The 57,671-nt window shown below is 63.1% G+C and carries 45 protein-coding genes and 1 tRNA gene (2 of these 46 cut by a window edge); 22 read left to right on the top strand and 24 right to left on the bottom strand.

The window, feature by feature from the left end:
- Together INT29_RS20615 and INT29_RS06555 are read right to left on the bottom strand one after the other, a co-directional pair.
- Positions 1 to 811, bottom strand: partial view of a YhgE/Pip domain-containing protein gene (locus INT29_RS20615; RefSeq protein ID WP_096159823.1) — the 5' end (the start) only. The gene continues 1,598 nt to the left of window position 1, outside the view; the window shows 811 of its 2,409 coding nt (coding positions 1-811); the start codon lies at positions 809 to 811; its stop codon lies off the left edge, out of view.
- Positions 808 to 3,669 (bottom strand): MMPL family transporter, encoded by a 2,862-nt coding sequence (locus INT29_RS06555; RefSeq protein ID WP_193071151.1) that lies wholly within the window; start codon positions 3,667 to 3,669, stop codon positions 808 to 810. Before INT29_RS06555 ends, INT29_RS20615 begins: the two co-directional genes overlap by 4 nt.
- A 205-nt stretch (positions 3,670 to 3,874) precedes the next feature.
- Here INT29_RS06555 and INT29_RS06550 point away from each other — a divergent pair, with 205 nt between their 5' ends.
- Together INT29_RS06550 and INT29_RS06545 are read left to right on the top strand one after the other, a co-directional pair.
- A complete protein-coding gene (locus tag INT29_RS06550; RefSeq protein ID WP_009882568.1) occupies positions 3,875 to 4,522 on the top strand; it encodes a TetR/AcrR family transcriptional regulator in 648 nt (215 codons plus the stop codon).
- Between the two features lie 89 nt (positions 4,523 to 4,611).
- Positions 4,612 to 5,634: a hypothetical protein gene (locus INT29_RS06545; RefSeq protein WP_096146279.1), complete on the top strand. Its 1,023-nt coding sequence runs from the start codon at positions 4,612 to 4,614 to the stop codon at positions 5,632 to 5,634.
- A 37-nt stretch (positions 5,635 to 5,671) separates the two neighbouring features.
- Here the strand turns inward: INT29_RS06545 and INT29_RS06540 are convergent, their stop codons facing one another.
- Positions 5,672 to 6,826, bottom strand: coding sequence for a C45 family autoproteolytic acyltransferase/hydolase (locus tag INT29_RS06540; RefSeq protein WP_096159829.1), 1,155 nt, complete (start codon positions 6,824 to 6,826; stop codon positions 5,672 to 5,674).
- Between the two features lie 34 nt (positions 6,827 to 6,860).
- Complete coding sequence (locus INT29_RS06535; protein ID WP_069600953.1) at positions 6,861 to 7,943, bottom strand: MBL fold metallo-hydrolase; 1,083 nt, start codon at positions 7,941 to 7,943, stop codon at positions 6,861 to 6,863.
- A gap of 368 nt (positions 7,944 to 8,311) precedes the next feature.
- Between INT29_RS06535 and INT29_RS06530 the strand changes: the two genes are divergently transcribed.
- Positions 8,312 to 9,721, top strand: coding sequence for an APC family permease (locus tag INT29_RS06530; RefSeq protein WP_069600954.1), 1,410 nt, complete (start codon positions 8,312 to 8,314; stop codon positions 9,719 to 9,721).
- A gap of 66 nt (positions 9,722 to 9,787) precedes the next feature.
- Here INT29_RS06530 and INT29_RS06525 read toward each other — a convergent pair.
- Both INT29_RS06525 and INT29_RS06520 read right to left on the bottom strand, forming a co-directional pair.
- Positions 9,788 to 9,872 (bottom strand) — tRNA-Ser (locus tag INT29_RS06525).
- Between the two features lie 102 nt (positions 9,873 to 9,974).
- Positions 9,975 to 12,293: a maltokinase N-terminal cap-like domain-containing protein gene (locus INT29_RS06520; protein WP_096159831.1), complete on the bottom strand. Its 2,319-nt coding sequence runs from the start codon at positions 12,291 to 12,293 to the stop codon at positions 9,975 to 9,977.
- 214 nt (positions 12,294 to 12,507) lie between these two features.
- On the opposite strand from INT29_RS06520, the gene ilvA reads away from it, so the two are divergent.
- The 5 genes from ilvA to INT29_RS06495 all read left to right on the top strand — a co-directional run bounded on the left by ilvA (position 12,508) and on the right by INT29_RS06495 (position 16,943).
- Entirely contained in the window at positions 12,508 to 13,794 is a 1,287-nt protein-coding gene (gene ilvA / locus INT29_RS06515) for a threonine ammonia-lyase IlvA (protein ID WP_009882576.1), read from the top strand.
- 114 nt (positions 13,795 to 13,908) lie between these two features.
- The gene (locus tag INT29_RS06510) at positions 13,909 to 14,937 is read left to right on the top strand and encodes an NAD(P)H-quinone oxidoreductase (protein WP_096159833.1); all 1,029 of its coding nucleotides are present in this window, start codon (positions 13,909 to 13,911) and stop codon (positions 14,935 to 14,937) included.
- Positions 14,938 to 14,998: 61 nt separating this feature from the next.
- Positions 14,999 to 15,595 (top strand): proteasome activator, encoded by a 597-nt coding sequence (locus INT29_RS06505; RefSeq protein ID WP_096159835.1) that lies wholly within the window; start codon positions 14,999 to 15,001, stop codon positions 15,593 to 15,595.
- Positions 15,592 to 16,110, top strand: a complete 519-nt coding sequence (locus tag INT29_RS06500; RefSeq protein ID WP_096159837.1) for a hypothetical protein — start codon at positions 15,592 to 15,594, stop codon at positions 16,108 to 16,110. The genes INT29_RS06505 and INT29_RS06500 overlap by 4 nt, the downstream gene beginning before the upstream one ends.
- A complete protein-coding gene (locus INT29_RS06495) occupies positions 16,107 to 16,943 on the top strand; it encodes an HAD family hydrolase (RefSeq protein WP_226841697.1) in 837 nt (278 codons plus the stop codon). The genes INT29_RS06500 and INT29_RS06495 overlap by 4 nt, the downstream gene beginning before the upstream one ends.
- Positions 16,944 to 16,946: 3 nt before the next feature.
- Here the strand turns inward: INT29_RS06495 and INT29_RS06490 are convergent, their stop codons facing one another.
- Together INT29_RS06490 and serS are read right to left on the bottom strand one after the other, a co-directional pair.
- Positions 16,947 to 17,795, bottom strand: coding sequence for an HAD family hydrolase (locus INT29_RS06490; protein WP_009882582.1), 849 nt, complete (start codon positions 17,793 to 17,795; stop codon positions 16,947 to 16,949).
- A gap of 28 nt (positions 17,796 to 17,823) precedes the next feature.
- On the bottom strand, positions 17,824 to 19,104 hold the full coding sequence (gene serS / locus INT29_RS06485) for a serine--tRNA ligase (protein WP_096159839.1): 1,281 nt from the start codon (positions 19,102 to 19,104) through the stop codon (positions 17,824 to 17,826).
- A gap of 119 nt (positions 19,105 to 19,223) precedes the next feature.
- On the opposite strand from serS, the gene INT29_RS06480 reads away from it, so the two are divergent.
- The 3 genes from INT29_RS06480 (at position 19,224) to INT29_RS06470 (ending at position 24,281) form a co-directional block, all read left to right on the top strand.
- Positions 19,224 to 20,339, top strand: a complete 1,116-nt coding sequence (locus tag INT29_RS06480) for a diacylglycerol/lipid kinase family protein (protein WP_226824200.1) — start codon at positions 19,224 to 19,226, stop codon at positions 20,337 to 20,339.
- 172 nt (positions 20,340 to 20,511) lie between these two features.
- On the top strand, positions 20,512 to 22,692 hold the full coding sequence (locus INT29_RS06475) for a hypothetical protein (RefSeq protein WP_193071150.1): 2,181 nt from the start codon (positions 20,512 to 20,514) through the stop codon (positions 22,690 to 22,692).
- A 242-nt stretch (positions 22,693 to 22,934) separates the two neighbouring features.
- The gene (locus INT29_RS06470; protein ID WP_096162015.1) at positions 22,935 to 24,281 is read left to right on the top strand and encodes a hypothetical protein; all 1,347 of its coding nucleotides are present in this window, start codon (positions 22,935 to 22,937) and stop codon (positions 24,279 to 24,281) included.
- A gap of 149 nt (positions 24,282 to 24,430) precedes the next feature.
- Here INT29_RS06470 and INT29_RS06465 read toward each other — a convergent pair whose 3' ends face one another.
- The 5 genes from INT29_RS06465 to dnaK form a co-directional block, all read right to left on the bottom strand.
- A complete protein-coding gene (locus tag INT29_RS06465; protein WP_009882589.1) occupies positions 24,431 to 25,303 on the bottom strand; it encodes a DUF1206 domain-containing protein in 873 nt (290 codons plus the stop codon).
- A gap of 94 nt (positions 25,304 to 25,397) precedes the next feature.
- Positions 25,398 to 25,835 (bottom strand): heat shock protein transcriptional repressor HspR, encoded by a 438-nt coding sequence (locus tag INT29_RS06460; protein WP_096159847.1) that lies wholly within the window; start codon positions 25,833 to 25,835, stop codon positions 25,398 to 25,400.
- A gap of 14 nt (positions 25,836 to 25,849) precedes the next feature.
- A complete protein-coding gene (locus INT29_RS06455; RefSeq protein ID WP_096159849.1) occupies positions 25,850 to 26,869 on the bottom strand; it encodes a DnaJ C-terminal domain-containing protein in 1,020 nt (339 codons plus the stop codon).
- 145 nt (positions 26,870 to 27,014) lie between these two features.
- On the bottom strand, positions 27,015 to 27,734 hold the full coding sequence (locus tag INT29_RS06450) for a nucleotide exchange factor GrpE (RefSeq protein ID WP_069600963.1): 720 nt from the start codon (positions 27,732 to 27,734) through the stop codon (positions 27,015 to 27,017).
- Positions 27,734 to 29,599, bottom strand: coding sequence for a molecular chaperone DnaK (gene dnaK / locus INT29_RS06445; protein ID WP_096159851.1), 1,866 nt, complete (start codon positions 29,597 to 29,599; stop codon positions 27,734 to 27,736). The genes INT29_RS06450 and dnaK overlap by 1 nt, the downstream gene beginning before the upstream one ends.
- Positions 29,600 to 30,049: 450 nt before the next feature.
- Here dnaK and INT29_RS06440 point away from each other — a divergent pair, with 450 nt between their 5' ends.
- Both INT29_RS06440 and INT29_RS06435 read left to right on the top strand, forming a co-directional pair.
- Positions 30,050 to 31,453 carry an MFS transporter gene (locus tag INT29_RS06440; protein ID WP_096159853.1) on the top strand — a complete coding sequence of 468 codons (1,404 nt, stop codon included), beginning with the start codon at positions 30,050 to 30,052 and terminating at the stop codon, positions 31,451 to 31,453.
- Between the two features lie 174 nt (positions 31,454 to 31,627).
- A complete protein-coding gene (locus tag INT29_RS06435) occupies positions 31,628 to 34,117 on the top strand; it encodes an excinuclease ABC subunit A (protein ID WP_096159856.1) in 2,490 nt (829 codons plus the stop codon).
- 85 nt (positions 34,118 to 34,202) lie between these two features.
- On the opposite strand, the gene INT29_RS06430 is transcribed toward INT29_RS06435, so the two are convergent.
- Positions 34,203 to 35,471, bottom strand: a complete 1,269-nt coding sequence (locus tag INT29_RS06430) for an alpha-hydroxy acid oxidase (RefSeq protein WP_096159858.1) — start codon at positions 35,469 to 35,471, stop codon at positions 34,203 to 34,205.
- A gap of 62 nt (positions 35,472 to 35,533) precedes the next feature.
- Positions 35,534 to 37,225 (bottom strand): L-lactate permease, encoded by a 1,692-nt coding sequence (locus INT29_RS06425; protein WP_096159860.1) that lies wholly within the window; start codon positions 37,223 to 37,225, stop codon positions 35,534 to 35,536.
- Between the two features lie 215 nt (positions 37,226 to 37,440).
- Between INT29_RS06425 and INT29_RS06420 the strand changes: the two genes are divergently transcribed.
- Positions 37,441 to 38,247: a FadR/GntR family transcriptional regulator gene (locus tag INT29_RS06420; RefSeq protein ID WP_096159862.1), complete on the top strand. Its 807-nt coding sequence runs from the start codon at positions 37,441 to 37,443 to the stop codon at positions 38,245 to 38,247.
- Between the two features lie 36 nt (positions 38,248 to 38,283).
- On the opposite strand, the gene aztD is transcribed toward INT29_RS06420, so the two are convergent.
- From aztD to aztB, 4 genes are all read right to left on the bottom strand, one after another.
- Positions 38,284 to 39,534, bottom strand: coding sequence for a zinc metallochaperone AztD (gene aztD / locus INT29_RS06415; RefSeq protein ID WP_193071149.1), 1,251 nt, complete (start codon positions 39,532 to 39,534; stop codon positions 38,284 to 38,286).
- An 82-nt stretch (positions 39,535 to 39,616) separates the two neighbouring features.
- On the bottom strand, positions 39,617 to 40,540 hold the full coding sequence (gene aztC, locus INT29_RS06410) for a zinc ABC transporter substrate-binding protein AztC (RefSeq protein WP_193071148.1): 924 nt from the start codon (positions 40,538 to 40,540) through the stop codon (positions 39,617 to 39,619).
- On the bottom strand, positions 40,540 to 41,772 hold the full coding sequence (locus tag INT29_RS06405; RefSeq protein WP_193071147.1) for a PQQ-binding-like beta-propeller repeat protein: 1,233 nt from the start codon (positions 41,770 to 41,772) through the stop codon (positions 40,540 to 40,542). Before INT29_RS06405 ends, aztC begins: the two co-directional genes overlap by 1 nt.
- A 9-nt stretch (positions 41,773 to 41,781) precedes the next feature.
- Positions 41,782 to 42,633: a zinc ABC transporter permease AztB gene (aztB, locus tag INT29_RS06400; protein WP_193071146.1), complete on the bottom strand. Its 852-nt coding sequence runs from the start codon at positions 42,631 to 42,633 to the stop codon at positions 41,782 to 41,784.
- A 29-nt stretch (positions 42,634 to 42,662) separates the two neighbouring features.
- On the opposite strand from aztB, the gene aztA reads away from it, so the two are divergent.
- Positions 42,663 to 43,295 carry a zinc ABC transporter ATP-binding protein AztA gene (gene aztA / locus INT29_RS06395; RefSeq protein ID WP_193071145.1) on the top strand — a complete coding sequence of 211 codons (633 nt, stop codon included), beginning with the start codon at positions 42,663 to 42,665 and terminating at the stop codon, positions 43,293 to 43,295.
- Positions 43,296 to 43,356: 61 nt separating this feature from the next.
- Here the strand turns inward: aztA and INT29_RS06390 are convergent, their stop codons facing one another.
- Positions 43,357 to 47,037 carry an efflux RND transporter permease subunit gene (locus tag INT29_RS06390; RefSeq protein WP_319020852.1) on the bottom strand — a complete coding sequence of 1,227 codons (3,681 nt, stop codon included), beginning with the start codon at positions 47,035 to 47,037 and terminating at the stop codon, positions 43,357 to 43,359.
- A 301-nt stretch (positions 47,038 to 47,338) separates the two neighbouring features.
- Positions 47,339 to 48,490 (bottom strand): CobW family GTP-binding protein, encoded by a 1,152-nt coding sequence (locus INT29_RS06385; protein ID WP_193071144.1) that lies wholly within the window; start codon positions 48,488 to 48,490, stop codon positions 47,339 to 47,341.
- 133 nt (positions 48,491 to 48,623) lie between these two features.
- Here INT29_RS06385 and INT29_RS06380 point away from each other — a divergent pair, with 133 nt between their 5' ends.
- Positions 48,624 to 49,037 (top strand): Fur family transcriptional regulator, encoded by a 414-nt coding sequence (locus tag INT29_RS06380; protein ID WP_180959050.1) that lies wholly within the window; start codon positions 48,624 to 48,626, stop codon positions 49,035 to 49,037.
- Positions 49,038 to 49,113: 76 nt separating this feature from the next.
- On the opposite strand, the gene INT29_RS06375 is transcribed toward INT29_RS06380, so the two are convergent.
- Entirely contained in the window at positions 49,114 to 50,199 is a 1,086-nt protein-coding gene (locus INT29_RS06375) for a GTP-binding protein (protein WP_193071143.1), read from the bottom strand.
- A 68-nt stretch (positions 50,200 to 50,267) separates the two neighbouring features.
- Here INT29_RS06375 and ykgO point away from each other — a divergent pair, with 68 nt between their 5' ends.
- A complete protein-coding gene (ykgO, locus tag INT29_RS06370; RefSeq protein ID WP_096162004.1) occupies positions 50,268 to 50,390 on the top strand; it encodes a type B 50S ribosomal protein L36 in 123 nt (40 codons plus the stop codon).
- Between the two features lie 7 nt (positions 50,391 to 50,397).
- Here the strand turns inward: ykgO and INT29_RS06365 are convergent, their stop codons facing one another.
- Positions 50,398 to 51,096: a GntR family transcriptional regulator gene (locus tag INT29_RS06365; RefSeq protein ID WP_180959047.1), complete on the bottom strand. Its 699-nt coding sequence runs from the start codon at positions 51,094 to 51,096 to the stop codon at positions 50,398 to 50,400.
- 442 nt (positions 51,097 to 51,538) lie between these two features.
- On the opposite strand from INT29_RS06365, the gene INT29_RS06360 reads away from it, so the two are divergent.
- Positions 51,539 to 53,194: an APC family permease gene (locus INT29_RS06360; protein ID WP_219618911.1), complete on the top strand. Its 1,656-nt coding sequence runs from the start codon at positions 51,539 to 51,541 to the stop codon at positions 53,192 to 53,194.
- A gap of 96 nt (positions 53,195 to 53,290) precedes the next feature.
- Here the strand turns inward: INT29_RS06360 and INT29_RS06355 are convergent, their stop codons facing one another.
- Complete coding sequence (locus INT29_RS06355) at positions 53,291 to 53,905, bottom strand: molybdenum cofactor guanylyltransferase (RefSeq protein WP_193071142.1); 615 nt, start codon at positions 53,903 to 53,905, stop codon at positions 53,291 to 53,293.
- A gap of 173 nt (positions 53,906 to 54,078) precedes the next feature.
- Between INT29_RS06355 and INT29_RS06350 the strand changes: the two genes are divergently transcribed.
- From INT29_RS06350 to INT29_RS06335, 4 genes are all read left to right on the top strand, one after another.
- Complete coding sequence (locus INT29_RS06350; RefSeq protein ID WP_193071141.1) at positions 54,079 to 55,803, top strand: amidase; 1,725 nt, start codon at positions 54,079 to 54,081, stop codon at positions 55,801 to 55,803.
- 114 nt (positions 55,804 to 55,917) lie between these two features.
- Entirely contained in the window at positions 55,918 to 56,691 is a 774-nt protein-coding gene (locus tag INT29_RS06345; protein WP_101574076.1) for an isocitrate lyase/PEP mutase family protein, read from the top strand.
- A 33-nt stretch (positions 56,692 to 56,724) separates the two neighbouring features.
- Positions 56,725 to 57,486, top strand: coding sequence for a VOC family protein (locus INT29_RS06340; RefSeq protein WP_193071140.1), 762 nt, complete (start codon positions 56,725 to 56,727; stop codon positions 57,484 to 57,486).
- Positions 57,483 to 57,671 carry the 5' portion of a hypothetical protein gene (locus tag INT29_RS06335; RefSeq protein ID WP_319020851.1) on the top strand. The gene runs 321 nt beyond the window's last position, so only the first 189 of its 510 coding nucleotides appear in the window; it begins with the start codon at positions 57,483 to 57,485; its stop codon lies beyond the right edge, outside the window. Before INT29_RS06340 ends, INT29_RS06335 begins: the two co-directional genes overlap by 4 nt.

Genomic DNA, 57,671 nt, shown 5'->3' with positions numbered 1-57,671 from the left:
CTCCGGCACCGTCAGCCAGCTTCTGCGTGCTGTCGGGCAGATCCGCCGTCGACTTCTTCATGTCCTGGAGACCGCCCGAAAGTTCAGAGGTGCCCTTCGACAGTTCACCAGCACCCTTGGACAGGTCTCCGGCGCCCTTGCTGAGTTCGGATCCAGAAGAGTCGAGCTTGTCCATACCGGCGGAGAGTTCACCGGCCCCGCTCGCGGATTTCTCCGTCCCCTTCGCCAGCTCTTCGCCACCCTCGTCGAGTTCACCGGCGGCGTCTCCGAGGTCCTTCATCTGATCACCCATGTCGTTGAAGCCGACATAGATGTTGTCGAGGTAGGTCTCGGTCATCTGCGTGTTGAAGGTTGTCCGTGCCACTCCGGCCACGGACTGCGCGATCTGGGTGTCGGCGGCCGGAGCGACTCCGGAGACGTCGACGTCCAGCTGCGTCTGAGTTGCCGACTTGGCATCGCTGACCGAGGTCACAGCCCGGGAGAAGCCCTCGGGGATCGTCAGAGTCGCTGCGTAGGACCCATCGGACATGCCCTTCTCGGCATCGTCCTCATCGGTGATGACCCAATGGATGTTGTTGTCCTCTTCACCCACAAGCCCGCTGGTCAGCTGCCGGCCGATCGGCACGGTCTCACCATCCACCTCGGCGCCGTCGTCATTGTTGACGATCGCGGCCTCGATCGTATCGAGGCGATCGGTGCTGTTGTACGTGGCCAGAATGAATCCAGCGGCCACGATGATCGGGATGAGCACCAGACCGAAGAGGGACAGCCAGGTCACGGGCCGTTTCGAGTTCGCACGTTCGAGTCTCACGACTGCACGCCTTCCATTTCGCTGCGACCGGCCGCGTGGGCTTGCACGCCGCCGTTGTCATTGTCGGTTCCACGCTCAGCCTCCGGCTTGGCCTCATCGAGATCGAGGTGGAAGTAGTTCGTGTTCGGGGACAGGATCCCGGTGATGTCGCCGTCGGGCAGACCCAGCACGATTGCCGTGCCCTCGGCCTGCAGATCGAAGAGTAGATCGCGTACGTCCCGGCCGCTTTCTCCGGCCAGTGCACCTGCTTCGCTGATGATGAGCAGGTCCGGCGCCGAGGTGCGCAGCTGTGAGAGCTCGCGTGACCCTGGCATCGTCCCCGGCCCGTTCTTATCGAGGTCGAAGTACGGGACACGACGACGCACCCGTCCGGCATGTTCGGGCAGGACCATGTCTCCGATCTTCATCTCACCGGCGGAAAGTCCGACGCGACCGGAGAGAGCCAGCAGCAATGCCTTGCGTGCTTGGCCGCTGGCGACGAGGATCTGGCCCGGTGAGAGCGAGATGTCGACCTGGGCGAATCCGCGTCGACCCGAGCTGACGGCGATGCCGCGACCGTAGACCCGGTATTCGGAGTCCGGTTCCGGCCAATCTCGCAGAGCCACCTCGTGGGCAAGGCCTTCTCCTTCGACATCGAGGCGGGGCAGGATGCGGTCGAGCCACTTCGGCAGCCACCAGGCCTTGTCGCCGAGCATCTGCATGATGGCAGGCACCAAGGACATGCGCACCAGGAAGGCGTCGACGAAGATGCCGGAGGCCAAAGCGAGGGCGATGGACTTGATGATCGGCTCGCCCGCAGGAACGAACGCGGCGAAGACGGAGAACATGATGATCGCCGCGGCCGAGACCACTCTGGCAGAGGAGGCGAAGCCGGCCTTGATCGCGTCCCTGGCTGTGGCCCCGTGGACATAGGCCTCGCGCATTCCGGAGACGAGGAACACCTCGTAGTCCATGGCGAGTCCGAACAGGATGCCCATGAGGATGATCGGCAGGAAGCTGATCACCGGCCCCGTCGAGTCGATGCCCAGTGGACCGGCGAAGAGTCCGTCGTGGAAGACGAGGACCACGGTGCCGAAGGAGGCGAAGACGGACAGGAGGAAGCCGCCGGTGGCCTTGATCGGCACCCAGATCGAACGGAAGACCATCATGAGCAGGATGATCGAGAGTCCGACGACGAAGATGCCGAAGGGCACCAGCGCCTTGCCGAGCTGATCGGAGACGTCGATCTGGATCGCCGTGGCACCGGTGACCGCGGTTTCGAAACCGTCCTCGTCCTCAATGTCCGCGCTCAGGTCCCGGAGCCGGTCGACGGTGCCGAGAGTTGCCGGGTCTTCGGAGCTGGTGGTGGGGATGATCTGGAACAGAGCGGTCGTCGCATCCCGGTTCGGGGTGGCGAGGACGACCTGATCGACGCCGTCGACGTCTTCGATCTCGTTCTCGATCTTCTCGACATCATCGAGGGGGTCATCGGAGGTCACGATCTCGCTGGTCATGACCAGCGGTCCGTTGAAGCCGGGCCCGAAGTGCTTGTCGATGAGGTCATAGGTGGTTCGGGCAGGGGCGCCCTCCTCCTGGCTGCCTGCGGTCGGCAGGGAGAGCTGGAGGTTGGAGGCGGGGATCGCGAACAGCGCGAGTCCACCCACGATGATGACGACTGTCAGCAGCGGAATCTTCGTCACCACGTGCAGCCAACCGGCGAAGAACTTGTTCATGATCGTCTTCGGGTACGGTTCACCGGCCTCAGCCTCCGCCTCGGCGGCAATCTCAGACCGAGAGACGGAGTCGCCCGCCTTCTCCTGCGCGGTTGCGAACGCCCGACGGTAGCGCTTCGTCGGCTTGGGGGTGATCTTGTCCTTGACCAATCCCAGCAGCGCGGGAACCATCGTCAGGGAGATGAGCACGGCGACGACGACGGACCCGGAGGCGCCGATGCCCATGACGGTGAGGAACGGGATGCCGGCCAGGGACAGGCCGAGCAGCGCGATCATCACGGTCATGCCCGCGAAGACGACGGCCGATCCGGCGGTGGCGACGGCCCGTCCGGTGGCTTCGAGCGGGTCATGTCCCTCGGACAGGAGTGCCCGGGCCCTGGATACGATGAAGAGGGCATAGTCGATGCCGACCGCCAGGCCCAACATCAGCGCCAACATGATCGATGAAGAGTTGACTGCGCCGAAGGCCGTGGATCCCACGACCAGGAGAACGGAGATGCCGACGCCGATGAGTGCTGTGATCAGCGGCATGCCGGCAGCGCGGAAGGATCCGAGGGTGAGCAGCAGGACGATGAAGGCGATGACGACGCCGATGCCTTCGACCCAGGAGATCTCCACGCCGGTGATCTGGAAGAGCTGGCCTCCGCCTTCGACTTGGGAGCCCTCGGGCAGGGCGTCGCGGATCGGATCCAGTTCGTCGAGAAGCTGGTCGGGGGCCGCTTCGCCGACCTCCTGCTGGGTGCCGTCGTACTGGACGGAGATCATCGCAGCGGAGTCGTCCTCGCTGATCGCACCCTTGACCATCTTGTCGAACGGCGAGGTCACGGCGTCAACGTGAGGGAGGTCTTCGAGCCGATCGACTTCCTTCTCGATCTCATCCTTGTACGTGGAGTCATTGACCGAGTCGCCATCGGCGGCGACGACGATGACGGAGGCGCCCACACCTGAGGCTTCTGGGAAGGTCGTCTCCATCGAATCGAGTGCGACCTGAGCTTCGGACCCTGGGAGGGTGAAGTCGTTGTCGAAGTCCTTCGCGAAGGCCGCGACACCGGCGCCGACGAGCGCGAAGATCACAAACCACAGAGCGATGAATCGGATGGGAGCGCGGTAGGCACGACGACCCAGAGCGTACAGGAATGTTGACACGAAGACCTCGATACAAAAGTGTATTGGATACAGTATTGTATTGTTGTTGACTCAGTACCCTCAGCGCAAATGCATCAGGAGTTTCGTGAAGATTCTCATCGGATGCCCAGGCCGACAGAGACCCGCACGGACCGACACAGCACAGCCTGTGCGACAGCACCACAGCCACACCAGCACCGCGACCACCCCGACGATGAAATGTTCGATGAATACAGACAATCTCAGCGCCCGCAGACGGCAGACCCGATCCACCTTGGTGGAGGCGGGCATGTCCGTCTTCGCCCACAAAGGCATCGATGGCGCCTCGATCGAGGAGATCTGCGAGGCCGCCGGGTTCACTCGCGGCGCGTTCTACTCGAACTTCTCCAGCCGCGACGATCTGGTTCTGGCCACGATCGAACAGCGCACCTCCCGCGACCTCGACATGCTCGACGCCGCCATCGAACGCTGGCGCGATCGCCTCAACTCCAGTCGACCCGAGAACATCGAAGGCTTCCTCACGGAGTTCATCGACGACACCTTCAGTCAGAAGAGGTCCACCGCCGCCGAGGTGATCGCTGAGCAGGAAATCCAGCTGTACTGTCTGCGCACACCTGAGCTCTACCCCAGGTACGCGGAACTGAGCTCGTTCCAGGTCCAGCGGATCCAATCGCTGATCGAGAACGCCATCGGCTTCGCGAAAGCCGCCTCGACAATTCCACTCAAGGACCTCATCGAGGCGCTCACCGCCATCCACACGCAGTCATCCCTGCGCGCGGCTGCGGGGAAGGATCTGCACGAGGTCGTCGAGATCGATTCCACGCAGATGGTGCGCATCCTCAACCGACTGCTCGACTTCTCGCAGAAGCCCTGAGCGTCCTGGCCTCCCGACAGCCCGGGCTCTCGGCCTACTGAACCTCTAGTCAGCCCCAGGACCGGCCGCTAGGCACTAAGGTGGTTGGCGTGAATGAACTACAGCGCGAATATTACGCCTTCATCAACAACATGGACGTCCGCCTCGGCGCGTTCGTCCTCGCCGACCTGCCCGAGACCTTCGACAAGGAAGACGGGGAGACGGTGAAGTTCCCCAAGGACTTCGGCCCCAAATCCCTGCCGATGCTCGAACTCTTCGTCCTCTCCCGCTTCCCCACTCCCGACGATGTGATCGACCCGGAGAACCGCCGATTCGTCGAAGGCCTCATCCGCTACCTCGGCGAGACCTATCTCCGTGCGATCGGCGGAGCCTGGGACCACGACGAAGAGACCGGAAACGGGATGCCGTTCATCCGTCCGGATACCGAGGAAGGGCCGCTGAAGGGTGAGCCCATCCCGATTCTGGCGATCATCCTCGCCGCGGTCGACGCCCGTACTGCCGAGGTCTTCACGGCAGTCCTGAGCAAGGCTCGCGAGAATCTCGGCGGTGACGGTGAGCCGAAGCGCAGCTGCACCGGTCTGGCGATGGGGATGCTCACGGCTGAGAACTCCAGCGAGGAAGAGGTCGAGTTCCTCACCCGCTTCATCGGCACCGTGGAACCGGGCATCGCCGCCTGGACCCAGGAACAGGCCGACCCGTCCTCGTGGGAGTTCGGGCGCGAGGCGCTGGTGCGCTTGGGCAAGCAGCTCAAGGCCCGCTACGACTCGCGTGACGAGATGATGACGGAAGAGGAGACCGAGTTCGTCGCCGGAGCGATGCGCTTCATCGGTGAGACGATTCGGCGCATCGGCTTCGGACAGTGGCGCTACGGTGCCGACCTCGAACCCGATGATCCCCGCAGCAGGCAGCCCTTTGTGCGTTTCCGCGTCGGCGACCAAAACCTCGACATGGTGCCCTGGCGCTTAGCCCAGACGGCGCTTGAGGATTCGAACTCGATCGCCTCGGGCCTCGACACCATCATCTCGATGCGCGAAGAGGAAGCCGCGAACGAAGCAGCCGCCGAGGGTGACGGCGCCAAGTCAGACGACGCTGAGCCAGACGGCACCAAGTAAGGCAGCGCCGAGACGGACAAGGCCTGAGGCTGACAGCTCAGAGCTGATAGCGACGGTTGCCCTGCATCCCGTCCGCCGGTGAACCCGGAGCCAGGTCTAACTGCTTGCGCTTCGGGTCGATCTGCACGGTGACCAGAGTCGCCGAGCGATCCCCATAGGTGGCACCTGGATCCGGAGTGCAGGACACCGGCGCCTCGCCCGGACCGGTGGTCAGAAGGTCGGTGAGGTCGGCCGTCGACTCGGGGCCGCCGGATGTTCCCACTTGCTTGGCGTAGTCCTCGAGTCGCTGCTCGAGGTGAGCGTGACGGGCACGGGAGGTCGAGGTCGCATTGAGCTCGAGGCTGCCGGGGATGAGCTCGGGGTGCAGGAAGTGATTCGTGTGCAGCAGGAATCCCGCACCGGCTTCAGCACCCGGCTTCTCGCCCGGGATCGCGCTCGTGTCCCCGGCTCGACGCTCACGCTTCTCGGCGTTGGCGATCTCGACCTGGACCACCTCGTCGGCGGTGACCACCGTGATGATCGACGATGATGTGGTGGGTGCCGAGTGGATGATCTCGAGCGCCTCGGCAAGAGTGCTCGCCGTCGACAGGACCCGCTCGAGGATCATGTGGATGGGCACTCCCCCGGCCCCGTCGCCCTCGTGCTTGAGGATGTTGAGCAGGACGCCGACGCCGGCCTCGTTGAGTCCGATCTTGCCTAGCATCCCGTATTCGGCGATGCCCACGTGGCGCAGCTGCCCGGGCACGGCACCCACATCGTTGATGTGCCACAGTGTCGAGAAGTCGGCGGCCCAATCCCAGTTCTGCGCGGCCAGCGAGCTTCCGGGGCGGGTGAAGCTCACGGTCGAGCATTCCGTCGCCGAGGCCGGTGCCAGAGTCATGATCTCTGTGCGGGCGATGACCTCCATGAGTTCCTCGACGGGGATCTCAGCACCCTGCGCCACGGCTGCCACCTCCTCGGCGGCCTCCGGGGACCAGGCCTGGAGACGCGCGAGACTCGACGCGGCCGCGGCACGGACATCCGCCTCGGCGATGGACAGGAATTCGAAGTAGCGCCGGTAGCCGGCGATCGCGGACTCGATGCCCGTGCGCAGCTCACGCCCGCGCTGGGTGCCGCGCCGGAGGTGGTCGGAGGCTCGGACCATGAAGGTCTCGGGCCTGACCTCGGCTGCGGGAACGTATTCGGTGCTCATTGTCGATTCCTCTTCTCGCGCGGGCTCGTTCGTCTCACGACTGCGGGACGAGTGACCCCACTCCGACGTCGATGTCCAGGTAGTGCATGTGAGCGGCCGTTTCGGCCAGGGCGGCGAACAGGTTGAAGTTGTGCAGGGAGTCGAATCCGCGCGACCAGTGCAGGCCCTGGGCGATCGAGTAGACGCTGTGATCGTCGGTGGCGTCCATGCGTTCCGTGATCTCGTCCAGACGCTGCTGGTGATGCTCGACGAGTTCGCGTCGGCGATCGTGGAGACCCTGGAAGCGGAAGCCGTGTGCGGGCAGGACCGCCACCTCGGCGTCGAGCTTACCGATCTTGTCCAGGGAACCGAGATAGTCGCCGAGGCTGTGCGTGATCGCGCCGCTGTCGAGTCCGATGTTCGGGGTGATCGTCGGGAGCACATGGTCACCGGAGAACAGCAGCTGGCCCTCGTCGCGGACGAACACCGAATGCCCGTAGGTGTGGCCAGGGGTCCACAGCGCCCGCAGCGATCCGGACTCCAGCGGCAGTTCGGAGCCGTCCTCGAGGATGTTCACGGTGTCGGGCATATTGCTCATCAGCAGTGCGAAGTCATTCTTCGACCCGGCCTCGCCCTTGCCCTTCTTGCTGCCGACCTGGAGGCTTTCGACCTCGTCCCAGCGATCCTCGGGCACTCCGTAGGCGCGGGCGATGTTGATGCTCGGGTCGACTCCGGTGCCCAGGTCCACGCTCTTGGAGAAGAACTTCTTGATCGAGCGCAGGTCCTCGCCGTGCATGGCGACCCACATGTCGGGGTTCTTGTGCAGCAGTGCCGGAACCAGCCCGATGTGGTCGCGGTGGTAGTGGGTGATCGCGATCCCGTGGACGTTCGCGACAGTGAATCCCAGGGATCCCAGCGCCGAGGTGAGCGCCAGATACTGGTCCTTGCCATCCCAGCCGGGATCGATGAGGATCAGACCCGAACCGTCGGCGACGGCGTAGCAGTAGGTGTAGACGAGCGGGTTGTTCGGGATCGGGACGGGAATCGCCCAGACACCTTCGGCAACGTTCTCCACTTCGGGCAGGACTCTGTCCTTCCACGCCTTCGACTGTGCGGAGCTGAGTGATTCGATCGCCATTGTTCGACCTTGCCTTCTCTTCGTCGAGCATCATTGCCAATGCTGATCAACCTACTCTCTTTCCACAGTCACTGAAAAGTCGTTCGATAGGCGGGACAGGGAGGAGCGGTGGGGCAGCACCACCTCGGCGTCGGGATGGGCTTGAGGCCCTGTGTGAAGGGTCGCCCGGAAATCAGCAACCTGGGCTACTGGATTCGTTGCGAATGGCGCGATACAGGTGAAGTTATCGTTTCGTTTCGTGAGAATGATTGCGTTTTCGGTTGCACACGGGATAGCATCTATGGCGCAGATCACTTCCATTCCTGTGCTCACACGGGTCCGGATCCGATCGCTGCACCATCTAGCAAGACTCATTGTGGAGGATTGATATGGCCGCGTCAGGCTCACTGAAACGCAACCTCGGGCTGTGGTCCATCGTCGGGCTCGGCCTTGGATATATGACGCCGACGGTGGTCTTCGACACGTTCGGAATCGTGTCGGATGAAACCAACGGGGCGGTACCGTCGGCCTATCTCATCGCACTCATCGTCATGGTGTTCACTGCATTCAGCTACGGCAAGATGGTCAAGGTCTTCCCCACAGCGGGTTCGGCCTATACGTACACGCGAGAGACCATGAGTCCCGGCCTCGGCTTCCTGGTCGGCTGGACCTCACTCATGGACTACCTGCTGCTGCCGATGGTCAACTGCCTCATCGCTCGGCTGTATATGGAGTCCCTGGTCCCCGACGCTCCGCCGTGGGTGTGGGTGGTCCTCTACACCGTGATCATGACCGCCATTGTTGCTGTCTCCATGCGCGGAACAGCCAACCTCAACGGTGTTCTCCTGGTCTTCGCCGTCACAATGGTGACGCTCTTCTGCATTGTCGCCGTCGTCAACCTGACCAACGGCGATGGATCCGGAATCGTCTTCAGCGCCGAACCCTTCATGCACGAGGGCGTGCACATGTCCGCGCTGCTGACCGGCGCCACCGTCGTCTGCTTCTCCTTCATCGGCTTCGACGCCGTGACGATGTACACCAACGAAGCCAAGCATGTGAACCTCATGCCCAAGGCGATTCTGCTGACAGTCCTCGCAGGCGGCGCCATCTTCCTCGTCGCCAGCTACTTCGCCCAGCAGCTCTTCCCCGACAATTCGCAGTTCAATGTCGTCGACGATCCGCTGCCGGAGATCGGACTCCTCACCGGCGGCCCTGTCTTCATGGGCTTCTTCCTCGCCGCTGCCTTTGCTGCCACGGTCGCCTCTGGCCTGGCCTCCCATGCCTCGGTCTCCCGCATGCTGCTGGTGATGGGACGCAACGGGGTGCTCCCGCGCAAGGCCTTCGGCTACATCCACCCGAAGACGCACACCCCGATGTTCAACATCATCCTCGTCGGCGCGGTCTGCCTGCTGGCGATGTCGTTCAGCCTCGAGTTCATCTCCGCGCTGATCAACTTCGGGGCGCTTATCGCCTTCACCTTCGTCAACCTCACGGTCATCGCGCACTTCGCGTTCCGCACCAGGCAGGTCGTCGACGTCAAGTCAGCATTCAACTATGTGGTGCTGCCGGCCATCGGTGCGATTCTCACCGGCATTCTGTGGGTGAGCCTGCACGAGACCGCTCTCATCGGCGGAGTGGTGTGGCTGGCCATCGGCGTCATCTACCTGGCGGTGCTGACCCGCGGCTTCAAACGGACAGTCCGCAGCTTCGACGATCCTGAGGCCGATGCCGAGATGTCCGAGCCGGAGGCCAAACCAGAGGCCGAACCAGAGCCAGAGGCCAAACCAGAGTCTGTTTGAGGGTAGGGATGCGAAAAGCCCCCGCTCGCTATCGTTTTCACGATGCGAACGGGGGCCTTCACTTTGCGGAAGCGGTGGGATTCGAACCCACGGTACGTTGCCGCACAATGGTTTTCAAGACCATCTCCTTCGGCCGCTCGGACACGCTTCCAATGGTTCGCAATGAACCACGGCCTGCTCAGCGCGAGGCTGAGCCACAACAGTTTCTCATAAACCGATTGTCTTCTGCTAATCGATTCCCGCAGGACTGGAGTCAGTGCTTCCCCGTGCTGGTGTCCTGATCAGAAACTTCGGTGGGCAACTGCTCAGAATCATCGGTCGCCGACTTGTCGGAACCTTCAGGCTGTGGCTTCTCGTGCTTTCCCTCCTGCACGATGTGACGACCTGTCGAATCCGAATCTTCCGCGGCGGCACCGCGGGCAGCGAAGGTCGCGGGCACGGGTGAGACGACGAATTCGTCTTCTTCGTCCTCGAACTCCTCTTCGGCCGAGTCAGCCAGTTCAGCGGGGCTCTGACGGCGAATCTTGCTCTGCCTGGAAGCACCGACCGACGGTGCTGCCGGCTCCTGCTCGATGGTAGGGCGCGACTGAGGCTCGGCGGGCTCTGCGTCGTCCGAGGTCTCCGGCTCTACCGCGTCGTCCACCACCGAGGTGGTGTCGGCATCCGAGGTGGTGTCGGCGTCGGTCAGAGCGTCGTCGGCTTCGACCACTACAGCAGGCTTCTCTGCTTCCTTCTTGTCAGAATCCACAGCCTCAACCTCGGATGAAGAGTCGGAGTCGGGCTCAGCCGAATCATCGGCCTCAGCCGAGATGTCGGAAGCGACGTCGGCGGCAGCCGCAGGGGCCTGCGCAGGGACAGCTGGCGAAACAGGCTCGGATGGCGAATCAGCCTCGGCCGATTCGTTCACCTTGCCTGAAGCAGCTGCGGCGGTCGCGGGGACATTGGCCTCAGCCTCGGCGGGGGCATCACCGGAACGAGCCGGTTTGCCTTTGAGGACGAGACTTAGGGTCGACAGCGGAACCGAGAGCCAGTTGGGCCGGTTGCGCAGCTCGGTGACGACCTCCACAAGGAGCCTGTCGATGAGGGCCGCGCGCAGCACGGGATCGCCGAGGCCCAGGCTCTCGCCCCGGGCACGGGAGTATCCGCTCAGCAGCGAGTTCTGCACCTGCGATGCCCACAGGAACTCCGGAGAGTCGTAGATGGTCCGCAGCGCGGAGGCGTCATTGCCGAAGCCGTTGACGACGAGCCCGCCGTCTTCGGATTCGAGCTCGCCGGTCCGCTGCAGGCGAGCGAAACCAGCGGCATAGTCAATACTGCGCAGCAGGGCTACGAGGTCCAGTGCCACCGGCTTGGGATCCGAGTTCGTCGAGTCCGTGAACTTCACGACCGAATAGCCGTCGGTGCCGGAACTCACCACGTGATCGAGCGTCAGCTCACCGTGGATCTTCTGCAGCACACCGATCGTCTCGAGTGACTGCAGCTTCGCGCGGTGGGCACGCAGCTCGGGCACCAGAGAGTCCAGGGCCAGCGGGGCACGGCCCAACGCCCAGTCGATGCGTTCGATCCACTTCTTGGCCAGCTGCTTCGTCGGTTCTCCACGGCCTTCGACGATGCCGAATTCGGCAGCCATGTCCGAGTGGAGTTCGCCGATGCGGCGACCCATCTCCGCGGCCTGAGCGTTGTAGGCACCGATCGAACCGGAGTCAACGGCGCACACGATGTCGACAGCCTCGCGCCAAGCGGGTTCGGCGTCGACGTCGACATGGGACAGCAGCGCCATCGGAGCTTCCATCTCGGTGACTTCGAACATGTCGTACCACCGGCCCGAGCCCCAGCCGATGACCTCGGGAACGCTGCGGGAGCCAGCCTCGGTGAGCAGGACTGGAATCGTCAGCGATGACGGCATCCCGTTCTCCAGCACACGGAAGAAGCTGAGCTCCATCGGCTCGTACTCGTCGTGGATGATGACCGTTGACTTGGAGGCACCGGCGTCGGCGACCTCGATGGGTCGGATGTCGACGGGCAGCTCTTCACGGGTATCGGCGACCAGGGCAGCCTTCGATGGCTTCGGTGGAACTACCTCGGCGGGGGAACCGCTATGGGCAGTCGATGGCGACTGGGAGGGCAGGGTGTCCCGTGTTTCTGCCTTCTCCTGGCTGTGCCGCAGGGATTCGGTGCTCAGCTGGCCGCCGTCGAAGACCTTGCGCTTGGTGATCGCGTCGGCCATGAGGTTGACGAAGACGGGGTCTGCCGCGCCGTCGTAGACGTAGACGTGGCCCAGGGCCAGGTCGTCGATCTGACCGATCAGCGACTTGCGCAGGTGCATGTCTTCGACTCCGCGCAGTGAGAGCGGAATGTTGAGCCGGCGCAGGGTCGGTCCGTCACCGACAGAGATCACGGTCACGAGGCCGGCGAAACCGCCGAGCTCCTCGGCCTTGTATACGAAGGCGCGAGCCACCGACATCGGGGTGATATCGGGGTCGGTTCCGAAGTCTGCGGCGAGCTTGGGAAACCACGACTGCCGAGGTATCCAGCCGGCTAACAGTTGCTCCAGCTCACTGCTGATGGCCATGTCGCCTCCTTGAAGGAATTACGGGCATCTCCATCCAATCATGTTACGACCTTCGCGCTGTTCAGGGCGCACCAGAAATCATCAACTCAGCGCCACTTTCCTTCCCTTCAGCGCACCAGCAGACCACTGTCCCCGTACCGGTCAGCGGCCTGCCAAGTGTCCTTATCTCGGAACGACTTGCACAAGCGCAAGACAGAAGGAGCACAATGGAGTCGTGTTGAAAACAGACGAATCACCCCAGCAGCAAACACTCGCGAACGAGGTCGAAGCGGCCGCGACGCGAATTGCCGACTCCGTGATTAAGTCTCCCCTGCAGATTTCGGAGCGGCTCTCCGCCGCCACCGGTTCCACCGTCTACCTCAAGCGCGAGGATCTGCAGATGGTGCGCTCCTACAAGATCCGGGGCGCCTTCAACTTCATGCTCCAGCTTGATGAGACCGAGCGCGCCCGCGGCGTCGTGTGCGCCTCGGCGGGCAACCACGCCCAGGGCTTCGCCCGCGCGTGCAAGGAACTGGGCATCCAGGGCACCATCTTCGTTCCCAAGACCACGCCGAGGCAGAAGATCGAACGCGTACGCCACTTCGGCGGCGACCGGGTGACCATCGAAATCTCCGGCTCCACCTATGACGATGCATCAGCACTGGCCCACCGGTACGCCGAACGCAATGACGCCCTCCTCGTCTCCGCCTTCGATGACTTGCGCACCATCGCCGGCCAGGGAACAGTGGCTGTGGAGATCGCCGACCAGCTCCAAGCCGCCCCCGATTACATCATCGTGCCCGTCGGCGGCGGCGGAGTGATCTCCGGCATCGCCGCCTACGCGGCCGAGCACCTTCCCGACACCACCGTCATCGGCGCCGAACCCGCAGGCGCTGCCTCGATGATCGCGGCCCTCAAGGCCGGACGACCGGTGACCCTGGAGAACATCGACCCCTTCGCCGACGGCACCGCGGTCAAACGCGCCGGCGCCCTGACCTACGACATCGTCTCCGAACTCAACGTCGATGTCCGCCCCGTGCCTGAGGGCTCCGTCGCCACGGAGATGCTCGACATGTACCAGGTCGACGGCATCATCGCCGAGCCTTCCGGTGCCATCGCCTCGGCGGCCATCGGGGCACCCGGGACTGCCAAGCCGATCACCATCGAACCGGGATCGACTGTCGTGTGCCTGGTCTCCGGGGGCAACAACGATATCTCCCGCTACCCCGAGATCCTCGAACGCTCACTTGTCCACGAGGGCCTCAAGCACTACTTCATCGTCGACTTCCCGCAGGAGCCCGGCGCACTGCGTCGCTTCCTCAACGAGATCCTCGGCCCCGAGGACGACATCGCGATGTTCGAGTACGTCAAACGTTCCGACCGTGAGACCGGCCCTGCCTTCGTCGGCATCGAACTCGGCAATGCCGAGGACCTGCCGAACCTGCTCGAACGCATGGACGCCTCACAGATCGAGATCGAACGCGTGCACCAGAACTCGCCGATGTTCCGTCTCTTCGCTTGAGGTTCTTCGACTGAGAGCCTCGGGACTCAGTGCCTGAGGGCCTCGGGACTCAGCGCTGTCTCGCAGCACAGAGCGGCCCGGGCCGATCGTCGGGCAAACCACTAGAGTGGAATCATGCGAGCAATCACGATTTCTGAACCAGGCGGCCCCGACGTTCTCCAGATCACCGAGGAGCCGACGCCGGACATCGCAGCCGACGAAGTCCTCGTCACCGTCCACGCTGCCGGCGTCAACCGCGCAGATCTTCTGCAGCGTCAGGGATACTACGACCCACCGGCCGGTGCCACTCTGATCCCGGGTCTCGAGGTCTCGGGAACGATCGCCGAACTCGGTTCCGAGGTCACCGGCTGGAAGATCGGTGACCGTGTCGCGGCACTTCTCTCCGGCGGTGGCTACGCCGAGTCGGTGCCCGTCCCCGCCGGTCAGCTCCTTCCCGTTCCCGACAGCCTCGACCTCACCGAGGCTGCGGGCCTGCCCGAGGTTCTGTCGACCGTGCATTCCAACATCGTCGGCAACGCGAACATCCAGGCCGGGGAATGGCTGCTCGTCCACGGCGGCGGGTCCGGAATCGGCACGGCCGCTATCCAGATCGCTAAGCACCTCGGCGTGAAGATCGTCGTCACCGTCGGGTCCGAGCGCAAGGCCGAATTCTGCCGCGAACTCGGTGCCGATGCCGTCATCAACTACCGCGAAGAGGACTTCGTCGAACGCGTCCACGAGATCTGCGTGCGCTCTGACGGGTCCACCGGCGCCGACGTCATCCTCGACATCATCGGTGCGAAGTACCTGAAGTCCAACGTCAAGGCCCTGGGCACCGACGGACGCCTCGTCATCATCGGCATGCAGGGCGGGGCGAAGGCCGAGCTGAGCATCGCCTCCCTCATGCAGCCGCGCAAGTCGGTGGCGGGAACGACGCTGCGCGCACGTCCCAAAGAACAGAAGATCGAGATCGTCGCCGAGGTGGCCGCAGAGTTGTGGCCGGCCGTGATCTCCGGTGACATCCGTCCGATCATCCATGAGACGATGCCGCTGTCCGAGGCTCCCAAGGCACATACCGCTTTGGAAGAGGGCACGAGCATCGGCAAGGTTCTGCTCATCGCTGATGAGTCAGCGCCGACCACGAAGTCAGCGCAGCACGTCTGAGTTTCATCGAGGCTGAGGTCCAGCCTGGTTGAGCCTCATCGCAGGAGGAAGGTGTCCGATCATGTCCAGCAATCCCGATCAGTCCGAGAGCTCGTCCGATCAGCAGGGGGACTCCCCCACCCAGTCGGTGAGCCCCGCTGCGCAGTCGGCAGGCTCTGCCGGTGTGCCCGTCGACGAATCCTCGCCTGCCGAGGACTCCTCGTCTCAGGCCGATGTGTCCTCCCCTGCGAAGGTGATGCGGATCGGGACCATGGTCAAACAGCTCCTCGAAGAGGTCCGCAGCACCGATCTGGATGAGAAGGGCCGCGAACGCCTGGCCAAGATCCACCGCCGGTCGATCGACGAGCTCGAAGATGGGCTCTCCAAGGACCTCATCGACGAACTCGAACGCCTTGACCTGCCCTTCGACACGAGTGACGGACCTCCGACCAACTCCGAACTGCGCATCGCCCAGGCCCAGCTCGTCGGCTGGCTGGAGGGACTCTTCCACGGCATCCAGACCGCGATCATGGCGCAGCAGGCCATGGCACAACAGGGAATCGCGGGCCATGGCCAGCTGCCACCGGGAGTGGTGCCCCCCGGCGCGGCTCCCGGCGCGGCCGAGAACGAGCAGAAGCACGACGATTCCGACGTTCCTCGCCCAGGCAACTACCTGTGAAGAACATCTTCTCCCGTCGGGAAAAGTCGGCCGGTTCCTCATCGCGCAAGGGCCCTGACCAACAGTTCGGCACCGGACTCTGGCGGCACAACCGCGACAGGTTCATCCGCGCCGTCGACCGCTACTACACCACCTCCGTGGCCATCCACAAGCTGCCCAGCGACGGTCAGGGCACCTCCGCCGACGCGAACACGATCGTCGATGGGACGCAGCGCCTCAACGATCTGGTGCCCGTCGTCGACGAGGTCACCGCGTGGCTGCACGCCCACCATCCGGTCACCGGTCAGGTCGTTCCCAGCCACACCCGCAACGCTGTCGGCGACACCCCCGAACTGCTGACCAAGGCCTCATCGAAGGTCGCCGAGGCGGTGCTGGCGGCCTCGATGGCCCGCACAGAGATCATCGCCGGCAGACCAATCGAACCGAGTGCCAAGGCGACCGAACGTTTCATCTCCGATGCCGCACAGCTGCTCGAACGTGCCCAGGCCGCCATCGACGAAGGCCACGAAGCATGACGAAGGCAACGATGACACCGCCGGAGGGCTTCGACGTGGGCCTCGTGGCCAGCGATATCGACGGCACGCTCCTGCTCGATTGGAAACCCATCTCCAACGCGACGATCGATGCGATCCATCGTTGCCAGGAAATGGGCATCCCCTTCGTCCTCGTCACCGGCCGGCCGATCAGATGGCTGGAAGCGATCGCGGAACAGATCCCCGACCTCGGCCGCGTCATCTGCCTCAATGGGGCAGTTGTCTATGACATCGCCTCGGCGAGTGTGGTCTCGGCTCACACCATCGAGTTCACCGAGGTGGAGAAGATCATCGCCGCGATCACAGCCTCCCACCCGGAGGCGCACTTCGCGTTCGAAACACTGACCGGCGGCCTCGTCGACAAGAACTTCATCTCACGCAATCCGCGCCAGGCCCATGTCATGGAGGACCTGTCGGAGCTGGCCACACGGGACGTCGTGAAGATCCTCGTCAGCATCGGCTCCGACGATTCGCAAGCCCTCCACGATCTGCTCGACCCACTTGTCGCCGCCAACTGCCATGCCTCGTTCTCCGACCCGGTCAACGGACTCGTCGAACTCGCGCCGGCTGGGGTGACGAAGGCCAAGACGCTCGAAGAACTGTGCAAGCACCTCGGCGTGGCACGCGAGCAGGTGATGTCGTTCGGGGACATGCCCAACGACATCGAGATGCTGACCTGGGCCGGCCACGGTGTGGCCATGGGCAATGCACTGCAGTCGGTCAAGGACTGCGCGGCCACCGTCACCGACTCAGTCGATGAGGACGGCGTCGCCCGCTACCTGAACGCAGTGCTCGACGCCCGCACCTCGCGCTGAGCGTCAGCCGTGGGTGGCGCGGGAACCGGTCAGTGAGAGCACCTTGGCGTCGAGGTCGAAGTAGTCAACGAGGGCAACGGCCAGGCCGTCGTCGTCGACAGACTTCGTCACGACTGAGGCATGTTGCTTGAGCACGTCCTTCGACTGGCCCATGACGATCCCGTGGTGGACCCATTCGATCATTTCGATGTCATTGAGTCCGTCACCGGCGCCGATGGTCAGCTCATGGTCGATTCCAAGTTCAGATTCGACGAGTTCGAGGCCGCTGGCCTTCGAGACACCGTCGGGGGCGATGTCGAGCCAGTTGCTCCAGCCCACCGAATAGCTGACTTCGTGGAGTCCGAGACGGTCAACCGCCTCGGCGAACTCCTCCGCAGTGCCGTTCACCTCGCGCATCACGATGCGGGTGGCCCGCTTCTCCAGGAGCTGGTCGAAGTCGACGATGTCGAGCGTGTCCGATTCCGCGAGCTCACCCATGGGGAACGGTCCCGAGGCCCAACGGTGCAGGTCTGGGTCCTCGACGAGGAACAGTGCGCTGGGCAGTGCCTCGTGCATCTTCTCCAGTGCGTCCCTGGGATCGAAGGAGACCACGTGGTGCATCTCCCACCCCAGCGGAGCGGCCGGGTCGAGTTTGACGACGACGGATCCGTTCGAGCAGACGACGAATCCTTCCTTGAGGCCGAGTGCGTGCACGACCTCAAGTGCTCCGGGCAGCGCCCGTCCAGTGGAGATGACGAGATGGTGACCGGCGTCGACAAGCTGGGTCAGCACCTGGCGGACGGGTTCGGACAGGGAGCCGTCGTAGTTGACGACGGTGCCGTCGATGTCGAGCGCGATGAGGTGTTCGGGCAATTTCTCTCCAAGCTTGAGGATCGTGGCTTCAGTAACGCGGGCCCTCTGGTCCCTGGGCGGTCATGCCGCCGAGGTAGGGGCGCAGTGCCGCGGGAACCGTGACCGAGCCGTCGGCCTGCTGGTGGTTTTCCAGGATCGGGACGAGCCAGCGGGTGTTGGCCATGGTTCCGTTGAGTGTGGCGACGGGGCGGGTGGCTCCGTCATAGCGTTCGCGGACCTGCAGGCGACGTGCCTGGAAGGTCGTGCAGTTCGAGGTCGAAGTCAGTTCCCTGTAGGTGCCCTGAGTCGGTACCCAAGCTTCGCAGTCGAACTTGCGTGCCGCGGAGTCGCCGAGGTCACCGGCTGCCGTGTCGATGACGCGGTAGGGCAGTTCGCACAGGCCCAGCATCTTCTCCTGCAGAGAGAGCATGCGCTCGTGTTCAGCCTCGGCGTCTTCGACCTCGACGTAGGCGAACATCTCCACCTTCTGGAACTGGTGGACGCGGATGATTCCGCGGGTGTCCTTGCCGTAGGAACCGGCTTCGCGGCGGTAGCAGGAGGAGATTCCGGCGTAGCGCAGCGGACCGTCGCTCAGGTCGATGATCTCGTCCATGTGGAGTCCGGCCAGGGGCACTTCGGAGGTGCCGACGAGGAACAGGTCATCGGCTTCGAGACGGTAGACCTCGTCGGCGTGCTCGCCGAGGAAGCCGGTGCCGCGCATGACCTCGGGCTTGACCAGAGTGGGCGTGATGGTCGGGATGAACCCTGCTTCTTCGGCCACATCGCGGGCCAGGTTGAGCAGTGCCATCTCCAGCTTGGCACCGAATCCGGTGAGGTAGTGGAAGCGCGAACCTGCGACCTTGGTGCCTCGGGCTGTGTCGATGGCTTTGAGCGTCTCACCGATCTCCAGGTGGTCGGCAGGCTCGAACCCGTCGGTGCTGAAGTCCCGGGGCTCGCCCACGGTCTTCAGTGTCACGAAGTTCTCCTCGCCGCCGGAGGGGATTCCCTCGACGATGAGGTTCGGGAGTTTGGCCGCGAGCTTGTCGAACGCGAAGCTGGCTTCCTCGGACTCGGCCTGCAGCGCCTTGACCTTAGCCGACTTCTCTTTGCCTGCGGCGATAAGAGCAGGCTTCTCGTCCTTGGGCGCCTTCGCGATCTGAGAGGAGAAAGACTTCTGATCTGCGCGTGCGTCCTCGAACGCGGTGATGGCAGAACGGCGTGCGGAATCCGCAGCCAGGACTTCGTCGACGAGGTCTACGGACGAGCCGCGGGCCTCCTGCGATGCCTTGAACAGGTCCGGGTTTTCTCTGAGGAGCGCTAGATCGATCACCCTCTCAGCTTAACGGCATGCGAGTCTTTTCGACATTCGGCGGGCTCGTGGGAGGGCCAGCGGCGCGCCAGAGCTGGGCGACCAGCTCGTACTCAAGTTGGGCGCTGTAAATTTGGAGCATGACCATTGCTTTGGACCCCATGATGACGTGGTTCGTCGTCGCCGGCGTCGTCGTTGTGCTGCTCGTCGCGTTCTTCATCGGCCATCGCCTCGGGACGCGTCGTGCTCTGAGTCGAGTTCGCCAGTATGCCCGAGGCGCTGACTCTGATGCGCCCGAGAGCGAGCTCTCTACCCGCTACCGGGCCGCTCTCGTCGTCAACCCGACAAAGGCCGATGTCAGCAGACTGTCATCGACCGCCGAGGCGATCTGCCGTTTCGAAGGTTGGAACCCACCGCTGGTCATCGAGACCACACCCGAGGATTCCGGTGAGGGAGCCGCTTCCCGCGCGCTCGACGAGGGGGTAGACGTCGTCATCGCAGCCGGCGGTGACGGTACGGTCCGCGCCGTCGCCTCGGCGCTGGCCGGGTCAGAGACACCGATGGGGATCGTTCCGCTGGGAACGGGGAATCTGCTGTCACGAAATCTCGACATCGTCCTCGACAAGACCGAGTGGGCGCTGCGCATCGCCCTGTGGGGCCGCAACCGGAAGATCGACGTCGGAACCGCGAAGACCGCCGAGGAGGGGGACACTCACGTGTTCACCGTGATGACGGGACTCGGGTTCGATGCGGCAGTCATGGCCGATACCAATTCCGACCTCAAGTCCCGCTTGGGCTGGTTGGCCTATGTCGAGGCCGGGTCTCGGAAGCTCGTCGGTCGCCCCAGCCATGTGAAGGTGACCTTCGACGACGACTATCGGGTCTCGGCACGCGTGCGTTCGGTTCTCGGCGGCAACTGCGGGAAGCTGCAGGGTGGCATTCAGCTGCTGCCACAGGCCGTCATCGATGACGGGATGCTCGACGTCCTCATCGTCAGCCCGAAGAACCTGGGCCAGTGGGTAGGAGTTCTTGCCTCCGTGCTGGGACGGAAGACATCCAAGGGCCTGCACACGGACATTCGCAAGTGCCAGAAGGTCGTCATCGAATCCGGTGAGGAACTCGACGTGCAGCTCGACGGGGATCCGATCGGCCAATCGGGGTATCTGGCAATGGAGGTCATGCCCGCGGCGCTGACCGTTCGTGTGCCGACGGTCGAGCAGCGCAAGCAGATCCGAGCCGAGGCCTGGCCAGTCTGAGGGCGGGCCCGGTAGTTACCGAATAGTTACATCACGGGAGTGTTTCACTGCGCACCCTTTGTTCACCAAAGTGTTACTGCAAATACCACTGAACAAAACTTACGCAAATAGTTTAGAGAATCCTTCGAACCTAGTATGAGTTTCAGATGTGCACCCCCTCACACTCTCTAGATTGAAGGCACTGACAATGAAGAAGCTCATTCTCGCGCCGGCCGTGGCCCTCGCGTTCACAGGTCTGGTGGCCGCCCCAGTCGCCGCTGCCGAGACCCCCTCCACCCAGTCCGCCTCTGCCAAGGCCGAAGCCAAGGCCGAGCAGGATAAGAAGGACAAGGAAGCAGCCGAGAAGCTCGCCAAGGAACAGGCTGAGCAGAAGAAGGCAGCTGAGGAAAAGGCTGCTGCTGAGAAGGAAGCCAAAGAAAAGGCTGAGCAGGAGAAGAAAGACGCGGCCGAAAAGAAGGCCGCTGACAAGAAGGCCGCAGCCAAGAAAGCAGCTGATAAGAAGAAGGCTGACGACAAGGCAGACAAGAAGTCCGGCGATGATGCCACGGACGCGAAGAAGCCTGCGCCCAAGGATGACGAGCCGAAGAAGGACGACTCCGACGACAAAGACGATGCCGAGGAGATCAACGCTCAGCTGAAGGTCGCCGCCTCATCGATCTCAGCCGAGGACCTCGCAACCAAGGGCGTCAAGGTCACGGTCACCGGACTGGAGAAGGGCGACAAGCTCTCAACGTCGGGCCTGAGCGCACCGGCGACGACAGCATCCGGTTCGACCGCAACTCTCAACGTCAAGTACAACGGCGACGCCGAAGACCTCACCGAAGGCTCGAAGGCCCTCACCGTCAAGGTCCAGCGCGAAGGCGTTTCAGCGCAGACGCTCTCGGGCTCGACTCGGGTCATCGATGCGCAGGCTGCCATTGACTCAGAACTCACCGTTGATCCCGACGAAATTACCCCAGGGGACCTCGCCGACCCCAACAAGGGCATCCAGGTCACCGTGACCAACCTCGAAGAAGGGGACACAGTCACCGATAGCCTGATTGAAGAAGGCAGGACTGTCGACGCGGACGGTGACTTCACGTTCGGCGTCTACTACGAAGGCGATCCCGACAACCTCGACGAGGGGCCGGTCCCCTTCACGGTCACCATCGATCGCGAAGGTGAAGAGCCGGTCACCCTTAACGGAGAGATCAACGTCGTCGACGAGGTCTCCGAAGTCGATCCGAAGGTCTCTCTCAACACCGATGAGATCTCTGCCTCAGACCTCGAAAAAGACGGGCTCAAGTTCACCGGTGAAGGCTTCACCCCCGGCGGCACCGTCAACGTCATTGGCGCAGCCGGCCAGGCGCCGTTCCACCAGGACGAGATCACCGCCGACGAAGACGGCAAGATCAGCACTACAGTCAAGGGCGAACTCGAGCCCGGCGACTACTCGGTCTACGCCGTGGACGCCGAAACCGACGAGGTCTCGAACTACGCGAAGTTCACCGTCACCGACGATGACGCCGTCGAGGCGATCGATGCCTCGCTGAAGGTCGACCCCAAGGAGATCACAGCAGCGGACCTCGCCAACAAGGACAAGGGCGTCACCGTCACCGTCTCAGGCGTGAAGAAGGGTGACAAGATCACCGACTCGCTGACCGGAGATACCGAAACCGCTGAAGCAGACGGCGACTACAAGCTCCACCTCTACTACCAGGGCAACCCCGACAGCCTCGAAGAGGGCAAGGTTCCGTTCACGGTCACCATCGATCGCGAAGGTACCGAGTCGGAGACGCTCAACGGCAACATCAACGTCGTCGCCGAAGGCAAAGAAGACGGCGATGACGGTGACAACGACGGCAAGGACGGAGATACTCCCGAAGCGCCAGCAGAAGCATCGTTCACGGTCTCGCCGAAGACGCTCGAAGCAGCGGACTTCGCCAACGACAAGAAGGGCGTCACCCTGGCCGTCGAGGACTGCGAACCCGGCGCGGATGTGCACTTCGCCGTCAAGCCCAAGGGCATGCAGGTCACCGCGTACGAGAACACAGTCAAGGCCGACGACGAGGGTAAGGCTTCGGTCAATGTCTTCGGCACCTCCGACATCGTTTCAGCATATGTCGGCGCCTATACCGCCAGCGCAACCTGCGGCGATGACTCGATGAAGGAATCGTTCACAGTCACCGCCGGTGCAGATGGCGGCGGAAGCGACGGCAGCGACAATGGTGGCAATGATGGCAGCCAGCTGCCACGCACCGGTGCAGACCTTGGTGGTCTTGCCTCGGGAGCGATGCTCCTCCTCGTTGGTGGAGCCGCAATCGCCATGACCGGTCGCCGCAAGAAGGTCGGACAGTCACCTACCGACTTCTGATGAACACCGCAGATGATCAACTCACATAGGTGATCATCTGAGCCTACGAATGGGTGTGGCCCCGACTTCGGTCGGGGCCACACCCATGTTCAACACGACCATTGCTCTAACTGGTCAACGACGCCTGTGACCGATCTGTACGACAAGTGTGAACAAAACGACCACAACTATGCTCGTTGTAAATATTTCATTATTGTTACCTGCGTAGGAGATCACTCTCAGCCTTAGAAACGAAGGACACTATGAAGAAGCTTGTACTCGCCCCCGCAGTGGCCCTGGCCATCACCGGCCTTGCCGCATCCCCAGTAATGGCTGCACCCACAGCCGACGCTTTCGGACAGACGAACGTCCAGCAGAGCAAAGCCCAGTCGGATGACAAGGATGGTGCCGATGAAGGCGCCGAGCCTCAGGCCATCGAAGCATCGGTGACAGTTTCACCGAAGGAAATCACTCAGACCGATCTCCTCGACCCCGGCTTCACCGTCACCGTCACTGGCCTCGAAGCCGGAGACGTAGTCTCGGACAACCTCACCGGCGAAGAGGTAACGGCTGAAGGTGACTCCGTCGAGTTCACCATCCACAACGTCACCGGTGACCCCGCTGCTATCGATCCGGGCACACTCAACTTCACGATCACCATCAAGCGTGGCGATGAGACCGAAGAGATCGCCTCGCAGGTCGAGGTCATCGACGATGACGCCGAAGAGCCAGAAGCACCTGCGGTCGATCCGAAGGTCTCCCTCAACACCGAGAAGATCTCCGTCTCGGACTTCGAAAAAGACGGCCTCAAGCTCACCGGCGAGGGCTTCACCCCCGACAGCGCCGTGACCGTGATGGGCAACGCCACCCAGTCGCCCTTCTTCCAGGAAGAAGTCACTGCCGACGAAGACGGCAAGATCAGCACCACCGTCAAGGCACCCGAAGGCGGCCTCGAACCAGGCGACTACTCGGTCTCCGCAGTCGACGCCGAAAGCGAAGAAGTCTCGAACTCTGCCAAGTTCACCGTCACCGCAGACGAGACCGAAGAGCCCAAGCCCACCACTCCGGCCGCTGAAGCCACGCTGAAGGTCTCGCCTGAGACCATTGAGGCCGCTGACTTCGTCGTGGAGAACAAGGGTGTCACCCTTGCAGTCGAGAACTGCGAGCCAGGCTCGGACGTTCACTACCTCGTCACCCCCAAGGGCAACTCGAACGTCACCGCCTACGACAACACCGTCAAGGCCGATGACGAGGGCAATGCCTCCGTCAACGTCTACGGCACCTCTGCCAATGACCCATCGGCCTACCTCGGCGACTACGACGTCACCGTCACCTGTGGCGACGACGAGCTCACCGGAGCCTTCACCGTCAGCGATGACGCCAACGCCGGCGGCAGCGACGGAAACGAAGATGGCAATGAAGACGGCAACGCAGACGGCGGTAACGGCGGCGATGATGACGGCAACGGAAACGGTGGCGGCGACCTGCCTCGCACCGGTACCGAGCTGACCGGCCTCGTCGGCGGAGCTGCTCTCCTCCTCATCGGTGGAGCCGCAGTCACCATGACCATGCGTCGCAAGAAGGCCGTCGAGGATCCTTCAGCGATCTGATAAGTCGGCCGTCGCAGCGGCGATGACAATGTAAGAAGAGTGCGAGCCCGTGGAGGGTTCGCACTCTTCTTGCATTCACGTTCGGACATCCCTGTTGGGCGGCTATTTCCCGGCATAAGGAATTGTGCCGATGTGCCGTGCCCGAGGCATCAATCCATCCGGTCGTACCGAGCACGCAGACTGAGGAAGACTCCGTAGAGCACAAGACCAGCACCCACAGCGAGCATGAGCACAGTGCCGAACGGCTGGTCGCGCATCGCTTTGAGCGCTCCGTCAATTCCCGTGAACTCTTCGGGGTCACCGGTCATCGCCGAGACGACGACGAGCGCTCCGACTGCCAGCAGCGTCGCGCCTTTGCCCAAATATCCGATGATGCCAGTGGCAATCAGCAGCGTGCTCACCGGAGCCTTACGTGGCATCCGCAGCTCGTCCATCCATTTGAGGCGGATCCCGGCGATACAGAAACCGATGCCGATCATGACGATCACAACCCCGATCGCTGCGAGGATGTACAGGCCGCCCGGGGCCTTCGCCAGGGTCGTCGATGCCTGAGAGCTGGTCTTGCCTGAATCAGATCCGCCGCCGATGACGGACTGGGCGAACGTCAGGGCAACTGCGGCATAGGCAACAGCGGAACCGATCGTTTTGATGAATTCGACCCATCTGCGGCGTCCCTGCCGATGCTGAGGGGCATTCGTGCCGGCTCCGCGCAGAGAGGCGGAACCGAAGAAGGCGTTGAACACACACCAGAGGGCCATCAGCCCACAGCCGATCAGGCACAGGACGATGAGCACCATGCCGAACGGCTGTGCGGCCATCTGTTGGACCGCACCCGATTGATCCGCCTCGCCACCGCGACCGAGTCCAACGGCAACCGCGGTGGCTCCGAGGATGATGTGCACGATTCCATTCGCGACGAAACCAGCTCGCGCAACCCGTTCGAACCACTTGCTGTCCGCAGCTTCTTGGGCCGCGTCGTCGGCCGAGTCCGCGGCACTTTTGAGCTTGTCAGTTTCGTCCATGAACGACATTCTGGCACAGCACGGTCGGTGTAGTGACGAATGCCGGCGTCGACTACAAGAGGCTGCGCCGCGGGCAGCCTCCAATCTCAGTTGCTTACCGGCGTCTGAACCTGTTGTAGAGAACCATCGCACCCGGCTCGGGCCGACCCCGGGGCCGCCTGCCACGCGAGATCGAGACGACGTCACCAGCAGTGCCGGCAGCGAAGACACGAGCTTCGCGTTCCTTCGCTGACATCCGAGACCTGACTTCGGTCTCCAGCTCCTCGTTCCGGGACTTGAGCGCATCGACCTGGTTCTGCAGGTCGATGATCTTCTTGATACCCACGAGGTTCACGCCCTCGTCCTGGGAAAGTTGCTGGATCAGCCGAAGTTTGGCGATGTCTCGCCCCGAGTACCGTCGGCCTCTGCCGGCCGTGCGCTCGGGGGTGACGAGACCCAGACGGTCATACTGCCGCAGCGTCTGCGGGTGCATTCCTGCGAGGTCCGCCGCCACCGAAATGACGTATACCGCTGCACTGGTCGATATGTGCATCACGCTTCACCACCTCAACTGGCCTTGGCTTTGTCGAGCAGACCGTCGCGCGGGTCCTCGTTCTCGGTCGCCGAGCGGAACGACTCGACCGCTTCCTTGGCGTCCTTCGACAGGTTCTGCGGGACAACGATCTCCGCGGTCACCAGCAGGTCGCCGGTGCCCTTCTTCGATTTCACACCCTTGCCGCGCAGGCGCATGGTCCGACCCGATGGTGTGCCCGGGGCGATCTTCATCGTCACCGGCATACCGTCAAGCGTCGGCACCTTGACCTCGGCGCCGAGTGCGGCCTCGTCGAAGCTCACCGGCAGGTCCATCCGCAGGTTGTCGCCGTCACGGGTGAAGACAGGGTGCGGCTTGACCTTGATCGTCAGGATCACGTCACCGGCTTCACCGCCGTTGGGGCTCTTCTTGCCCTTGCCTGCCAGTCGGATCTTCTGTCCGTCTTTGACGCCGATCGGCGTGCGCACGGTCAGGGGCTTTCCGCCTGGCATGTTCAGCTTCACCGAGGCACCGTTGATGGCTTCCGTGAACGACAGGGTGGTGTTGGACTTGATGTCCCCGCCCTTGGTCGGTGGCGAATAGCCGCCGCCGAAACCGCCACCGCCGTAGCCTCCTCCGCCGAAGCCGTTGAGAAGGTCAGCGAGATCTGGGGGCACGTCTCCCCCGCCTCCGCCGTAGGGCGAGCGGGTCCGTGTCCGTCCGCCTCCGCCGAAGAGGTCGGAGAATACGTCGTCGAATCCGCCGCTGGCTCCACCTGCTGGCCCACCGGAACCGGTGAACCTGGCTCCGCCGCCCATGGCGCGGACCTGGTCATACTGGGCGCGAGATTCCTTGTCAGAGAGCACCTGATGCGCCTGGCCGAGCTCCTTGAACTTGTCTTCAGCCTTGGAGTCGCCGGGGTTGGCATCCGGGTGGTACTTGCGTGCCAGCTTGCGGTAGGCCTTCTTGATCTCTGCGTCGGAAGCATCTTTGGAGACGCCGAGGGTCTTGTAGAAGTCCTTTTCGAACCAATCATTCTGAGGACCGGTATTCACCTGGCACCTCCTTCCGTGTCTTCTTCATCAGTGTATTCAATTGTCTCCTCACAATCCGCAACCCCGGGATTGTCATCCCGGGTGATCCGGACCGCCGCCGAGGTGGTTCCACGGTGGTGGGACCACCTCGGCGAGGGTGTGGTTCTCAGTCTTCCGGCTGCTGCACGCCGACGCGTGCCGCACGGATGACGCGCTCACCCATGCGATAGCCCGGCTGCATGACCAGGAAGACGGTCGGAGTCTCGACGTCGTCCGATGGCTGCTGCATGAGTGCCTCGTGCAGTCGCGGATCGAACTCGTCGCCGACTTCACCGTACTGCTCGACGCCGACCTTGCTCAGCGAGTCGACCAGCTTCTTCACGTGGGTCTCGAAAGGCCCCGTGACGTCGCCGTTCTCCTGCGCCAGGCGCACTTCGTCGAGTACCGGGATCAGGGCCTCGACGGCCTTGATCGTGCCACCGGTCGCAGCCCGCTCGCGTTCGCGATCGGCCCGCATCCGGTAGGCGGCGTACTCGGCGTTGATGCGCTTGAGGTCGGCCAGGTGCGCTGCGGCTTCGGAACCCGGTGCGGGTTCGGCAGCCTCTTCGCCCTGAGCAGCCTCGGTGTCGTTCAACGTCGAAGCGTCGGCCGGGATGTCGACGCCGAGGTCACTGGCATCAGCCAGATCCTCGTCGGCGCCTTGGACGTCCTCGGCGCCTGCGGCACCGGTGGCGTCGTTCGCGACATCGGCCTCACCGGCCTCCGCCGAGGCCGACGGTGCGTCGGCCTCTGGGCGGAGTTCACCGGTGTCCGGATCAATCCGGCGCTTGTCGCTGAAGGTGAAGCCTGGCTCCTCGGACGACGGATCGTTGCCCTCGGAAGTCATTACTTCTTCTCCTCATCCTCTTCGTCGACAACCTCAGCGTCGACGACATCGTCGTCAGCGCTTGCATCTGCACCGGCTGCGGCCTCTTCACCAGCGGCGCCTTCGGCACCACCCTGCTGGCTGTAGATGGCTTCGCCGATCTTCTGCTGGTTCTCGACGAGCTTGTCGTATGCGGTCTTCACTGCATCGTCGTCTTCACCCTTGAGTGCTTCCTTGAGAGCCTCAACGTCCGAGTTGATCTCGGTCTTGACCTCTTCAGGCAGCTTGTCCTCGTTGTCGGTGACGAGCTTCTCGGTCTGGTAGGCGAGGTTCTCCGCATTGTTGCGAGTGTCAGCGGCCTCACGGCGCTTCTTGTCCTCGTCTGCGTGCTCTTCGGCTTCCTTGACCATGCGGTCGATGTCTTCCTTCGGCAGCGCGGAACCGCCGGTGATCGTCATCGACTGCTCGGTGCCGGTGCCCTTGTCGGTGGCCGACACGTGCACGATGCCGTTGGCGTCGATGTCGAAGGCGACCTCGATCTGCGGCACGCCGCGAGGAGCCGGAGCGATGCCGGTCAGCTCGAAGGTGCCCAGGTTCTTGTTGTCGCGAGTGAACTCACGCTCACCCTGGAAGACCTGGATCGACACGGAGGGCTGGTTGTCCTCAGCGGTGGTGAAGGTCTCCGAACGCTTGGTCGGGATCGGGGTGTTGCGCTCGATGAGCTTGGTCATCACGCCGCCCTTGGTCTCGAGTCCCAGCGAAAGCGGGGTGACGTCGATGAGCAGAACGTCCTTGCGTTCGCCCACGAGGACACCGGCCTGCACGGCTGCGCCGATCGCGACGACCTCATCGGGGTTGACGCCCTTGTTGGGCTCCTTGCCTCCGGTGAGTTCGGTGACGACGGCGGAGACGCCTGGCATACGGGTCGAACCGCCGACGAGGACGACGTGGTCGATCTCGGAGACGGACACGCCTGCGTCCTTCATGACTGCGTGGAACGGAGCCTTGGTGCGCTCGAGGAGGTCCTTGGTCAGGTCCTCGAACTTCGCGCGGGTCAGGGTCTCATCCAGGTGGATGGGTCCGTTCTCGCTCATCGACAGGTACTGCAGCGAAATGTTGGTGCTGGTAGCCGAGGAGAGTTCCTTCTTGGCCTGCTCCGAGGCTTCCTTCAGTCGCTGGATTGCGGTCGCGTCCTTGCTCAGGTCGACGCCGTAGCCGTTCTTGACCTCACCGACGAGCCAATCGACGATGCGCTGATCCCAGTCGTCGCCGCCGAGGCGGTTGTCGCCCGAGGTCGCACGGACCTGAATCGTGGAGAAGTCGTCTTCGTCCTTGCCGACTTCGAGCAGGGAGACGTCGAAGGTGCCGCCACCGAGGTCGAAGACGAGAATGGTCTCGTCTTCCTTGCCGCGCTCGAGGCCGTAGGCCAGAGCTGCAGCGGTGGGCTCGTTGATGATGCGCGAGACATTGAGTCCTGCGATCTCACCGGCATCCTTCGTGGCCTGACGCTCGGCGTCATTGAAGTATGCGGGGACGGTGATGACTGCGTCGGTGACGTCTTCCTGCAGGTATTCCTCAGCGTCGTGCTTGAGCTTCTGCAGGATGCGAGCCGAAACCTCAGGGGCCGACATCTTCTTGCCGCCGATTTCGGTGGACCAGTCGGTGCCCATGTGGCGTTTGACCGAGGCGACGGTGTTCTTGATGTTGGTGACGGCCTGGCGCTTGGCGATTTCGCCGACCAGGGAGTCGCCGTTCTTGTTGACAGCAACGACGGAGGGGGTCGTGCGACCGCCTTCCGCGTTTGCGATGACCTTAGGGTCACCGCCTTCGAGGACTGTGACGACGGAGTTCGTGGTTCCGAGGTCGATTCCAACTGCACGTGCCATAACGTTGTCTCCTTACATATCGTGAGTGATCTCGACTCGAATGTGTGCGATCGGGCGGATCCACCACCGGGCTTCCACAGCATTTCCTGCTGCGGGGACGAGCGGTGGACCCACTCGACCGCACACATTGAGCCAACTGCACTCAAGTATTATCTTCGTGATCCGAGCAGTCAAGCTCGGCATCATGAAAGTTGCGTACACTAGACTCAACTTTGCGGAGCGAGGGTTTATTCCGCGGGGGAGAAAAAGTTTCTGGGACCGCTTGCAGGTTCCATCGATGATGGCATCGAGTCGACCGCGAGCATTCTTATCAGCGGCGACAAAGCACTGATTTCCTCACCCTATGGGCGATTCCGTTCGGAATCGCGAGGGTCCTTCCACGATAGGGTCATTGCTCAGGGTTTATGCGACGATCGGAAAGCAGCAAGGATCATCACGGAGAGGACACCGGTGGCAGACGGCGACTTCCTCCTTCGCCGCCCGTGGGTTCTCGTGGTCGTATTGACGTGTGTCGCGACGAGCACCGCGTTCATGCAGACCCTGGTCGTTCCGATCCAGAACCATCTTCCTGAGCTTCTCGATGCTCCGCGGAGTGCCACCGCGTGGGTACTGACCATTGCTCTGCTGGTCGCAGCCGTCACGACTCCGATCTCGGGGCGTCTGGGCGATATCCTCGGAATGCGCAGGGTCATGATTGCACTGCTTGCGATGATGACTCTTGGCTCCCTGATAGCTGCACTGTCAGGCGAACTGACCTGGCTGCTCGTCGGACGGGCACTCCAAGGCGTGAGCATGGGAGCCACAGCTGTCGGCATTTCGATGATGAGTCTGGTCGATAACCGCAAGATCCGCATCGCTGGCATCAGCATCATCAGCTCCAGCATGGGCTTCGGGGGCGCGATCGGTCTGCCACTCGCCGCGTGGATCGCTGAGATCGGAGATTGGAAGCTTCTCTTCTGGGCGACGGCTGTCCTTGGAACCATCAATCTCATCGCTGTCCTCTTCGTTGTGCCCAGCACCGATCGCCTTCGGCAACGCTTCGACTGGCCTGGGGCGTTGATGCTCTCTGCCGGGTTGGGTGGGATTCTGGTGGCGGTTTCCCAAGGTCCGGTGTGGGGGTGGTCTTCGCTGGCGACGCTTGGACTCGGCGGAACGGGGATCGTTGTGCTCTTCGTCTGGGGCCTGCACGAGTTGCGCACCCGCGACCCGCTGATCGATCTGCGCATCATGTCGAAGTTCCCGCTGCTGATGGTCAGTCTGGGTTCAATCGCTCTCGGCTTCGCCTTCTTCGTCCAAGAGGTTTCGTTCCTGCAGATTCTCGAACTGCCGGTTCGCACCGAAGCAGGCTTGGGCCTGAGTATCCTGTGGGCGAGCATGGCCTTGGTGCCCTGCTCCTTGGCGATGATGGCCGTCGCGCCCCTCGCTGCAACCATGACCGATCGTTTCGGAGCTCGTGTGACTGCGGTTTTGGGTTCGGTGATCTCTATGGTCGGATACCTCATCTCCGTGGTCTGGCACGCCGAAGTTTGGCAGCTCATCATCGCCAGTGTGTTCGCCTTGGCAGGGGTGGCGATAGGGTATGCGGCCATTCCCACTCTGGTCATGGCCGAGGTGCCCTACTCGATGACTGGTTCCGCGATCGGTGTCAATGCTCTGATGCGCAGTGTGGGAACGAGCTCGGGTGCAACTGTGACGGGAATGGTGCTGGCGGTGCAGCTGGAGTCATCGGCCGGATTCGCGGCGCCGAGCCCTGGTGGGTTCGTTGTGACCTTTTGGCTGGGCTTCGTCGCCGCGGCGCTGGCCGCTGTGTTGTTTTGGATCTCTGGTCGGCGACGGCCGGGAGTGCTGCTGTAATAGACGATGGTTTCCGTCTGAGCACAGCTGGGTATCGCTACAAGATAACGAGACATGACATGTCCAGCTCCCCGTCACCGGCAGGGATGCAGGAGACGCTGACAGTAAGCGCAGTCGATGTGGGCAAGTACCGTCTCGGTCGCGCTCATTTCGTTGCGCGAGGACAATGGAGCCATGAGCAATCACCAGGTGGTCGAGGTTCGAGGCGCCCGCGTGCACAATCTGGCGAACATCGATGTCGACATTCCCTTGGGCAGACTCGTCGGCATCGCCGGCGTCTCCGGTTCGGGCAAGTCGTCCCTGGCCATGGGAGTCCTGTACGCGGAAGGCTCTCGGCGCTACATCGAAGCCCTGTCCACATACACTCGCCGCCGGATGAGCCAAGCGCCGCGTGCCGACGTCGACCGGGTCAGTCACGTGCCTGCCGCACTGGCTCTGCGACAGCGTCCGGGGATCCCGGGCGTCAGGTCGACCTTCGGCACGTCCACTGAACTGCTCAACGTCGTCCGGCTCATGTTCTCGCGCCTGGCATCACATGTCTGCCCGAACGGCCACCGGCAGGAACCGACACTCAATGTTGCGGCAGAGGAGCCGTTCGCCTGCCCGTCCTGTGGAGCAGATGTCGAGGCTCCAGGAGCGGAGGAGCTGGCCTTCAATTCGGTCGGAGCCTGCCCATCATGTGACGGCACTGGCATCGTGCGCGAGGTCGACGATGCTTCTCTCATCCGCGATGAGGACATGAGCATCGACGATGGAACGGTGATTCCCTGGCAGATGTTCGGCTTCAACGTCCAACCGCAGATCGCCCGAGAATTCGGCGTCCGCACGGGCATCCCTTGGAAGGAGTTGAGCGCCGAGGAGAAGACCATCGTCTTCGATGGCCCGGAAGAGAAGAAGCACATCGCCGTCACCTCGAAGAAGGGTCTGCACGAGCTCGACTTCACCTTCCGCAATGCGCGACTGACCGTGAGCGAGGAGCTCAAACGCGCCACGGATGAGAAACGACTGTCTCGGGTGAGCCGGTTCCTCACCGAACACACCTGCACCACGTGCCACGGCACCCGGCTCACGCCTGCAGCGCTGCTGCCGAAGATCGGCGATCTCAATCTCGCCGATGTCACCGCCATGCCCCTGAGTGAACTCGCCGATTGGGCCGGCACTGTCGCCGACACCGTGCCGAAGACGATGCGCTCCATGTCCGAGGCACTGACCAGCACGCTCGGGCACATGTCGAAGCGACTGCTCGACCTCGGCCTGAGCTATCTGTCGCTCGATCGCGCCGGATCAACACTGTCCACCGGCGAGCGCCAACGCGTGCAGCTGGCTCGAGCCGTACGAAACGAGACCACCGGGGTCCTCTATGTCCTCGACGAGCCCTCGATCGGCCTCCATCCCTCGAACATCCGCGGGCTCCAAGGGGTCATCTACGACCTGCTCGAAGAGGGCAACTCCGTTGTCATGGTCGACCACGACCCGCTCGTGCTGCGTGACTGTGATCATCTCATCGAGATCGGCCCCGGCTCCGGCAACGACGGCGGGACGGTCGTCGCCACCGGAACGGTAAGCAGCCTCGGCGACAATCCGAATTCTCTTATCGGTGGGTTCCTCACCGGAAGAGAAGAAAGCCTTGTCCGCACCTCTGCGGCACCGGATCAGGTCTTCGACAAGGGGACGATCAGGCTGCGCACCTCCCCCATCCACACCGTGCATGCGCTCGACGTCACGATCCCTCGGGGACGGATCACCGCTGTCACCGGAGTATCCGGATCCGGGAAGAGCACGCTGGTTCTCGACAGCCTCATTCCCGCACTCCGCGCAACGGATCAAGCCCGTCCGCCCTCGCACGTCGCCTCGATCGAGGGCGCCGGAATCGAGAAGGCCAGCGTCGTCGACGCCACCCCGATCGGGGTCAATGTCCGCTCGACCGTCGCCACATACTCGGGCATCCTCGATGAGCTCCGGCGTGCCTACGCCAAACTCGACTCGTCGAAGGCCGCCGGTCTGAGCGCCCGGGACTTCTCCTACAACACAGGTTCTCTGCGGTGCCCACGCTGCGAGGGCACCGGTGAGATCACCCTCGACGTGCAGTTCCTCCCCGACGTCGACATCGCCTGCCCCGACTGCGAGGGCCGACGCTACGGTCCCGACGCCGAGGTTCATCATCGTCCCGGTGCTGACGGTGAAATTGCGCTGCCCGAGCTGATGGCCATGACCGTCGCCGAGGCTGCCGAGCACGTTGCCGACCTGAGGAAGGTCACCACACGGCTGCAGGCACTGCAGGAGGTGGGGCTGGGATATCTCACCCTCGGCGAGGCGACTCCGGCCCTGTCCGGCGGTGAAGCGCAGCGTCTGCGTCTCGTTTCAGAACTCGATCGGACGCAGACTGGCACCCTGTTCGTCTTCGACGAGCCCACCATCGGGCTCCATCCTTTGGACGTACGAGTGCTCGTCGGCGTCCTGCAGCGACTCGTCGATCAGGGAGGCACCGTCGTCGTCATCGAACACGACCTCGATGTCATCGCCAACGCCGACTATGTCATCGACATGGGCCCAGGTGGCGGAGTGGACGGCGGTCGCATCGTGGTAGCCGGCACTCCGAACCAGGTTGCCGATGACAAGGACAGCGTCACGGGACGATATCTGGCGGAGGAAGCGTCCCTCTGAAACGCATGTGGCAGGTGAGCTGGCAGCGGTCTCCGAGGTGAAGACCGCTGCCGGCTCAGGAAGACCTCTGCCGCTCAGACAGCAGTCACACGGACTTCGTATCCGGGTCCGCACCGTCCATCTGACCATCCCGGCTGAACCTGCGCAGCTGGGTCACATGGCCCGGGTTGAGCTCGGCGACGTTTGAGACCTGCAGCAGCTTCATCGTCCGCTCAACCTGCTCGCTGAGGATCGCGATCGTGCGATCGACGCCTTCCCTGCCACCGGCCATGAGCCCGTAGAGGTAGGCCCGGCCGATGAGTGTGAAGTCCGCACCCAGGGCCATGGCCGCGACGATGTCGGCACCATCGCGGATTCCCGTGTCGACGATGATCTCGAGGTCCTTGCCGACTTCCTTCACGACAGATGGCAACAGCTCGAAGGGAACCGGAGCGCGGTCGAGCTGTCGCCCGCCATGGTTCGAGAGCACAATGGCATCGACGCCGAGATCGGCGAGCTTCCTGGCATCGGCAACAGTCTGGACGCCCTTGATCGCCAGCTTGCCTGGCCACATCTTTCGGATCGTGGCCAAGTCGTCGAAGTCGATCGATGGGTCCATGGCCGAGTTGAGCAGCTCGCCGACCGTACCGCCGGTCTCGGACAGGGATGCGAACTGCAGCTTCTCCGTCGTCAGGAAGTCCCACCACCACCAGGGCCTGGGGATGGCGTTGAGAACTGTCTTGGGTGAGAGCTGCGGCGGGATGGAGAACCCGTTGCGACTGTCCCTGATCCGGGCGCCCGCGATCGGAGTGTCCACGGTGAAGAAGAGCGTGTCATAGCCTGCCGCAGCCGCCCGCTCGACCAGACCGTAGGAGATCTCCCGCTGGCGCATAACGTAGAGCTGGAACCAGTTGCGCCCATTCGGGTTGACCTTCTTCACGTCCTCGATCGAGGTCGTGCCCAAGGTGGACAGGGTGAATGGAATGCCTGCCGCGCCGGCAGCGGAGGCTCCGGCGGTCTCGCCTTCGGTCTGCATCAGCCGGGTGAACCCCGTGGGCGCAATGCCGAAGGGCATCGCCGAGCTGCCGCCAAGGATCTGCGTCGTCGTATCGACCTGCGAGACATCGTTGAGGATGGAGGGGTGGAACTCGATGTCCTGGAAGGCCTGCACGGAGCGCTCCATCGAGATCTCCCCCTCCGCTGCGCCGTCTGTGTAGTCGAACGCGGCTGCGGGAGTGCGTCGCTTGGCTATCTGGCGCAGATCCTCGATCGTGAACGCCGATTCAAGACGGCGTTTCCGGGAGTCGAGCTCGAACTTCTTGAACTTCATCAGCTCGAAGATCTCGGACGGATTGGGCAATTGCCTCTTGACCATGGGTGGGGTCTCTTTCTCTTCAGTTCGTATTCTTCAGGGTTCAGTCTTCAGCTCGCTGGGCCTCACGCCCCGCCGGGAACCATCCAGGACAGGACGGTCGACTGCAGGCCAACCAGCAGGCACATGACGACGAGCATGCCCAGCGACCACCAGATGACGCGGCGGAAGATCGAGGCTTCCTGGCCGAGGAGTCCGACTGCTGTAGCTGCGATGGTGAGGTTCTGCGGGCTGATCATCTTGCCCACGACTCCACCGGAGCTGTTGGCTGCCACCAGCAGAACGGGATCGATTCCGGCCTTCGTCGCGGCAGTCTGCTGCAGCGTCGCGAAAAGTGCGTTGGCACTGGTGTCAGAACCGGTCACTGCTGTGCCGAGCCAGCCGAGGATTGGTGAGAGGAAGGCGAACAGCGCCCCGGTTCCAGCGATCCAGGTGCCGATTGTGATCGTCTGTCCTGACAGATTCATGACGTAGGCCAGTGCCAGGACAAGTCCGACGGTGAGAATGGAGAATCGCATTTTGGCGACATTGTCGACGAAGACCTGGACTGCGTCCTTGGCGGTCATCTTGTACACGATGGCGACGATTATGCCTGAGGCCAGCAGCATCGTGCCCGGTGATGACAACCATTGGAAGTTGTAGACCGTGCTCGTCGACAGCTCCCCTGCGGCGGTCATGATGTTCCCGTCCAGTCCCGGCCAAGGAATTTTGACATCGGTGCTGGCCAGCCACTTGTCGATGACTGGGATCAGCTTGGCACCGGAGAAGATGACGATGACGATGAGGTAGGGAAAGAGCGCCATGAACACGCGCTTACCGGTCAGAGGTGCCGCCTTCGTGTCCACGGAGGTTGCCACGGCAGCGGCTGCTCCACCGGCATCAGGCGCGCTGGCCTTCTCCCGACTGCGTTCGTCGGCCATCTTATCCAGGGCGTCCTGGCCGCCGACGGGCTTCCAGAACTGGAGCATGATCACTGCAGCGGCAAGGCCCATGAGCGAGGCGATGATGTCGGTCATTTCGACCGAGAGATAGTTCGCGGAGACGAACTGTGCTGCTCCGAACACGATCCCGACGACCAGAGCAAGTGGCCACAGCTGACGCAGTCCTCGCTTGCCGTCAACGAGGAAGATGAGGAACAGCGGCACGACGGCAGCCAGCAATGGAGTCTGGTGACCGACCATGGCTCCGATCTCCTTGTAGTCGATCCCGGTGAGGTTGCCGGCGGTGATGATCGGGATGGCGATCGCACCGAAGGCGACCGGAGCGGTGTTGGCCACCAGCACGACGACTGCTGCACGCATGGCGGTGAAGCCGACTGCGATGAGCATGACACCGGTGATGGCAACCGGGGCACCGAATCCGGCCAGGGCTTCGAGCAGTCCGCCGAAGCAGAAGGCGACCAGGATCGCCTGCACGCGAGGATCATCGGAGATGACGTTGATGACCAACCTGAGGTCTTCGAAGTGTCCCGACTTCACCGTCAGTTCGTAGAGCCAGATGGCGGTGATGACGATCCACATGATCGGAAACAGCCCGAAGGCGAATCCCTGGCTGGCTGAGAGGCCAGCCAGCCCGACCGGCATGCCGTAGACGAAGATGGCAACGATCAGGGCGACGATGACTGCCGCCAGGCCGGCCCAGTGGGCTTTCCATTTCAAGAACCCGAGGGTGACGAAGATGGTCAGCAGCGGCAGCAGCGCAACCAGCGATGACCACAGGAGGCTGTCTGCAAGTGGGGCGATTTCAGGAGTGTACATATTTTCTCCTGCACGGCCGGTGCTCGACTACAGCGTCTGCGTCTCGACGTTGAACGCGCCCGAACATGCATATTCGATGGGTTTCAGTATGTCCTTTGTGTGGTCAGACCACTAAAGTGAGTGTAGGACCGAATGTGATCCAGGTCAAGGTTCTGCCCCCGATGAGGCAGGGTCCCACTCATGGGATGATGGCGAGGTGCGAAAAGTGAGTACTCATGACCAGTGAATCAGTCAGCAAGGACGACGACACCGCCGCAGGTCACACCGTCAATGCGCCTCAGGGACCGAGCTGGAAGCCGGTTGCCCGATCGAGCACCCACGAGCTCGTCATCAATGCGATCGAGGAGCAGATCACCTCCGGGTCCCTCACCGTCGGCGATCCGCTCCCCTCGGAACGTGAGCTGGCCGCCAAACTTCAGGTCAGTCGCGCGGCGGTGCGTGAGGCGCTGCGCGTCATGGAGTCCCTCGGCGTCGTCGTGTCGAACGTCGGCTCCGGCAAGTCGGCCGGCACCTTCATCGCCTCCATGCCCAAGGAGGCCCTGACTCGGTTCCTGCGCCTGCATGTGGCCCTGGCGAACTTCAGCATCGAGGAGGCCATCGAAACGCGCATCCAACTCGAGCGCTCAAGCATCGCCCTGGCGACCGGACGGGTCCACGACGACGCCTTGGCCGGCATGAATGCCTCGCTGGCGATCATGGACACACCGGGCGTGAGCTTGGAGACCTTCAATGATGCCGATACCGCCTTCCATGTGGCCATCGCCCATGCCTCGGAGAATCAGCTGCTCTCAGATCTCACGGAGGCCATCCGCGGCTCTCTGCGTCGGCCCATCCTCGATGCCTTCCACGAGGTCGAGAATCCGCGCGCTCTGATGGCGCAGCTGCAGGAGGAACATCATGCGATCATGCAGGCGATCGTCGACCGCGACACCGATCACGCGGTGCAGCTGACCGAAGACCATATCCGATCAGCCACCGCCGCCCTGCCGCGCCTGACGCAGAGCCGGCAGGAGCGCGGATGAGCGCGGGGCCGGCAGGAGCGCGGATGGGCGCGGGCGTCAGCCGGTCACACCGGTGACTTCGTTGCTGGCGTGGGGCAGTTCGGCGCTCTTCTCAACTTCGCCGGTGGCCAGATCCACGATGTGAAGCTGACTCTTGTCAGGTTCGGAGACGTAGGCCTTCTCCCCCTGCACGAAGAGCGTCGGCCGGGGCTGCTGCCAGTCGACAGGTTCCTTCCATGCTTCGGTGACCGGGTGTGAGTCGGTGATCGTGCCGGACTCCGGGTCGATGACGTTGAGCTTGCCGTCGGTGCCGAGCACAAGTGCCTCACCCTCGGGTCCGCGGGCCAGGGAACGGAAGCTGTACGAGGAGTCGAGGTCGACGAGTTTCATCGTCCCGGTCTCCGTGTTCGTCAGGGTGACCTTCTCCGGACGTTCGAGTTCGGCATCCTCGTCGACCTTGTAGTCGCCGAGCACGACCGGCGAGTCATCAGATCCTGCCTGATTGCCGATCCGACCATAGCTGTCCGGGGAGTCGACCTTCGTGAACTTCCCGTCCTTGTAGTAGAGGATTCCATCCTCACAGCCGACGGCGATCGCCTCGTCCTGGGCAGCGGCCTCCCCGTGGACGCCCGGGCAGTCCTCATTGCGGGCGATCTCATTTCCTTCGGCATCAACGACCTTCGCCCCCGAGCGCTCCTCCTCGTTGCCGATGGTGTGCAGGACGTTGCCGTTCTCCAACTGCACTGCCACACCGTGGTGTGCCTCTTCTGCTTCTTTGACCTCGGGTTCGGGTGTGCCGTCACCGAAGGCATTGGTGTCGAAGATCTGCATCCGTCCGTCGCCGTCGCCGAAGAGCACCGTCGAACCACCGTGGCGCACGACGTGACCTGGGGTATCGGTTTCGTAGACCTTGTCGGTGAGTTCAGGCGATCCGGCGAAGCTGTGGGTATGGTCGCCGTGCTCTTCGGTCCAGACTCCGGCGTCGAAGAGCTGGAATCCGCTGGCCACCGAGACCATGACGTGCCGTCCGTCGCCGACTGGATTCACTCGGTTGAAGCCCTCGAGCTTCGTGTCGTCGATGACCTCGAGCGTCCTCGCGTCCAGAGTGAGGATGCCGCCGTCATAGGTGGTGATCAGCCGTGGCTGCGTCTCCTCGACCTGTTCGGCGTCCGAGGTTTCCGCTGTGTCTGCCTGCTCGCCGCTGTCGGGGTCGGCCTCCGCGCCGGTGCCGCCGCATCCGCTCAGCAGGAGGGCGGTGACGGCCGCGCTCGCAGCCAGTGGGGCAATCAGGGTTCGTTGTGTTCTCATTCTTCTCTCTTCCCTATTTCCATGATGGCGTGTCCGTGATCTGTGGTGGTGCGAGGCTGTGTGCCTCGCGGAGAAGCGCTCGTCAGCGGGGCACGAGTCCGTCTGCGATGGCCTGCGCGTTGGTTCGCTGCATGTCGATGTAGGTTCCGGCCTCCCCGTCGGGTTCGGTCAGCGATTCCGAGAACAGCGCTGTCACTTCGACATCGAGGTCGACTTCATCAGACAGTGCCTCGGCGAGCTTCTGCGGCTGCGAGGAGTCCGCGAAGATCGTGGGCACGCCGGCATCCTCGACCGTGCGGGCAAGCTCTTCGAGATCGGCTGCCGAAGGTGAGGCCAGTGTGGTTCCGCTTGGCAGCACCGCCCCGATGACCTCGAAGTCGAAGCGCTTCGCGAAGTAGCCGAACACGTGATGGTTCGTCACGAGCTTCCGGTTCTCGGCAGGGATCGACTCGGCGATCTCTTCGATTTCGGCATCGAGGTCGTCAAGCTGCCCCCGATACGAGGTCACGGACGGTTCGATCGCCTCGGCGAGGTCATCACCGACCTCCTCCCCCAGCGCCGAGGTGATGACATCGACGGCGGCGACCATCCGCGCGGGATCGGTCCAGAAGTGCGGGTCGGGCGTCCCCGCACTGCCGCCCGAGGTGTACTCAAGGGGATCGATGTGCTCACCGACCTCAAGGACGCGCACCCCTTCGCTGCGCGCGTTGTCGAGGTTCGCCGACAACCCCTCTTCAAGCCCCAGTCCGTTGCCGATGATGAGATCGGCATCCTCCATTGCTCCGGCTTCCTTCGCCGAGATGCCGAAGGAATGCGGATCGGAGTTCGGCTTCATCAGCACCGTGACCGCCGCGTGGTCTCCGACGAGGCTGTGCACGACATCGCCGAGGATGTTCGTCGTCACCACGATCGACGGCTCATCGTGTCCTTCCGCGCAGGCGGTCAGTGATCCGAGCGTGGCCAGCGTGAGCGCCACTGCTGCGAGGTGGTGCCGTCGTGTGCCCATCACCGCCCCGTCACCGCCAGGCTTGCGGGTGCCCCGCCGAGGTCGAAGCTGCGCGCCTCACGCAGGCCATCGGCCGGGTCGAGTTCGAGCACTGTTCCCGAGGCAGGGTCGCTGACATAGGTGCGTTCGCTGTCCACGGCCACCGAGGGTCCGGCTCCGTGGCCCTGACTCTTCGCGTCGAAGGGTGCGATGAGCTTCTTCTTCGTCAGCACCTTCCCGGTCTCTGGGTCCAGCGAATAGATGGTCCCGTCTTCGTCCAGGGCCACGACCACGGAATCGTCGGGGGCGATGCCGGCGGAGACCACCTCGGCGTCGGTGTCGGCGAACGTCCACTCGTCCGTCGTCGCATCGAGGATCCCGATTCCACCATCATCGAAGGGGGTCGCGGCGAGGTCTCGTCCGACCTCCACGGACCACGTGCGCTCATCGGTGTCCTCGGGGTAGGGCAGCACCTCGGCGTCGAAGTCCTCATCGACCCTGATCACGCCGTCGGCGCAGGCGAAGACCAGCCCGTCGCGAGTGACTCCGGCTCCGTGGATCTCCTCGCATGTCGCATCGATCGGCGAGGCCTGACCCTTGTCGTCGTACACGGTGAGTTCGGAAGGCAGATCATCGGCCTTGTCCCCTGGAAGCGTGGACACGAAGTGATCCTCGAAGGGGACCGTCACTCCGTGGTGGGCACCCGGTTTCACGGTGCCGAGCTGAGTGAGTTCACCATCGCCGAGGGCGCTCCGGTCATAGATCTTCGCCCGGCCCTCGCCGTCGAAGAAGAAGGCGACCTCGGTCGGGGTCGAGACGACGTGCGCGGGGTCGGCCCCGTCGACCTGACCGATGGTCTTCGCCTCGGCCTTGTAGTAGTGCCTGTGATCGCCGTGGTCGACCGTCCACGCCCCCGTGTCGACGGCTGCGACCGTTCCGGCTTCACCATCGCCGAGGTAGAGGTACCGGGAATCTGCCCCCGCCAGGGTCGTCGATGGTGAGCCTTCGACCTTCTCCACGACATCCTCGGTGAGCAGGTCGATGACCGAGACCGCGCCGGTCTTCGCATCACTGACGGCCAGCCGCAGCTGCGGCTCGTCGGCCTCCTCTGCCCCTTCGACATATCCGTGGGGCGCCGTCGATTGACTGGGGCTGTTGGCCCCGCTGTCCGCTTGTTGGCCCTGGCACCCGGTCAGGGCGAGCAGTGCGATCAGTGCCGCGCTCGGTGCGGCGAATGCAGTTGTCCTCGTCATGAGATCTTTCTATTGATAATGGTTCTCATTGTGTTGAAAGTATTGTAGCGCACTTTTCACCCGCCTCGCGACGAGCACCGCGAAGAAGATGAGGACGGTGAGCAGCGCAATGGTCGCGCCGGCAGACGTCTGGGCATACCAGCTCACGAGCAGCCCGAAGAAGCACGAGAACACACCGATCACCGAGGCCGCTGCCATGATTGCCCCGACGCGGTCGAACAGGAGGCAGGCCGTGGCCGGGGGTCCAATGAGGAGTCCGAAGACGAGGAGAGTGCCGACGACCTGGAACGATGCGACAACCGCCAGGGCTGTGAGCATGAGCATCGCGATATGAGCCCAACCGGGCCGCATACCCAGAGTTGCGGCTTTTCGCTCATCGAAGGCGAGCGCGAGGAACGGCCTGTGCAACAGAATGCAGGCCAGCACTCCGAGGCAGGCTGCGACTGTGAGGATGATCAGGTCCTGGCCGCGGACCCCGAGCACGTCACCGAACAGGAAGCCCGTGAGGTCGACGGCGAATGATTGGGAGTGGGACACGATGACCACGCCGATGGCCAGCATTCCGACGAAGAGCAGTCCGATGCCGACGTCTTGGGACAGCTTCGACTCGCGCGATACCCAGGTGATCCCGGCCGCCATCACCAGCGCACTGGCCGCCGCGCCGATCATGAGCTGACCGCCGAGGAGCGCCGCGATTGCGACTCCCGGCAGCATCCCGTGCGACATCGCATCCCCGAAGAAGGCCAGGCCGCGCAGGACGACCCAGGTGCCGATGCACCCACAAAGCACGGCAGCGAGCACACCGGCAATGAGGGCACGGAGAACGAAGGACACCTCGAAGGGCGCGAACAGGAATTCCATTCGATGATGATAACCATTATTGTTAGAGCGTGGACAATCCGATCACCCTCACCAACCTCAGCGCTCACTATGGTGCCCATCTCGCTCTCGACCAGATCACCCTGGCCGCGCCCCTGGGCCGAGTCACGGCACTCGTCGGCGCCAACGGCTCAGGCAAGTCAACGGTGCTCATGGCACTGGCAGGCCTGCTCAGACCGACACAGGGATCGATATCCGGCCTGCCGTCCACTGTGGCCTTCGTGCCACAGCGCAGTTCTGCTCCGGACCACCTTCCGATCACCGTCAGACAGGTCGTGGCCATGGGCAGATGGAGCGCACGGGGCCTCTTCGCCCGCCACAGCAGTGATGATCAGCGGATCGTCGACGACTGCCTCGCTCAGCTGCACATCGACGACCTCGCCTCGCGTCGCCTCGGGTCACTTTCCGGGGGTCAGCGCCAGCGTGCCCTGGTGGCGCAAGGTCTGGCACAACGCGCGGACCTGCTGCTCCTCGATGAACCTCTGGCCGGAATCGATGCCCGCGCGGCCGAGGACATCACCCTGGCCATCGACTCCGAGCGCAGCCGCGGCGCCACAATCGTCATGGCCACGCACGAGCGCACCCAGGCAGCTCGGGCCGACCACGTCGTCCATCTGCGCCAGGGTGCGCTCGCGTTTCGGTGAGCACTCGCCAGAACTCGATCACCAGAACTCCCGCGGCAGTGAACCGTCGCCGCACGGAACCTCACTCATCTACGGGACGGGCGGCCACCTCGGCGGTCTCTTCATCGATTCTGTGCTGATCGGCCTCATGCTTAGCCGCAGCCTTCGCCTCTTTGTGTTCCGCCCGGCGCTCCTTGCGCCGCTCGACGAGGAGGTAGAGGGCGGGCACGAGGATCAGGGTCAGCACGGTCGAGGAGGTGAGGCCGCCGATGACGACGATCGCCAGCGGCTGGGAGATGAAGACTCCCCCGCCGGTGAGTCCCAGTGACATGGGCACGAGGGCGAAGACCGTGGCGGCGGCAGTCATCAGGATCGGGCGCAGTCGCAGTCGGGTGCCGTGGATGATCGCGTCCCATAGTCCCATCCCGTGCTCGCGCAGCTTGTTGACGAGGTCGATGAGCACGATCGCGTTGGTCACCACGATGCCGATGAGCATGAGGAGGCCGATGAGCGAGGGGATGCCCAGCGGTGTGCCGGTCAGCAGCAACAGCAGCACGGCACCGGTCGCGGCGAACGGAATCGACACGAGCAGGATGAGCGGCTGGACGAAGCTGCGGAAGGTCGCGATCATGACGAGGAAGACCAGCGCGATCGCCACGAGCATGGCCCATCCGAGCTGGGCGAAGGAGTCGGCCTGCTCCTGGCTTGCACCTCCGACGTCGAAGCTCACGCCATCGGGCAGATCCATGCTCGAGGTCAGTTCCTGTGCCTTCGCGGAGACCGGGTTGAGCTGTCCTTCGGCAGGGGTGGCGAACACTGTGACCTGACGGTTTCCGTCCTCCCGGGTGACGGTGGCTGGGGTTTCGGTCTCGTCGACGCTGGCGATCTCATCGACCGTGATCGGGTCGCCCTTGATGTCGGGGATCGCCGCCTGTTCGTCGGCGAGGTCCTGCTCCTCGGCCTGGCTCTCCTCCTGCTCGCGCTGGCTGTCGACGAGGTCGTCGATGGCGTCGTTGGCCTCGTTCAGGCCCTTCTCTGCCTGTTCGACGCCTTCTTCTGCCTGTTCCACCTGGTCGGCTGCCATGTCGCCGGGGCTCGGAGCCGGCGGTGGATTCTGGGCATCTCGCAGAGCCTTCCGTGCTTCTTCGAGCTGATCGGCGGCGTTGTCTCGGGCCTCCCGGGCCGAGTCAAGCTGGTCGGCTGATTCCTCTTCGGCCTTAGCCTTGGCTTCCTCGGCCCTGCGGTCGGTCTTCTCCTCAACGGCATCGGTCGCGTCTTCCTGGGCATTCTGCGTCTGCACCTCGGTGACCGGAAGCTCCAAAGCTCGGATCTCGTCTGGAGTCGCATCGGGGTGGGTCGGGGCGAGGAAGATATCTCGCTCCTTGCCCTCCAGCGTCAGAGTTCCGGCTTCACTTCCGTGCAGGGCTGCCGCAATGGCCTGCCCCACCTCTGCCTGGCTGTAGCCGTAGTCCGCGGCCTTCTCCCGGTTCACATCGACGTGGATGATCGGCTGATCGGAGGCGAGGTCATTGCGGGCGTTCGTCACGCCCTCGGTCTCACTCATCTTCTTCGTCACGGAATCGGCGGCCTCGCCCAGCGCTGACAGATCAGAGCCGGAGAGTTTGATCTCCACGTCCTCATTTGCACTGCCTGAAGCGTCTTGGAGATCGATCTCGCCGACATCGTCGCCAAGTCCGTCGATCTGGTTCGACAGCCGGTTCGTTGCGACCTCCGCTTCGGAATCGTCCTTCAGGGTGATGTTGAAGGAGTTCTCGGAACCGGTTTCGGGTCCGTTGACGGTCGTCGAGTAGGTGTCGACGTCCGGGTCGGAGGCGAGAACGTCTTCGATCTTCTTCGCCGCCTCATCACTGGCCTCGAGCGAGGCTCCGGCTGGCAGAGTCTGCGCGATGTAGAGAGAGTTCTGCCCTGCGGCCCCGAGGAGGTCAGTCTTGAGGAAGCTGGCCATCATCATCGTCACGGCGAAGATCGCCACGGAGATGACGATCGTGCGCCATGGGTGTCGAAGTGCGGCCAGGATAGCCGGCAGGCTTCGCTGCTGCAGACGGTCGACCCTGTCCGAGGCCTCACCGTCACCGGGCATCGGCGTCACCGGAGCATCGGCAGTCGCCGCCGGGAGCAGCGTCTTGCCCTTGGCACCGCGTTTGGCATTCTTCCTGTCGATCCTCGACTGTCGTTTCTCAGCGCGCTTGATGCCCTTCTCCCGATGTTTTCGGGCCCATGCCTCATAGCTTGCGTCGGTGGCAGCCTGGCGCTTCGGCGACAGGGGCTTCGGGCTCTTCCGCAGGACCCAGTAGCTGAAGACCGGAACGATCGTCAGCGCGACAAGGAGCGAACCGAGCAGAGCCAGTGTCACGGTCACGGAGAATGGTCGGAACAGCTGTCCGGCGATGCCGTCGACGAAGGCGATGGGCAGGAACACGGCCACAGTGGTCAGGGTCGAGGCCGTGATGGCTCCGGCCACCTGCTTGACAGAGGCGACGATGTCATCGACCGTCAGGTCGCTCGTACCCTGCCGTCTGCGGATGTTCTCGATGACGACGATGGAATCGTCGACGACACGGCCGACGGCGATGGTCAGGGCTCCCAGGGTCAAGATGTTCAAGGTGTATTCGCCGACCATGAGACCGATCATCGCGATCAGCAGCGACATCGGGATCGAGATCGCGGCGACCACGGTGGATCGGAAGGAGCCGAGGAAGGCCAGGATCACGAGGATCGCAAAGAACAGTCCCAGCCCGCCTTCGACCGACAGGTCATGGATCGACTTCTCGATCTCGGGAGCCTGGTCGAAGATCGTGGAGAAGGAAATGTCGTCGCCGAGTTCGGGTCCCATCTTCTCGAGGACCTCATTGACTCCGTGGGAGACCTCAACGACGTTGTCGTCCTGGCCCTTGGTCACCGACACCGTCACGGCATCCTTGCCATCGGCGCGCGAGTACGAGGTCTTATCCACGGAGTCGAGTTCGACATCGGCGACGTCGCCTAGCAGGACCGTACCGTCAGCGGTGCGCAGCGGGGTCTTCTCGATCTCCTTGACGGCGTCCAGTTCGGTACCGACCTCCACAGACAGTGATTTGCTCCCCTGTGCGCTCTGACCTGCGGGCACGACGCTTCCGGCGGCTGTGAGTTCGTCCGGCACCGAGGTGGTGACGACGTTCTTATCGTTGACGTCGTCGGGACGGAAGCTGATGTTGACTCGCTGCTCGTTCTGCCCGGCCACGTCGACGCTGGATACGCCCGCGACGCTTTGGAGCTCGGGGACGAGTTCAGTCTCAACGAGATCGCCGAGCTTCTGCGAGTCCTCTCCCCCGGAGACGGCGAACATGACCACCGGAACGTCGTCGATCTGCTGGGAGAGCACCTCCGCCTCGGCGCCGTCGGGAAGGTCTGCCTTCGCAGAGTCGACGGCGGAGCGCACAGAGTCCGTCATCTCCTCGGCATCCTTGCCGAAGGGCCAGGTGACGTTGGCCGACATCGATCCCGCCGAGGAGGTTGTGCTCACCGTCTCGAGGTCTCCGACCCCTTCGAGCGCGGTTTCGATCGGTTTGGTCACCGATTCCTCGACGACCTCGGGTGAGGCTCCCGGAACCGTGACCTGCACCGAGGTGCCTGGCAGCTCGACCGAGGGCATCGTCTCCTGGTTGAGCGAGGTGGTCGCAATGACGCCGAAAACGGCGATCACAAGGGTGAGCAGGCCGACGATGAGGCGGTTCTTCAGACTCATCCTGGTGATCAGGGACACGGGTTCCTCCGGGTTTTGGGCATGCGGGAGCTGCGGATGGGTGTTCAAGTGATTCTGTGGGGCGGTGTGTCGGGGATGGTCCGGGCGAGGGTGGAACGAGTTCAGTCTTTCAGGCCGGGCTGGTCGACGCGTCCCCCGAAAGTTGTCTTCTTTCTCCCCCAAAAGGCTGAGTGAGGCATGGGAGATCGGTCATGATTCGATCATATGAGCGCCGTGGGCTGCGGGCGCGGGTGTTTTCCTCCGTCTTGGATTCCGGAAACACCACTGACGGGTCTCGGCGCAGATCGGCGCCTCACTGCTCTCAGCTGTGCAGGCGTACGTAGTGGCGGAGTCGCTCCACTCCGTTCGCGCCTCCGTCGTTGCGCAACGCGGCCTTCAGCCTCGCCCTGACAGCCCCTTCGTCGAAGGACTCGCCGATGACGACCAGCGCACTGTCCCAGCGCTCCTTCTGCGGTGCGGCTGTCGATTGCGGCGCAACCGCCGACACATAGACGTTCGGGCCTACCGCTTGGAGCCCATAGCGCCTGCTTCCGGCTCTGTCGTCGACAAGAATCGAGCCCTTCACCCGGTAGACCCCGGCAGGCAGGTCCTCGAGGAAGTCCAGCACGGCACCAGCATCAGCAGACCCGCCGCCAGTGATCGTCACCGACTGTGCGTGATGGTGGACGGGGGCGCTCTCACCTTCACCGTCGAAGCCCGTCTGAGCGGCCTCGGCGTAAGCCTGTCGGATGAGTTCCCGGATCGGAAGTTCCGCTTGGATGGGGTCTGCGCTTGCGCCTGCATCCCCGGTTGAACTGTCACCCGACCGTGTTCCGTCGCCGCCTCGTTCGGCCCCTGAACCGGGGTCGAAGATCAGCGCCGGGTCGAGACGGCCGTAGCTGGTGCCGACGACCAGGAGTCGCGGATTGCGCTGATGGACCCGTTCCCGGATCGCAGCGACAGCCGTGTCCCGGTCCGCGACGGGGAGCTGATCGAGCTTGTTGACAAGCACCAGGGTCGTCGCCGCGTAGCGCATCGGCGGTGCGGTTTCGGTGTCGACCGTCGCGGCATGCATGGTGGCGTCGACGACGTCGATGACCCCGCCGAGGTGGAAGCGGTGGTGGCCCATGCGGGTAACCATCCGGGCCAGTGTCAGCGGTTCGGCGAAACCGCTGGCTTCGACGATGATGGCGTCGAGACGCAGCCGTGGTTTCGCCAGTGCGGTGAGTGCGTCTTCGAGCGAAGTGTCATCATCAAGGCAGCAGATGCATCCGCCCGAGATGGAGAAGGGCTCATCGACCTGCCCGACGACGAGGCCCGCGTCGATGTTGAGGTCGCCGAAGTCATTGACGACGACCCCGATGCGCGCATCGGGATGGCGCAGCAGGTGATTGAGCAGACTGGTCTTACCCGCCCCCAAGTAGCCAGTCAGGAGGATCACCGGGACGGCTCCTGCAGACTGCTTCCTGTTCACATCTCCTCCACATCTGCCATCGGGACGCTCGTCATCCGCTAATGGTAATGTTTTTCATTAATATTGGAACATATCAACGTATGCGCATATGCTCACAGGACCAACTGCGCTGCAGCGTCGGAGGCACAAGGACATGACGGCTGAAGAGCCCAAGAAGACCCGCAGTACGGCTCAGAAGGCCGTGATCCGCTCCGCCCTCGAGAGCGAGAAGCGCTTCGTCTCCGCCCAACAGCTGCATCGGACGCTTGAGGATCAGGGACACACAGTGGGGCTGGCCACCGTCTACCGACAGCTCAACTCCCTGAGCGAGTCCGGGCACGCCGACTCCATCACCATTGCCGAGAAACAGCTGTTCCGCGCCTGCACCCAGGATGAACATCACCACCACCTGGTGTGCGAGAACTGCGGCAAAGCCGTTGAGGTGGAACCGCCCAGCGAGGACTGGATCACCACCACGGCACAATCACATGGATTCGAAGTCACTCGACATGTGTTCGAGATCTTCGGTCTCTGCGCTGAGTGCGCCGCCCTGGCCAAGAACCGGTAGCGGTCGCCAGCGATGAACCGGTTGCAATCGCCAGCGAAGAACCAGTTGCAGTCGTCGGCGGACAGCATCGGCGAACCTACGTCGCCGTTGTGCTCCACGCCGGAAATTCGTCGGGGTAGCCCGCCCACTCCATCGGCCCGGCCTCCAGCTCCGCATCGCTGAGGGCGGCCTCGTCGAGGACCTGCCGCAGCCGGAGCTCGTCGAGTCCGGTGCCGATGAACGCCAGGTCCTGACCGAACGCGAGAAGCTCGGCCCCAGCGCCGGGGCTGTCGTCGAACGCCAATGGTGACAGCGTGAATATGCGGCCGACCTGATCCCACTGAGCGGTGATGTGCGGACGTGTGGCCAATCGTGCAAATCCGGCCGAGCGCAGAATGTGTCCGCAGTGCCCCTGAAACAGGCATGCCTTCAGCGCGTGATTCAGGCGACCTGGGTGGAAGGGGCGATACTGCTCGTACCGAATGGCTTCGACCACGCAGGATTGCCGTTGCGGTGGAAATTCTTGGTTGAGGATCGCCACCCAGCCGGCATCCGGCGGCCGCTGCGCGTAGGTCCTCCCGGCACGACCGAGCACTTCGAAACCGTCGCGACCACCGAGACCGTCGCGACCGTGCCGGCTGCAGGGATTCGCGACGAGTCTCTGCTCAGCACTTGGGGCTAGATGGCTGAGCAGCGAGGCAGCCCGCTCGAGCGCCTTCGGCTGGAGCGAGCTTCCGTTTACAACTGCGATCGTCGAAGCGAATTCGATCTGAGCGACGAGCAGCTCAGCCTTCGAGGCGATGACGCCTCCGTCCCTCGCATCACTCGCCAGGGGGACTCTGATGAGCTCCTCAGAGTCAAGATCAGCAAGCATACATCCCACGTCGAGGACGCAGACGAGGTCGAGGAGAGTCGTCCCCGCGTCCGGAGCCGTGAGGGAGCCGACGATCTCCACCACCGGTACCTCCAGTGGGTATTCCAGGACGACGCCGGGAACGTGGATCGCCTTGCGCATCAGATTGACTGCCCTGTCGACGGCTTCGAGTCCTTGACCCGTCTGCTCGGCAGGGACGAAGACGAATCCCCGGACTTCCGCTATGCTCCGGGCGCACCTGCCCCTCTCCTGCGCACACGCGCCAGTCACCGCAATCACATCGACATCGGCATCACTTGACTCTGGCATTGGCATCCTTCCCTCAAAGAATCTATTGTTAAACCTAACAATACTCATTCTCATTAAGGAGATCAGTCATGAAGGTTCGCAGATCTCTGCGCTCGATCAAGAAGCAGCCGGGTTCACAGGTCGTGCGCAGACGCGGCCGCGTCTATGTCATCAACAAGCTCAATCCCAGATTCAAGGCACGTCAGGGCTGATCCGAGCTCAGCGCGAACGCCTGGGGCCGCCCGCACTGCCGTGCGTGAAGATCTCGGGGTTGAGCTCAACGAGCTTTCGGGTGTGGCGAATATGCAGGGCCATCATCGCCTCCGCGGATTCGACATCGCCATCGATCACGGCCCGAAGGATCATGCGGTGCTCGGCGAAGATGTCCTCCCGCCGGGAACGTCGGGTGATTCCGTCCGGAGCCAGCAGCTGCCTGCGGTAATAGTGGGTGAGATTCCACAGGTGCTCGACAGTGTCGTGGAGCCTGATCGTCGTCGGGCCTGCCATCAGTGCCCGATGGAAATCATGGTCACACTCAAGGAAGTCACCACTCGACGTCGCCGCCTCCACCCGCTGGGCACTGGCTTCGAACTCGGCAAAGGAATCTGCAGTGTGAGTGGGCATCGCCATCCCCAGCAGCAGCGGCTCCAGCCGTTCCCGCATCAGGTAGATCTCCCGGCATTCGTCAAGATTAAGCGTTGACACCCACGCTCCAGTCGATGCCACCAGGGTGACCAGTCCAGAGGATTCGAGGATGTGCAGGGTCTCCCTGATCGGCAGCCTGCTCACGCCGAATTCCTCGGCGATCTCCTCCTGCCTGATCCTGGTTCCAGGGACGAGAACTCCCTTGATGATCCGCGACCTCAGCTCGGCCGCGATTCTGGCGCTGGCCGCCTGATCGTGTGTCACAGTTCGCATCCCTTTCATACTTTCGCCCTCTGCCGTGAAGCATAGTCGCCCACACGCTGCGAGACGGCGGATCCCAAGGTCCGCAATGATCATCGACTCGAGACACTCCGCGCCGATTGCAATCAAACTGCAATCTGGGCCCATTTGGACCAAAGGCACCTGAACTGCGGAACTGCTGCCTGGGAATTCTGAGCATAATTGGATCCAATCTGGCAACTGGGCATTCAGCGATGACAGATATTAATGGGCTCTATAGCGAAGCCTGTTTCGGCATTGGATCCATTCGACGCGATATCTTGTCGTTGTTCGAAAGCCTGACTATCGACCCAGGTCACATGCGGTATATATGCGCGCCCCCGAGGGCCGGAAATCACTATCAACGTGATTGACATCACCCACTCCAGGAGAGAAACTTCAAAAGTTGAAAGCTATTTACACAATTGAAAGGGCAATGATGTCCACAATCATTCCCCCGGCGTCCGGACGACCAACGAAGGTCGAAGTCCGGGCCGATAAGGGCCTCAAGAGAGACATCGGAAAAATCGGTCTCCTATTCACCGGCGTCGGTTCGATCATCGGCTCCGGTTGGCTCTTCGGCGCGTTCAACGCCTCCGTGATGGTCGGTCCGGCATCACTCATCTCCTGGGCGCTCGGCGCCGTCATGATGATCTTCGTGGCGCTGAACTATGCGGAGCTCGGCGTGATGTTCCCCGTCGCCGGTGGCGTCATTCGCTTCCCCCACTTCTCCTTCGGCTCATTCGCCAGCTTCACCAGCGGGTGGATCACCTGGCTGTCTGTGGCGGCGACCGTGCCCATCGAGGTCATGGCCGCCGTTCAGTACGCGTCGAGCTACCTTCCCTGGCTGATGCACACCGTCGATGACGTCGCCGTCCTCACAGGCCCGGGCATTGCGGTGAGCATTGCTCTGATGCTGGTCTTCAGCTTCATCAATCTCTACGGAGTCCAGCTCTTCGCTCGGTTCAACAACGTCCTCGTGTGGTGGAAGCTCGCCGTCATCCTGCTGGTCATCGTCGTGTTCTTCGCTCTCTCGTTCAACCCCGGTCACTTCGCGAGCCAGCAGTTCGGCGGATTCGCACCCAACGGAATCGGACCGATCTTCGCAGCCCTGCCTGCTGCCGGCATCGTCTTCTCCTACCTCGGTTTCCGTCAAGGCGTCGAGTTCGCCGGTGAGACGACGAACCCGCAGAAGAATGTCCCCTTCGCAGTCATCGGATCGATCCTCGTCACCGGCGTCATCTACATCGCACTGCAGGCGGCCTTCATCGGCGCACTGCCCTCGGACCTCCTCGACGGTGGTTGGGCGAAACTGGCCTTCACCAACGATGCGGGTCCTCTGGCTGAGATCTCCCTGCTGCTGGGCGCCGTATGGCTGGCAGTCATCCTCTACGGTGATGCGATCGTCTCCCCCGCTGACACCGGCCTGATCTACACCGCGCTGGCTCCTCGCCTGTCCTATTCACAGGCGAAGGTCGGCAACGCCCCACGCGCCCTGGCCAAGCTCAACAAGCACGGCGTCCCCTGGATCTCACTGCTCGTCGTCTTCATCGTCTCCTGCATCATGTTCCTGCCCTTCCCCTCATGGGCGAAACTGGTCGGATTCATCACCTCCGGCACCGTACTCTCATTCGCCACGGGCCCGGTGGTCGTCGCCGCGCTGCGGCGTCAGCTGCCTGAGCAGGAACGTCCGTTCAAACTGCCTGGCAACGACGTGCTGCCCATCATCGGCTTCATCTGCGCGAACCTCATCGTCTACTGGACAGGATGGGAAACGAACTGGAAGCTCTTCCTCGCCGTCGCCATCGGTTACGTCGTCATGATCCTCCACCACATCTTCGCCAAGGACAAGGCTCGCCTGCCGGACCTGAAGATGCGCTCCGGCTGGTGGATGATCCTGTGGATGGTCGGCCTGGTCCTCCTCAGCCTCATCGGCCATTACGGCGGTGGACTCGACATCATGGGCTTCGTCTGGGGTGAGATCGTCACGGTGATCTTCTCGGTCATCGTCTTCTACGTCGGCATCAGCTGCCGACTGACCCCTGAGGAGTCGGTCGAAGCCATCGAGCAGACTCAGCGCGTCGACGACTGAGTTCGTATGTCCTGAGTTCGTACTGCCTGATCTGTTCTCGAAGCTGCCTCGACGCTCCAATGCGCCGAGGCAGCTTCGTCGTTGAAGGAACCAGATTCAGCTGTCCTTGTCGTTGAGGGTACGGATGCGATCGAAGTCGGCCACTGTGTCAAAGTCAGCAACGATACCCGGATCCACGTCAACGAGAATGGGATTGAGCCCGGTGAACAGCCACTTCACCGCACCGTTAGTGGGATCGCCGATGGCTTCCAAGCGCGCGAGCAGCAGCTGCGTCGGCCATGCGGCGCAGAGGAACTGGATCTTGCCCCGGTCATCAGTTCCCGCCGACGGAGAGCCTGTCCGCCTACATGCTTCAATCAGACCGCCGAGGTGGCCGGCCGTGATCATGGGCATGTCCGCGGCCAGCACCAGGGTCACATCCGCAGGTCCGGCTGAGGCGGCGCCTCGAACGGCAGCACACGCCGCTGCGATCCCGGCCAAAGGACCGGCGAAAGCGGGTTCCTCCCGAACAGACTGCACGGATTCCTGCTCCGTGGCAGACAGCCCATCAATCGGTCCGGCCACACACACCTCGGCGTCGGGATCGGTCATGCGCACTGCGCGGAGGATGCGGGAGATCACCGTGATCCCGCCCAACTCGACTGCGGGTTTGTGGACGCCGCCGAAGCGGTTCGAACGGCCGCCGCTGAGTATGATCGCACGGATAGACATGCCCCGATCCTACGCGGGAGGACATCGTCGACAACGAGATTCGCACGACATTGCCGACGCAGGTGAGCAATACTGTGAAGCATCACCAGTTCATTGCGGACTGCATCCAGCGGGAGCATCGTCGACCCCGACGGGGCGCCCACACGAACCTGATCTGCACGGAGGAATCGCGAATGACGAAGTTCGATATTGTCGAAGCATCCATCGCCTCACTGCGAGCGGCCCTCGAGGATGGGACAACCACCTCGGTGGGGCTGGTCGAGGACTACCTGGCTCGCATCGCCGCATTCGACGGCCCCGATACTGAGACCCGGCTCAACTCCGTGATCGTATCCAACCCGGATGCCCTCGCCGAGGCGGCCACCTCCGATGAGCGACGAGCCCGGGGTCAGACGCTGGGCCCTCTCGACGGAATCCCGTACACCGCGAAGGACAGCTACATGGTCACCGGACTGACCGTGGCCGCGGGCTCCCCCGCCTTCGCCGAACTCATCGCACAGAAGGACGCCTTCACCATCGAGCGCCTCCGCGGTGCCGGGGCCATCTGCCTCGGTCTGACCAACATGCCCCCGATGGCCAACGGCGGCATGCAGCGCGGACTCTACGGCCGAGCCGAAAGCCCCTATAGCGCGCAGTGGCTGACCAGCGCCTTCGCCTCGGGTTCCTCCAACGGCTCCGGTACCGCAACGACCGCCAGTTTCGCCGCCTTCGGTCTCGGCGAGGAGACCTGGTCCTCGGGTCGGGCTCCGGCCTCACACAACGCGCTCATCGCCTACACTCCTTCTCGCGGAGTCATCTCCGTGCGCGGCAATTGGTCTCTGGTGCCCACGATGGACGTCGTCGTCCCCCACACCCGCTCGATGGCCGACCTGTGCGAGGTCCTCGACATCATCGTCGCCGACGACGCCGAGACTCGCGGTGACTTCTGGCGAGTCCAGCCCTGGGTCGAGATTCCCCCTGCTTCTGCCATCCGACCCGATTCCTATGCCGCGCTGCTTCCAACCGATGCCGCTTCGGCACACTCCACACTGGCAGGCAAGCGCTTCGGCATCCCGAAGATGTACATCAACGCCGACCCCGAGGCGGGCACGAATCCCGAGGGCGGCATCGGCGGGCCCACCGGACAGCGGATCGAGACTCGAGCCTCGGTGATCTCAGCGTGGGAACAGGCCCGTCGCGACCTCGAGGCCGCCGGAGCTGAGGTCATCGAAACCGACTTTCCAGTGGTGAGCAACTACGAGGGCGATCGTCCCGGTGCTCCGACGATCAAGACCCGCGGCATCGTGAGCACCGACTTCCTCGATCGGGAGATCAACGACCTCTCCGCTTGGGCCTGGGACGATTTCCTGGCTGCCAACGGTGATCCGAACCTGTCAACGCTGACCGAGGTGGACGGGACGAAGATCTTCCCCCACCCTGACGGCGCCCTCCCCGATCGGTTCACAGGGTTCGAGGACGATATCGCCGAATACCCGCGACTGGTGCGCGAGGACGGCTACGGCTCTGTGACGGAGATCCCCGATCTCGAAGACGGCATTCGAGGCCTCGAGGTGACTCGCCGTATCGACCTTGAAGAATGGATGGACGCCAACGGCTTCGACGCCGTGGTCTACCCGGCAATGGCCGATGTGGGCCCGGCCGATATGGATGTCAACGAGGCTTCAGCGGATCTTGGGTGGCGCAACGGCACCTGGGTTGCCAACGGCAATCTGGTGCCACGGCATCTGGGCATCCCCTCGGTAACTGTGCCCATGGGCACGATGTCTGACACCGGCATCCCCATCGGGCTCACGATCTCAGGCCGCGGCTGGGACGATACGTTGCTCATCGAACTCGCCGCAGCCTTCGAAGCCACCGGTAGTCGACGCGAGGAGCCTCCGCGCACGCCGAGGCTGTGAGCATGCCGAAGCTGTGAATCCGGCAGTCCACGCCGAGTGAGTAAGTCTGAAACCTTCGGGTGAAATCGCCAGATTACTGGATCGTAGCCAGCAATCGGTGGAACAGTATTGGACATGACCGATTTCTCTGTTCTTGCTGAACGCGCGTCCGCTCTACTCGAAGCCCATCATCAGGATCGTCCGATCGTCCTGCCGACAGTGTGGGATGCCTGGTCAGCCCAGGCCATGGTCAATGCCGGATTCGAGGCTCTGAGCATCGGCTCCCATCCTCTCGCCGACTCCGTGGGCTCCGCGGACGGCGAGACCATGAGCCTCAGCCAGGCGCTGGCAGGGATCGCCCGCGTGTGCGGCTCTGTCGATGTACCGGTCAGCGCCGATCTGGAATCCGGCTACGACACCCCGGCACCGGATCTCATCGCCGGACTCCTCGAAGCCGGCGCGGTGGGTGTCAACATTGAGGACACCGTCCACAGCGAGGGACGAATGCGCAGCGCTGAGGAACATGCCGAGTACATCGGAGATCTGCGTCGCGCCGCAGACGCGCAACGGGTGCACGTGGTCATCAACGCCCGCACCGATGTCTTCAAGAATCCCAATGATTTCGAGGATCCCACCGCCGAGGCGATCCGTCGCCTCAATCTGTGCGCCGAGTCGGGTGCGGATTCCGTCTATCCCGTCAGGTTGCCGAACACCGACACACTCAAGTCCATATTGTCCCAGGTAAGACTGCCGCTCAATGTCACCGCTCACCCGGTCAAAGGCGCCGTACCCGACGAACTCGATCTCTCGCAGCTGCAGGAGTTCGGGGTGAAGCGTGTGACTTTCGGGCCCCTGCTGCAGTCCGCAATGTACGACTATTTCGCCAAGTTCACCCGAAACTGGCACTGACAGCTATGCCAACCGCAATGATGAGGAGACGCAATGCCTGAGGATCTTCGCGAAGGACAACCTGTCTGGATCGATTACACCTGTCACGATTTCGAGTCCACGACGAAGTTCTACTCCGAGATCTTCGGGTGGAAGTTCGAAGATCAGGGACCAGACTTCGGCCACTACAACATGATCACGAAGGACGGTGCCACGGTCGGCGGAGCCATGCGCGCCATGAACATGGACGGCACACCGAACCCGATGATCCCGGCGATGTGGACGACCTATCTGCATACCAACGACATCGCGAACACGTACGCGACGGCACTCACCGCCGGGGCCGCTCCGATCGCCGAGCCGATGTCCGTCGGACCACTGGGCCAGATGGCAGTCATCACCGATCCCACCGGAGCCGGCGTAGGCATGTGGCAGCCTGGCGATTTCACCGGCTTCGACACTCCGCTGACTCCTGGGACTCCGGTGTGGTTCGAACTCATGACGTTGGACTATCCCGTCGCACAGGAGTTCTACCGGAACGTCTTCTCCTTCGAGCTGGTGGCGATGGAGGGCTTCCCGTATTCGACTCATGGAGCCGGTGACAATGCTGTGGCCGGCATCTGCGACGCCAGCGAATGGACTCAGGTGTCCTTCTGGCGTGACTACATCAACGTCGAAGACGCCGACGCTACTGCAACGCGAGTGGCTGAGCTCGGCGGGAAGGTGCTCGCCGGTCCGGAAGACTCACCGTATGGCCGCATCGTCACCGTCACCGATCCGGAAGGAGCGACCTTCCAGCTCCAGCAGAACCCGTGAGTGATCGCTTCTCTCGGATACGCAAGCAGTATCTGAGTTTGGGCCTTGGCGAACTGGCGGCGGTCGCAGTGTTTGCGGCTGCCGCCTTTGCCTGGCAGGAGCAGCTCACATCGTCTGGCGCAGTCGCCGCATTGTGGTTTGCACTCGTGCCGCTGGAGTTCGTTCTTCTTCAGGCAGGTGTCTAC

This window comes from Brevibacterium sp. FME37, from assembly GCF_014897485.1.
In the GTDB taxonomy this organism is placed as follows: domain Bacteria; phylum Actinomycetota; class Actinomycetes; order Actinomycetales; family Brevibacteriaceae; genus Brevibacterium.
Note: the sequence above shows the minus strand (reverse complement) of the source record. Positions and strands in the feature narration are given on the sequence as shown.

What these genes read in the sequence shown, in the direction of transcription:
- INT29_RS06540 (WP_096159829.1), bottom strand. Translation starts at nt 6,826, where the DNA reads ATGAGCACCGAATACGTTCCCGCAGCCGAGGTCAGGCCCGAGACCTTC.
- INT29_RS06465 (WP_009882589.1), bottom strand. Translation starts at nt 25,303, where the DNA reads ATGGACGAAACTGACAAGCTCAAAAGTGCCGCGGACTCGGCCGACGAC.
- INT29_RS06520 (WP_096159831.1), bottom strand. Translation starts at nt 12,293, where the DNA reads ATGGCCATCAGCAGTGAGCTGGAGCAACTGTTAGCCGGCTGGATACCT.
- INT29_RS06480 (WP_226824200.1), top strand. Translation starts at nt 19,224, where the DNA reads ATGACCATTGCTTTGGACCCCATGATGACGTGGTTCGTCGTCGCCGGC.
- aztD (WP_193071149.1), bottom strand. Translation starts at nt 39,534, where the DNA reads ATGAGAACACAACGAACCCTGATTGCCCCACTGGCTGCGAGCGCGGCC.
- INT29_RS06470 (WP_096162015.1), top strand. Translation starts at nt 22,935, where the DNA reads ATGAAGAAGCTTGTACTCGCCCCCGCAGTGGCCCTGGCCATCACCGGC.
- INT29_RS06405 (WP_193071147.1), bottom strand. Translation starts at nt 41,772, where the DNA reads ATGACGAGGACAACTGCATTCGCCGCACCGAGCGCGGCACTGATCGCA.
- INT29_RS06340 (WP_193071140.1), top strand. Translation starts at nt 56,725, where the DNA reads ATGCCTGAGGATCTTCGCGAAGGACAACCTGTCTGGATCGATTACACC.
- INT29_RS06450 (WP_069600963.1), bottom strand. Translation starts at nt 27,734, where the DNA reads ATGACTTCCGAGGGCAACGATCCGTCGTCCGAGGAGCCAGGCTTCACC.
- ykgO (WP_096162004.1), top strand. Translation starts at nt 50,268, where the DNA reads ATGAAGGTTCGCAGATCTCTGCGCTCGATCAAGAAGCAGCCGGGTTCA.
- INT29_RS06375 (WP_193071143.1), bottom strand. Translation starts at nt 50,199, where the DNA reads ATGCCAGAGTCAAGTGATGCCGATGTCGATGTGATTGCGGTGACTGGC.
- INT29_RS06530 (WP_069600954.1), top strand. Translation starts at nt 8,312, where the DNA reads ATGGCCGCGTCAGGCTCACTGAAACGCAACCTCGGGCTGTGGTCCATC.
- INT29_RS06535 (WP_069600953.1), bottom strand. Translation starts at nt 7,943, where the DNA reads ATGGCGATCGAATCACTCAGCTCCGCACAGTCGAAGGCGTGGAAGGAC.
- INT29_RS06355 (WP_193071142.1), bottom strand. Translation starts at nt 53,905, where the DNA reads ATGTCTATCCGTGCGATCATACTCAGCGGCGGCCGTTCGAACCGCTTC.
- INT29_RS06345 (WP_101574076.1), top strand. Translation starts at nt 55,918, where the DNA reads ATGACCGATTTCTCTGTTCTTGCTGAACGCGCGTCCGCTCTACTCGAA.
- INT29_RS06360 (WP_219618911.1), top strand. Translation starts at nt 51,539, where the DNA reads ATGATGTCCACAATCATTCCCCCGGCGTCCGGACGACCAACGAAGGTC.
- aztC (WP_193071148.1), bottom strand. Translation starts at nt 40,540, where the DNA reads ATGGGCACACGACGGCACCACCTCGCAGCAGTGGCGCTCACGCTGGCC.
- INT29_RS06425 (WP_096159860.1), bottom strand. Translation starts at nt 37,225, where the DNA reads ATGTACACTCCTGAAATCGCCCCACTTGCAGACAGCCTCCTGTGGTCA.
- INT29_RS06420 (WP_096159862.1), top strand. Translation starts at nt 37,441, where the DNA reads ATGACCAGTGAATCAGTCAGCAAGGACGACGACACCGCCGCAGGTCAC.
- INT29_RS06435 (WP_096159856.1), top strand. Translation starts at nt 31,628, where the DNA reads ATGAGCAATCACCAGGTGGTCGAGGTTCGAGGCGCCCGCGTGCACAAT.
- INT29_RS06365 (WP_180959047.1), bottom strand. Translation starts at nt 51,096, where the DNA reads ATGCGAACTGTGACACACGATCAGGCGGCCAGCGCCAGAATCGCGGCC.
- INT29_RS06495 (WP_226841697.1), top strand. Translation starts at nt 16,107, where the DNA reads ATGACGAAGGCAACGATGACACCGCCGGAGGGCTTCGACGTGGGCCTC.
- INT29_RS06460 (WP_096159847.1), bottom strand. Translation starts at nt 25,835, where the DNA reads ATGCACATATCGACCAGTGCAGCGGTATACGTCATTTCGGTGGCGGCG.
- INT29_RS06505 (WP_096159835.1), top strand. Translation starts at nt 14,999, where the DNA reads ATGTCCAGCAATCCCGATCAGTCCGAGAGCTCGTCCGATCAGCAGGGG.
- aztB (WP_193071146.1), bottom strand. Translation starts at nt 42,633, where the DNA reads ATGGAATTCCTGTTCGCGCCCTTCGAGGTGTCCTTCGTTCTCCGTGCC.
- INT29_RS06510 (WP_096159833.1), top strand. Translation starts at nt 13,909, where the DNA reads ATGCGAGCAATCACGATTTCTGAACCAGGCGGCCCCGACGTTCTCCAG.
- dnaK (WP_096159851.1), bottom strand. Translation starts at nt 29,599, where the DNA reads ATGGCACGTGCAGTTGGAATCGACCTCGGAACCACGAACTCCGTCGTC.
- INT29_RS06380 (WP_180959050.1), top strand. Translation starts at nt 48,624, where the DNA reads ATGACGGCTGAAGAGCCCAAGAAGACCCGCAGTACGGCTCAGAAGGCC.
- INT29_RS06350 (WP_193071141.1), top strand. Translation starts at nt 54,079, where the DNA reads ATGACGAAGTTCGATATTGTCGAAGCATCCATCGCCTCACTGCGAGCG.
- INT29_RS06550 (WP_009882568.1), top strand. Translation starts at nt 3,875, where the DNA reads ATGAATACAGACAATCTCAGCGCCCGCAGACGGCAGACCCGATCCACC.
- INT29_RS06430 (WP_096159858.1), bottom strand. Translation starts at nt 35,471, where the DNA reads ATGGTCAAGAGGCAATTGCCCAATCCGTCCGAGATCTTCGAGCTGATG.